Source organism: Nocardioides sp. Root1257 (genome assembly GCF_001425175.1).
Lineage (GTDB): Bacteria > Actinomycetota > Actinomycetes > Propionibacteriales > Nocardioidaceae > Nocardioides.
This window is the reverse complement of record NZ_LMDV01000002.1, coordinates 56,730-114,400: the sequence shown is the minus strand read 5'-3', so window position 1 is coordinate 114,400 and position 57,671 is coordinate 56,730. Positions and strand designations below refer to the sequence as shown.

Below are 57,671 nucleotides of genomic sequence, written 5' to 3'. Positions count from 1 at the left end.
CTTCCGCGCGTCGCAGACCTGAGCCGGGCGGAGATCAGCATGAGGGGGACCATGCGCACCGTCACGACGATCATCACGCTGATCGCTGTCGGCATCGCCGGCGCCGGCTGCTCGGGTGTGTCGAGCAAGGTGGGCGGCGGCCCGGACGCCGACACGGCCACGACCCAGTCCGCGGCGCGGCCGGTCCTGGTGACGCAGGACTGGGGCGTCGTGGACGGGATGCTCTCCGTGGTCGTCCGCAACACCACGGACCGCACGCTCCAGAGCGCGAGCGCCGTCATCACCGCTCGCGACGACAACGACGTGCTGGTCGCGTCGACCCTCGAGGCCCCGACCGGGACCTGCTGCGCGGTGACGAACCTGCCGCCGGGCGACGAGTTCGGCTTCTACGTCGACATCGGTGACGACGCCGACCAGATCGACCGGGTCGACGTCGCCTACCGGCAGGTGTCCTGGGGGACCGCGGACGAGACGACCGCGAACACGCTCAGCGCTCGCCCGGTCCGGCTCGACGGCAACGGCCTCGGCGCCGTCGTCGTCGCTGACGTCCGCAACACGGGGCCGTTGGTCGACCAGGCCAGCGTGCAGGCGTTCCTGTACGGCGCCGACGGTGACTTCCTCGCCGTGGTGTCCGGACGGTGGTACTGCTTCTCCCGGGGCGCCCACGAGATTGCGATGCAGCTGCTCCACCCGGTCCCGGACGGCACCCAGGTCTACCGGGTCGTCATCCATCCAGTCACGGACGATCCCGATGGGACCGCACTGAACTGTGCGGGCCCGGCGCGGGCTCGCTGACTCGCAGCGCATGCACCCCACCACCACCACCACCGAGCGCGCCGACGCGCCGCACTGGACCGTCGGCGACCGTCTGGCCGCCTTCGCCGTGCTCCTCCCGGGCACGGCCGACGGGCCCGTCGTGCTGGCACTCGGGGACGACCTGGCGCCGCACCTGCAGGCCGCGTTCCCCGGTGCGATCGCCCTGACCGACAGCGAGACCGCCGACGGCTGGCCCGATCCGGCGCGGGTGGTCCGCTGGGACGGGGTCCGAGTGCCGCTGGCGGTCGGGTCGGCCGGGCTGGTCGTCGTCGACGAGCGTCGGTACGTCGTCGACGCGGTCGCCGCGCTCGCCTCGGCCGACGGGGTCGTGGCCGTGGTCGGCGACGACGGGCCGTTCCTGCTCTACCCCAGCGCGGAGAGCCCCGAGCTCGTCTGGCGCCGGTCCTGGCCGGTGCACATGCCGAGCGGGCCGGTGCCGTGGGTGCGCCGGTGGTTGGGGCTCACGGTCGGGCGGGGGACCGCCGTCCCGCGGCTCCGCGTGTCCGGGGACCGGCCGACGCTGGCCGACGAGGTCGTGCGCGACCTGGCGGCGACGACCGGGTGCGACGGCGAGCTGGTCGGGGTGATCACGGCCGGCCACGTGGTGCTCCGGGTGCGGACCACGCAGGGCGACGTCGCCGTCCGGCTCTCGCTGACCGACGCCGGGCGCGAGATCGACGCTGCTCCGCGCGTCCTGCACGACGTCCCTGCCGCGCGGCCGTTCCTGCCCGCCGTCCTCGCCGAGGGCGAGACCGCCGGGCGCGCCTGGGTCGCGACCGCGTGGGTCCCGGGACGCCGGCGCGCGGTCTGGCCATGGCCCGCGCCCGACCGGCAGTGGGCGATCGCAGACGAGCTGGCCGGGGTGCTCGGTGCCCAGGAGACCGGACGGACCGCCCCGGGGTGGTCGTCGCGCTGGTGCGATCGCGCCCACGTCGTACCCACCGAGCAGCGCGCGCGCTGGGCGGACGCGATGGACGTCCTCGACGACGGCCTGCCGACCGGCTGGTGCCACGGGGACCTGTGGCCGGGCAACGTGCTGCTCGACGGCGACGGCGCCACGGTCATCGACTGGGACAACGCCAGCCCCGACGCGCCGCTCGGGATCGACACCCTGCTGGTGCACGCACTCCGCGAGACCGGTGGATCGGACGAGCTCGTGAGCGAGTGCCTCCTCCGGCTCGTCGACGACGAGCTGTGCGGCACGACGGTCGCCGGTCGGCCCTGGACCCGGTGGTCGCCCAGCGAGCGTCGGGCGCTCGCGGTCGCCGCCGTCGTGCTCTACCTCCGCAACCGGTCGCTGCACGACCTCGGCCAAGACCTCCTGGAGCGACACCTCGCCGCTGTCGACGACGCTCTCGGTGCCAGTGCGTCGCCACCCGGTACGCCGGTCCGGCCCGAGCCCGCGCAGCCGGAGCCCCCCAGCGTCGAGGCCGCCCGGACGGCGCGCGGTGCGCTGTGGCTGGCCACCAACGGGATCGTCGTCAAGACCTCGCAGACCGTCGTCCTCCTCACGCTGGCCGCGATGCTCGCGCCGTCCGCCCTCGGCGTGATCGCCCTCGGCACCCTGGTCGCGAACATCTCCGCGGTGGTGACGAGCCTCGGGACCGCCAGTGCCCTCGTCTACTGGCGGGGTGACGTCGAGCGGGCGGCGCGCACCGCCGTGACCGTGGGCGTCGGCATGGGCGCCGGGATCGCCGCGGTGCTGTGGCTGGCCGCGCCCGGGTTGGCGTCGGCGTTCCATGCCGCGGACGGTGGCGCCGCCGTGATCCGCGGCCTCACCGTCACGCTGCCGTTCCTCGCCGTCGCCGCGGTGACCAACGAGCTGCTGCGCCGCCGCCTCGCCTTCGTCCGCCGGATCATCCCCGACACGACCTCGTCGGTGGTCGGGGCGATCGTGGCGATCGCCCTGGCCTCCCAGGGGCACGGGGTGATGGCGCTGGTCGTCGGCCAGATCGTCCAGGCGAGCCTGACCATGGTCCTGGCCTGGGTGGTGCACCCGCCGGTCCTCCCGGGCTGGAACCTCGAGGACGCCCGCGGCCTGCTGTCGTACGGCGGGCCGTACGCCGGCGCGAACCTGCTCGAGCTCGTGCAGCTCAACATCGACTACCTGATCGTCTCGAGGGTGCTCGGCGGCGAGGCGCTCGGTCAGTACTCCCTGGCCTTCCGCCTGGCCTTCATGCCCTACCTGATGGTCGTCGTGGTGGTGTCGGGTGCCGCCTTCCCGTACCTGTGCCGCCAGCGCGGCGTCGACCTCGGACGCGCGGCGGTGACGGTGATGACCGCGGCGCTGACGCTGGTCGCGCCGATCTGCCTGGGCCTCGCGCTCTTCGGCGACCAGCTGGTGCTGCTCGGCGACAAGTGGCAGCCGGCCGTCCCGGTCGTGGCGTGGCTGGCGGCGTACGCCGCGCTGCTCAGCGTCGGCCAGCTCGTGCAGACCTCGCTGAACGCCGCGGGTCGGCCCACGATCTCGATGTGCCTGCGGCTGTGCCACCTCGTCCTCCTCTTCCTCGCGCTCGTGCTGCTGGCCGGGCACGGGATCACCGCGGTGGCGATCGGTCAGGTCGCCGTCGTGTCGGTGGTCTCGCTCGTCGCGCTCACGCTCGCGCGGCTGTACGTCACCGGCTTCTCGCTGCGTCGCCTGGTCACCTCGCTGCGACCGGCGCTGGCCGGCCTGGGCGTGATGGCTGCGGTCGTGCTCGTGCTGCGCGAGGTCCTGGAGCTCGATGACCCATCACTCGCCGGACTCCTCGTCGTTGGGGCGGCCGGGGTGGTCGCGTACGGCGCGACCGTCTGGGTGCTCGATCGCGACCACCTGCGCGAGGCCGGTGCGTTGCTGAGGAGGACGTCGTGAAGAGCGGAGTGCGGATGCTGGGCACGGTCGCGCGCCCGATCGCGACCGGCGTGCGCCGGCTGTCGGGGTCGCCCGGGCTCACCGTCATCGGCTGGCACCGGGTCGACGGGCGGACCGAGGGACTCTCGACCGGCGTCGACGACTTCCGGCGCCACCTCGACACCCTCGATGCGTGGGGCGCCCAGGTGCTGCCGCTGGACGTGGCGGTCGACGCGCTCGCGCGGGGGACCCTCCCGGACCGGGCCGTCGTGCTGACCTTCGACGACGGCTACGCCAGTGTCGTCGAGACCGCCTGGCCGATCCTGCGCGACCGCGGTCTGCCGGCGACGATGTTCGTCGTCTCCGGCTACCTGACCGGTGACCTGCGCTTCGGCTGGGACGAGCTCGAGCCGCACCACGACCGGCACCGCCTGGTCCGGTCGGACGAGCTCCGGGCGGTCGCCGCCGACGGGCTCGACATCGGGTCGCACACGGTGTCGCACCCGTGGCTGCCCGGCCTGGACGCCGACGCCGTCAAGCGCGAGCTCGTCGACTCGCGCGTGGCCCTCGAGGAGCTGCTCGCCCGCCCGGTGCACTCGCTCGCCTACCCGACCGGCGGGTGGACGCCGGCCGTGCGTGCGGCCGCGGCCGCGGCCGGCTACCGGGTCGCGATCACCGTCGACCGTGGCCTGAACACCGACCGGACGCCGCTGCTGTCCCTGCGCCGGGCCTTCGTCCCGACCGAGCCGGCGGACCTGCGCCTGGTGCTCGACGGCGCCTACACGATGCTGCGCCCGCTCGACAGCCTGCGCCGTCGTCGAGGCCCGGCGTGGTGACCGCGACCGCGGCCGGACCTGCGCGCCGGGTGTCCCCGCCGCCCCGGCGTACGGCGTGGACGGTGGTGGTGCCGCTCCTCGCCGCCGTCGTGCTCGGAGCGCTGGCCGGGTTCGCGGCCCTTCCCGTCCTGCTCGCGGCGCTCGCGCTCGTGGTGGGCGCGGCGGTCGTCCTCCGGCTCGAGTGGGTCGCCCTGGCCCTGGTCGCGGTCTCGGTCTTCGAGGACTACGCCGCCCACGCCGGACCGGGTGTGGTCAAGGGGCTGGCCGTGCTGCTGGTGGTCGCGTGGCTGATCCGCCGCTGCCGGGGTCGGCTGCACCACGCACCCCGCAGCCCGGTGCTGGTCGCGGCCCTCGCGTTCGTCGTGGTGCTGCTGCTCGCGACCGCGCTGCACAACAACGGGGCGGCCGGGCGCGACGTGCTGCTGCGCTACGCCGGGTTCCTGGCGGTGCTCTTCGTCCTGGCCGACGTGCTGCGCGGCGGCCTGAGGCCGGCGCGGCTCGCCCAGGTGTACGTCGTGGCCGCGGCAGCGGCCGCCGTCTGCGGGCTCCTCACCTTCGCCCTCGGCGCGGACCGGCGGGTCGGGGGCCCGATCGGTGACCCCAACGACTTCGCGTTCTTCCTGCTCCCGGCGGTCGCGCTCGGGCTCGCCGTCCGCCGGACCACCCGTCGCTCGTGGCCCTGGGACGCGGCCACGGTCGTGGTGCTGGTCGCCACGCTCGGCACGCTCTCGCGCGGCGCGCTGGTGGGGCTGTCGGTGATGGCGGTGCTCGCGGTGGCCGCCGGCATGATCAGGCTGCGGGGTGCGGTAGCCCTGGTGGCCGTCGTGTCCATGGCGGCCGGGCTGGTGGCGGTCGCCTTCCCGGGCCTGGTGTCGGTCAGCCTGCAGCAGAAGGACTTCGTCGCCCAGCAGAACGTCTCGGAGCGGCTCGACCTCTGGACGGCCGCGGCCGAGATGACCGTCACCCACCCGGTCCTGGGGATGGGGCCCGGCGCGTTCGCGCTCCACCACAGGGATTTCACGACGTCCCTGCCCGACGACATCAACCACCCGCTCGACGTCGCCCACAACACCTGGCTCGAGCTGTCGAGCGAGCTGGGCGTGCTCGGCTTCCTGGCCTTCCTGGCGATGCTCGTCGTCGCGTTCGCCCAGGCCTGGTCGGTGTGGCGACGTCGTCGCGACCCGGTGGCGGCGGCGGTGTGCGTGGGACTGGTCGGCACGGCGGCGTCGGCCACCTTCGTCACCGAGCAGTACTACCTGCCGATGTGGCTGCTCTGCGCGCTCGCCGTCGGCGTCGCCGCCCACGCGGATGCCCGGGAGGACGACGCATGAGCGCGCTGCGGATCGTCCAGGTCACGACCCAGACGACGGGCGGACCGGCTGAGCACGCCGTCGACGTCGCGATCGGCCTGGCCGCGCGCGGCCACGACAGCCACGTCGTCGGTCCGCGGACGAGCCGGGCGGACGAGGCCGGGGCGGCCGGCGTCACGTGGCACGACGTGCCCCTCGTCTCCAAGCGGGACCTCCGCGGCGCCCTGTCCGGCGCCGGGTGCCTGCGCCGGCTGCGGCCCGACGTCGTCCACCTCCAGGACCGCCGGGCCGGGTGGCTCGGCCGCGGACTGGGCCCGGCGCTCCGTGCCCGCGACCGCCGCGTCGGCGTGGTCTACACGCTGCACGGCGTCGCGGACGGGCTCTCCGACCTGGTTGCCGGCAACGTCCGCGCGGCACCTCGCCGACGCCGCGACCGGTGGTACTACCTCACGGGCGAGCGCGCGATCACCCGGTGGGGAGGGGGCCGCGTCGTCGTGCCGAGCCACGCGGTCGCGGCGTACGCCGTCGAGCACGTCGGGCTGCCCCCCGGGATCGTCGACGTCGTGCCCAACGGGGTCGACCCGGCGCGTTTCGAGATGGCCGTCCCGGCCGCCGACGGGCCGTCCGCCGTCTGGGTCGGCGTCCTCGGTGCGGTGAAGCGCACGGACCTGCTGCTGGATGCCGTCGCCGCCGTCCCCGACCTGCGGCTGGTGGTCGTCGGCGACGGCCCCCTGCGCGACCGGGTGGAGCGGCGCAGCGCGGCCCCGGACCTCGCAGACCGGGTCGAGCTCACGGGCTGGGTCGACGACCCCGCCGCCCGGCTCGCGCGCGCCGACGTCTACGTGCTGACCTCGGACGCCGAGAACTGCCCGCTGTCCCTCCTGGAGGCGATGGCCACGGGCCTGCCGGTGGTGGCGACCGCCGTCGGGGGCGTGCCGGAGGTGGTCCGCGACGGAGTCGACGGGCTGCTCTGCCCGGCCGGCGACGGCCGCGCGATCGTCGCCGCTCTCGACAGGCTCGCGGCCGACCCGGCCCTCCGGCGCCGGATGGGTGCGTCGGCCCGCCAGCGGGTCGTCGACGCCTACACGCTCGACCACTGCGTCGACGGCCTGCTCACCAGCTATGCCGCGAGCCGGGGAGGTGCGTGATGCGTGCGTTGACCGTGATCGCCGAGATGGGCTCGGGTGGCGCCGAGCGGGTGGTGACCGACCTGGTCGGTCACCTGGTCGCCACGGGTCACGAGGCCTGTGTCGCCAGCAGCGGCGGCTGGCGTGCGGACGCGCTTGCGGTCGCGGGGGTCTGCACGCTCGAGGTTCCCCTGCGCGAGAGCGGACCGGGCTCGCTGGCCCGCGCGGTCGCGCGGCTGCGCCGGGAGACCGCGGCCCGACCGGTCGACGTCGTGCACGCCCACAACGTTCGCGCCACCCTCGCCGCCCACCTGGCGACCCGGGTCGGACGCCGTACCAAGCCGCCGCTGGTCACCACCGTGCACGGGCTGGCCGACGCCGACTACCCGCGCGCCGCACGGCTGCTCGCCGTCTGCGACGCCGTCGTCGCCGTCTCGGACGACGTCGCGGGCCGCCTGGCCCGCGGCGGCGTGGACGAGCGCCGTCTGCGCGTCGTCGAGAACGCCGTGCCCCCGCCGGTCTTCCGACCCGGCGGCTCCGACCAGGTGCGCGACGAGCTCGGGCTCACCGGACCGATGCCGGTCGTGCTCTGCGTCGCGCGCCTGGCGAGCCCGAAGCGGGTCGACCTGCTCCTCGACGCCTGGACGGACGTGCCGGACGTGACGCTCCTGGTCGTCGGCGACGGCCCGGACCGTGAGGCGCTCGAGCGGCGGGCGGCACCCTCGGGCGACCGCGTGCGGTTCCTGGGCGAGCGCCGCGACGTCGACCGGCTGCTCGGCGCCGCCGACCTCCTGGTACTGCCGAGCGACCGGGAGGGCCTGCCGATGGCGGTGCTCGAGGCAATGGCGGCCGGCGTGCCCGTCGTCGCGAGCGCCGTGGGCGGCATCCCGCAGCTCGGCGCCGACGTGGTGGAGCTGGTCGCGGAGCCCCGTCCGGAGGCGTTCGCCGCCGCCGTACGACGGGTGCTGGACGACCAGGACCGCTACCGCGCGATGGCGACGGCCGGTCGCGATCTGGTGGATCAACGGTTTTCGTCGTCCCGGATGCAGTCCGGCTACGCCCTCGTCTTCGAAGACGTCCAGAAAGTGAGGAGAACCTCGTGACCAATCTTTTGTTGTCACGTTGAACCAAATGTCCGCAGGGTCGGTCAGCCGACCGCTGACGCCCTCGGACGAGCCAGGTCGGGGAGACCACCGCGCCGCACGACGATCTCGGGCGGACGGGCTGCACGACAAACGGGGGAGTGATGGAAGCCGAGCACGTCGTACGAGCAGTGTCGCGCCACAAGATCTTGGTGGTGGCGATCATCCTGATGACGTTGGGGGCTGCGGGGGTGGGCCTGTGGCTCGCGCCCAAGACCTACGACGCCACGGCCACCGTGTCGGTGGTGACCGCGCCGTCGTCGACCGATCCTCTCGAGGACGTCGACGCGCTGCGCAGCAGCATCGGGGAGCTGGCCAACTCCCAGGACGTCCTCGCCGACGTCGCCTCACGGCTGAACGAGCCGCGCAGCACCGACCAGCTCCGCCATGCGATCACCGGTGAGTGGGTCGCCGGCACGATCCTGGTCCAGATCGGCGCCAGCGACTCTGATCCCGAGGTCGCCGCCGAGATCGCCAACACCGTCGCCGACGTGCTGCCGATGTACGACGTCAGCAACGGAGCGCTGGTCTACACCACGAGCAACCCGGCCCGGCCGCCCACGACCTTCTCCAGCCCCAGCATCCTGCTGGGCGCCGGTGTCTCCGTCGTGCTCGCGCTGGTCCTCGCCGTCTGCGGGGCGGTGCTCCGCGAGCGCCGTACCTCCGGTCTCGGCGACGCGGCCGAGGTCGAGCGCCTGGTCGGAGCCCCGGTCCTCGCGACCCTGGCACCCCCGAAGGACCCCACCACCGTGCCGGCGCTCTACCCGGGCACGGCGGCGGCCGACGTGTTCCGCCGGCTGAGGATCGGCCTCGAGGCGGAGGCCAGCTCCGACCCGGTCAGCCTGGTCGTGGTCGCCGACGTGACCGACGGCGACGTCAGCGTCTGGCTCGGCGCCAACCTCGCGGTCTCGCTCGCCAACGTGCACCGGCGGGTGCTGCTCGTCGACGGCCGGGTGGGTGGCCAGGAGGGCAGCCCGATCGCCGCGCCGGACACGATCGGCCTCTACGACGTACTCACCGGCGCCGACCTCGACGACGCCCTCAGCCCCGGCCCCGTCGACAACCTCACCGTGCTGCCCGCCGGGGAGTGGGGCGGTGAGACCGCCGAGACCCTCCTCGAGACGGAGTTCGCCGCGGCGATGACCCGGGCCGTCGGGCGCTTCGACATCGTCGTCGTGCTGGCGCCCTCGCTCAGCGCCTGCGAGGACGCCCGCATCATGGCCGCGGGCGGTTCACTCGTCCTCGCGGTGCCGGACAGCGGCGTCACCCAGCAGGAGATCCGCCGCCACACGTCGCGGATCCGTGCGGTGGGGGTGCGGCTGCTCGGCGTCGTCCTGGTCGGCAAGAACGCCGAGCGGGTCCCGGCCCGGTCCTGACGCGAGTACGGGTACGCGTAGTCACCCGCTCATCGTCCTGTGCGGTCCACCCGGGTCGCGTCCAGATGAGTGCGTTTCCGAGTTGGAACCGCTCAGGCTGGTGCTGCTCCACCTTGGACCCACGCCCGAAAGCTGAACAGACCCTCGCCCAGGTTCAACGGCCCACACACGATGTGAAACGTCATGTCTTCGATCCACATGGACAGCCAGTCGTGCTCGCCTCGGTTGTGCTCGAATCTCTCGAACGGCCGCCCCTGGAGGTTGGTGTCGGTGAGCTCGAGTCGAACGGTCCAGCCCGGGTTGTCGAGCGTCTCGATCCTGACTCCGTAGCCGTGTTCCCAGTAGCCGTCGCAGTTGGACATGTACCAGCCCTGGAGCCACGCCAGCAAGGACTGGTCGTCGAAGAGGGCCAGGTAGGCGAGGCCTTCGTCATCGCTCGCGGCCAGCCCTCCAAGGTCTTCCTCAGGCATGTGCCCTCCAATGACGGTGCGTTCGGTCGGTGCGCAACGTACCAATCCAGCGCCAGATGACCCGACCGTTCATCGGCAATCCGCGCTGGTCGCGTCAGATCCGGGTGCCTTGCCTCTGAGCGCGGTCCTACGCGCTGTCGTGCTCCGGGAGGTCATACGAATCGAGGCACAGAGACCACGATCCGTATGACATCCCGGCCCAGCACTCACATCGGCAGATCTTCGGGCAGGTCCGGATGGGTCAGGCGCGGTCCAACGCGCGCAGGTAGCGCGCGGTCATGGACTCTTGCACCCTCCGCGTGAGCGGGCCGCCGATTCTGGCGAGGCGTGATGCAGGGCGCGAGAAGGCCGTGATGTCGATCGTGATGCTTCCATCGTTGCTCCGGCTCAGGAGGAACCGTTCCTCGCCCGCTTCTGGGTGCCCGGGCAACGTGCCGTAGGCGAATCCGCGCTGGAGCGGTCCATCGATCACGTAGGCGACGCGACATGGGACCTGGACGGAGGCTCGGCCGAGGCCGAGGCGCATCAGCACGACGGAGCCCTCTCGGAGCGGAGACTCCGATGCTCGAACTCGAAGCCCAGCCTTCTCGTGAAGCCGCCAGCCGAACAGGTCCATGCACGCGGCGTCGAAGTCTCGGCGGACCAGCGGCGCGGAGCGCTCTAGCCAGTCGTAGCCCGGAGGGGGACCGGAAGCGGTGGCTCCGACGTGGTCATGGGTGAACGGTGCTGCGCGCAGCGCCGCTGCTTCCTCCGCTGGGAGTGCCCGTGTCACGACCACATCATTGCTGTACTTCAGGACGTCATACGGGTGGAGCAAGCGGATCCACCGTCCGTATGACCTCCCCGGGCGGCACTCGCCGTCGACAGACCGGCGCCCCGCCTCAACGGGGCCCCGTTCCGGTCTCCGGACTCCTTGACCACACCGACACCTCGCGGATCCGTGCGGTGGGGGTGCGGCTGCTCGGCGTCGTCCTGGTCGGCAAGAACGCGGAGCGGGTCCCGGCTCGGTCCTGAGCCTGCCGTGTGGTGCGCTCGGTCAGCCGGGGGGCTACCGCTCGAGCGTTGGGAAGCTCCAGGCGCCGGACAGAATCTCCGGCCGCGGCCGGTACAGCCGGACGAGATAGTTCCAGCCTTCGGTGATGGGGATCGAGTTCTCGCCATTGCCGCCGAACCGAACCGTGACGCTGTCGTCGTCGTTGGGGATGGCGGTGATGTTGTTGACGCTGTACGCACCTTGCTCGTTGGGCTCGAAGTACCCCTCTGCGTTGTAGACCGAGATCGACCAGAATCCGTCTACCGGGACCTCGTGAGGGACAGTCAGCTCGTACTCACCGACGGGCAGGTTCGGCGACACCCCGATGTACGTCGCCTCGGCGTCGGGCAGGCCACCCCAGCCGGCGGCGGAGCCGATCAGGTGGTGCACCGGGTCGACCTCCTCCCGTCCTCCGAAACTCCGCTCGAACGACCCCTGCTCGGCGGCCAGCGCCAGCAGCGCGTTGCGGGTGCGGTCCAAGCTCTCGGTCTCGTACTCCGGCAGCTCGAACGGTCTCGCGGACTGCGCCGTGATCGCGAGCTGGTCCTGGACGGCTGCCACCGCGTCCAGGTCGCCAGCGTTGGCCGGATCGACCAGCGTGCGCACGGCGACCACGACGTACGGGCTGTCGAACTCCTCGACGGTCAGGTCGTAGGTGCCGGGGTCGTGGAAGACCCGGTTGATGAAGTGGTGCTCGTTCACCACCATCGCCGATAGGTAACGCTCGCCCGCGTCCGGCAGACTCAGGGTCGCACCGGCAGCAATGTCGACGACCGCGAAGCTGTAGAGCGTGTCGCGGTTCATCCGGATCACGGTCTGCTTGTCGATCGCGGCAGCCTCACGGTTGTGGGAGAACTGGTTGACCCCTCCGGCTTCGCGTTGCAGCGCATCCATCATTCGGTGTGTCTCGGCCAAGGCGAAGTTGTCTGCATTCACCGTCATCTGAGGCATGCGCCGAGCGTGCTGGACACCCGAAGCACTGTGCTCACCCCAACCGGGTGAACCTTCGATCGTCGACAGACCCACACTGTTCGCGGCAGATCCGGACGTCCGTCCACCGCATCATTCGCGGCGGTGTGAGACGCGCGGTCGGCGCACGGCTTGCGGCTCGCGTGGGCGGCCTCCGGTACGGGTGGGTCGCATGTCCCTGACGGTTGCGGGTACTCAGACGAGCAGCGGCGCTCATGCACGTGAGGCTTGGCCGTGATCGTCGACGCACGGGATGGCGACCAGGTGGTGGTCTGCGCAACCACCACCTGGTCCCACTCCCAGAGTGCATCCGCACAGTCCAGTCCACGGATGGGAGAGGAACTCATGTTCGACAAGAAGGCAAACATCGCAGCCCAGGAAGCCTTTGGCGAGGCCGTCAACACCGGCGACCTCGACGCCTTCGACGGCCTCGTCGACCCGAAGAGCGTCGACCACGACCCGGCGCCGGGGCAACAGCCCGGACCGGAGGGCTACAAGCAGTTCTTCACCGAGATGCGCACCGCCTTCCCCGACCTTCACATCGAGGTCGAGAACCTGGTCGCCGACGACGACCAGGTTGCGTTCGCCTACACCCTCACCGGCACCCATGAAGGACCTTTCCAGGGGCACGAAGCCACCGGCAAGTCGGTCCAGGTACGCGGCCTCCAGATCAGTAGGTTCGCCGACGGCAAGCTGACTGAACGCTGGGGCAGCACCGACGAGGTCGGGATCCTCACCCAGCTTGGGGTCAACTGAGTGAGGTTGAACCAGGTACGACGAGGGAGCGGCAGCCCGCTGCTACTCGTGCACGGCCTGGGCGCTGGGTGGCGGTCCTGGGTCCCGATCCTCGATGAGCTGGCCGAGCACCACGAGGTGATCGCCGTCGACCTGCCGGGGTTCGGCGAAACGCCGCCGTTGACCGGCGAGGTCTCGATCGCCACCCTGACGGACTCCGTCGCGGACTTCATCCGCGACGAGGGTCTGGACGGGGTCTCGACCGTCGGCCAGTCGATGGGCGGTCGGATCGTGCTCGAACTCGCGCGGCGGGGCATCGGCGGCGACACTGTGGCGTTAGACCCGGGCGGCTTCTGGAATGACCGTGAGCTCGTCATCTTCGGCGCCACGCTCCGACCGTCGATCGCTCTGGTCCGGGCGCTGCGAGGCATGCTGCCAGCCCTGCTCGGCAGTCCTGCGGGACGGACTCTCCTGCTCGCACAGCTCTCGGCGCGCCCATGGGCGCTCTCGCGCGAGACCGTTCTGCCGGACGTCCGCGGGCTGGCCGACTCCCCATCGACCGGCGCTGCCTTGGACGCTCTGACTAAAGGGCCCAAGCAACAGGGAGCCCCGGCAGGCACAGTGCCCGGGCGGGTGACGATCGGCTGGGGTCGTCGTGACCTGGTGACGGTGCCGAGACAGGCCACGCGTGCCACGGAGCTGTTCCCCGACGCTGTCCTGCACTGGTTTGAGCGGTGCGGTCACTTTCCACAGTGGGATGCGCCGACCGAAGCGACCCAGCTGATCCTCAACAGCACTGCCTGAGGTCCGTTGCTCTCTCCCCGACGGTCCGGACGCGTCCGCTAAGCGGCGGAGTGAGGCACCCTTTCAGCGTACGGATCTCGGCAGATCCGTGAGCTCATCGCGGCAGATCCGGATGCGTTCTACGGGCGCACTGGTCGACGTCGTCATCACTGAGGTTGCGGGCCTGGGTGGGATCGGGACGACGGCGTCAGGTAGCCCTCATCGACTGCGGCGTACACGCCACAGATGACGGCTACGACCTCGGAAGCCGCTGCCAGCCAGGCATACCAGCTCCAGCCTGTGTGGATGCCGAACAGGCCGCTCGTCGTGGCGATGAGGAAAGCGCCGAGCGTGCTGGCGCCGAACCCGGCGAGCAGGAACAGCGGGATCCAATGACGCCACAGCAGCAGCGCAGCGATGACCACGCCGGCGAGGACGTTGACGACGAACAGTGCACCGACCGTGCCCTGGTCCTTGACGCCGTCGAACCACAAGTACAGGTGGATCGCAGCAGACACCAGCGCTGCTAGTGCCCCGATCAGTCGAGTTCTCACGCTTGCCTCCGATCCGCGGGCGTCCCAGTGGGCTTCGACCAGGTACGCACCTCAATGACACGGCCCCCAGTGCGGATCGGTTCACGCACACGGTCTCGCGGGCCCGGTGGTGGGCCGTGCTGTGCCCGGTCTCAGTGAGGGGGGCTGGATCGGCTGGTCAGGCCTGGGGCCCGGCGGGTACGCCGACCGAGCCGCCGGCGCGGGGGCGCGGCGGGCGGGTGATCGCCATCGGCTCGAGGGCCATGAGCACGTCGGCCGTGCCCTGGGCCCGGTGGAACTGACGAAGGGTGAGCCGGGCGACGTCGCGGGCGGAGGCGTTCGCGTCGTGATGGGCAGCGACGTGCTGCCGGGCGACGGCGCCCTCCTGGGCGGCGAGGTCGGGGTCGAGCAGCCGCTCGGTGATCCCGTCGGCGAGGGCGTCGACGTCACCCACGCGCACGATCAGGCCGCCGCCGCGGGGCATGCTCTCGGCCATCCCCTCGACGTCGGTCGCGACGACGCTGCGACCCGAGGCCATCGCCTCGAGGGGAGCGACGGCCATGCCCTCCCAGTGCGACGGCGCCGCGATCACGTCGGCGGCCGCCAACCAGGTGTCGACGTCGGAGCGGACGCCGACCAGAGCGACGTCGTCGGCGTCGGAGGTGCGCGCCTCGAGCTCGGCCCGGTCCGGACCGTCGCCCACCAGCACCAGGCGCGCGTCGGGCACTCGGGCCCGGACGTCCGCCCAGGCCTCGACCAGGTCGAGCTGGCCCTTCTGCTCGGTGAGGCGGCCGACGCAGACGACCGTCGGGACGTCGGGCAGCCCGAGACGGCGCCGGGCGCCGGTGCGGGTCCGGTCGGCGGCCGGCGCGAACCGGCCGAGGTCGACCCCGTTGGGGCTGATCGTGGCGGCGGTCGCGATGCCGACCGACTCGGCGAGCATCCGCTCGCTGCGACTGACGCAGACCAGCTCGGTGGTCCAGCGCTGGGCGAAGCGCTCCCAGGCGGTCGTGGCCCGCTTCATCGGCCCCGACACGGCCTGGAACGACCAGGCGTGCGGCTGGAAGATGGTCGGCACGACGCCGCGCAGCAGGAGGCGTCCGGCCATGCCGGCCTTGGCGCTGTGCAGGTGTACGACGTCGGGCCGGACGTCGTTGACGATGCGCCGCAGCCGCCGGATCTCCCGCACGACGCCCGGACCCGGGTTGCGGGTGGCCTCCCACCGGACGACCTGCGCGCCGGCGGCGGCCGCCGCCTCGCCCAGCCAGCCGGAGGACGGGCAGGCGACCGTCACCGACCACCCGCGGGCGACCTGGTCGCGGACGTAGCCCATCAGCACGGTCGCGACGCCCTCGGTGGTCGGCATCGAGACGTGCAGGACCCGCGGGCGCCCCGGCGGCGTCGCGGCCGACGGCTGCACCGGCCGGGTCGCGGCGTCGTCCTCGGCCGGGCGGTGCAGGATCGGCGCGCGCGGGTCGGGCTGGTGCCGGACGATCGCGAGCACGGTGCGGCACATGATCTTGAGGTCGGTCCACAGGGACCAGTTCTCGATGTAGTAGTTGTCGAACCGCACCCGGGCGTCGATGGAGGTGTCGCCGCGCAGGTCGTGGACCTGCGCCCACCCGGTCAGGCCGGTCTGGACGCGGTGCCGCTCGTCGTAGCGGAGCGTGGCCTTGGAGAACTCACGGACGAAGAACGGACGCTCCGGTCGCGGGCCGACCAGGCTCATGTCGCCGCGCAGCACGTTGACCAGCTGCGGCAGCTCGTCGAGGCTGGTCCGTCGGATGAACCGGCCGAACGGTCCGAGCCGGCGGTCCTGGTCGATCGACCACTGGGTCTGGCTCTCGGTGGTGTCGAGCGGCTTCATCGACCGGAACTTGTAGAGGGTGAACGGCTGCCCGCCGAGACCGATGCGGGTCTGCCGGAAGATGACGCCCGGGCCGGTCTCCAGGCGTACGCCGACGGCGCAGACCAGCAGCACCGGTGACGCCAGCACCAGGGCGATGCCCGACAGGACGACGTCCACCGCGCGCTTGAGGAGCACCGTGTGGGGCCGCAGACCCCAGCGCCGCAGCCGCATCACGGCCACGTCGCCGATGACCTCGGTGCGCCGGTGGTGGTCGATGCCCATCATCTCGAAGAAGCGGGGCACGACGAAGACCTGCCGGTCCGCCTGCACGCAACGGCGTACGACGTCGATCATCCGGTCGTCGGGCGGCTCGGGGAAGGCGAAGATCACGTCGTCGACGCCCAGGTCGGTCATCGCGTGCTCGAGCGCGCCGATCTCGCCGAGGAGGGGCACCGGGAGGTCGCGGGAGGTGAGGTCGACGGAGGTGTCGATGATCCCGACGGGTCGCAGGCCGAGCTCGGCCCGGTGCAGGAAGGTCGTGGCCAGCCGCTGCCCCACGGCGCCGGCCCCGACGATGATCACCGGGTGCGAGCTGCGGCCGCTGCGCCGCCGGGAGTGCGCGAGCGCGTAGACGGCGACGCGCAGCACCACCATCAGCACCAGGCAGGTCGCCCCGAACGCGAGGGCCCCCGGGATCGTGCCGGAGGAGGACAGGGCCGCCAGCGTCAGCGCGGCCGCGCCGGCCGCGAGCGTGAGCCGGGGGAGGTCCTCGACGACGGACAGCACCAGGCGTGAGCGGTGCAGGTCGGCGCCGCGGCACACGCAGACCGCGGCGAACGCGGCCGCGCCGATCGCGACCGGGCTGCTCGACCCGGCGACGAGGAGGCCGGCGAGCAGCACGGCGACCGGGTCGACGAGGGTGAGCAACGGTCGGATGCTGCGCAGCCATGGCAGCGTGTCGATCAGACCTGAACGCACTGAGAGCCCCCTGTTGTGTGCGACCCCTATGACGTTCCCCGTGCCCGTGGAGCGAAAACTCGATGTGACAAGACCCTCCGCTTTGGGAGGATCGGGTCGTGGCCACCCTGATCTCCGTCAACGTCGGTCGTCCCCGGCAGGCGGAGTGGGCCGAGATCGGCCGGACGTCGATCGACAAGCACGCCGTGACCGGGACCGTCGCCGTACGCGCTCTCGGCCTGGACGGCGACCAGGTGTCCGACACCCGCCACCACGGCGGCATCGACCAGGCCGTCTACGCCTTCGCGCGCGAGGACCTCGACTGGTGGGCGGGCGAGCTGGGCGTCGAGATCCTGGACGGTCAGTTCGGCGAGAACCTGACGACGCAGGGCATCGACGTCAACGAGGCCGAGATCGGCGAGCGCTGGCAGATCGGTGACGTCCTGCTGGAGGTGCGCTCCATCCGGACGCCGTGCAACGACTTCAAGAGCTGGATGGGTCGCTCCGGCTACGACAACACCGCCTGGGTGAAGCGCTTCGCGCAGGTCGGCCGACCGGGTCCGTACCTCAAGGTCCTCGCCGAGGGGACGATCCGGGCCGGCGACGAGATCACGGTCATCCACGTGCCGGGTCACGGCGTCACGGTGTCGACGATGTTCCGGGCGCTGACCGGCGAGCCGACGCTGCTGCCCCGGCTCCTCGACGTGCCGGACCTGCTGCCTCGGGCGCGCGCGAGGGCCGAGCAGTACGTCGCGGGCCTGCAGCACTGAACCGAGGGTTGCCTACCCGCCAGTTGCACAAGTGATCTAGGTTACTTCGCAACCATGTACCTCTCGGCCGTACCGCAGGAGTGAGATGACCGCCCAGGCCAGTCCCAGTCCCTCCGTCGACGCCAGCTTCGTCGACCACATGACCCAGAACGTCGCGGTGCAGTTCCTGGACCGTGTCGCAGCATCCACCGACCACGAGGCCTACCGCTTCCCCCGGGGCGAGGGCTGGGAGTCGGTGACGTGGCGTCAGGTCGGCGACCTCGTCGAGCGCCTCGCCGCCGGCCTGCTCTCGCTCGGGATCGAGTCGGAGCAGCGCGTCGGCATCGCGTCGGCGACCCGGTACGAGTGGATCCTCGCCGACCTCGCGGTGATGTGCGCCGCGGGCGCGACCACCACGGTCTACCCGACGACGAACGCCGAGGACACGACGTACATCCTCTCGGACGCGGAGTGCCGCGTCGTGTTCGCCGAGGACGACGACCAGCTCGCCAAGCTCACCGCCAACAAGGCCGAGCTGCCGCACGTCACCAAGGTCGTGACCTTCGCGGGCAAGGCCGACGGCGACTGGATCATCGGCCTCGACGACCTCGCCAAGCTCGGCGACGCCTACCTCGCGGAGCACCCCGGCGTCATCGAGGAGACGGCGAAGGGCATCGCGCCCGACCAGCTCGCGACGCTGATCTACACCTCCGGCACCACCGGCCGCCCCAAGGGCGTGCGACTGCTGCACCGGGCGTGGGTCTACGAGGGCACCGCGATCCAGGTGCAGGACATCCTCGACGAGAGCGACCTGCAGTTCCTCTGGCTGCCGATGGCGCACTCGTTCGGCAAGGTGCTGCTCTCCGCGCAGCTCGCCTGCGGGTTCGCGACCGCCATCGACGGCCGGGTCGACAAGATCGTCGAGAACCTCGGCATCGTGAAGCCGACGTTCATGGGTGCCGCCCCACGCATCTTCGAGAAAGCGTACGCGCGGATCGTCACCATGCAGGCCGCCGAGGGCGGCGCCAAGGAGAAGATCTTCAAGAAGGCCTTCGAGGTCGGCCTCAAGGTCGACGAGCTGAAGCGGCAGGGCAAGTCCGTGCCGTTCCTGCTCAACCTCCAGCACGGCCTCTTCGACAAGCTGGTCTTCAGCAAGGTCCGCGAGCGGTTCGGTGGACGGGTCCGCTTCTTCATCTCCGGCTCGGCGGCGCTGAACCCGGAGATCGGCGCCTGGTTCCACGCCGCGGGCATCCTGATCCTCGAGGGCTACGGCATGACCGAGAACGCCGCCGGTGCCACGGTCAACCACCCCGACGACTACAAGATGGGCACCGTCGGTCCGGCGCTGCCGGGCGCCGAGGTCAAGATCGGCGAGAACGACGAGGTCATGCTGCGCGGGCCGCACATCATGGCCGGCTACCACAACCTCCCCGAGGAGACCGCGAAGACGCTCACCGAGGACGGCTGGCTGCACACCGGCGACAAGGGCAGCCTCGACGCGGACGGCTTCCTCACCATCACCGGCCGGATCAAGGAGCTCTTCAAGACCTCCGGCGGCAAGTACGTCGCACCGCCGGCGATCGAGTCGAAGTTCAAGGCGATCTGCCCCTACGTCAGCCAGTTCCTGGTGTTCGGCAGCGAGCGCAACTTCGTGAGCGCGCTGATCACCCTCGACCCGGACGCGATGGCGGGCTGGGCGGAGGAGAACGGCCAGGCCGGCGCGGCGTACGAGGACGTCGTGAAGTCCGACGCCGTGCACACGATGATCGGCGGCTACGTCGACGAGCTGAACACCAAGCTCAACCGGTGGGAGACCATCAAGAAGTGGGAGATCCTCGACCACGACCTGACCATCGAGTCCGGCGAGCTCACCCCCTCCATGAAGGTGAAGCGCAACGTCGTCGAGGACAACAACAAGTCCCTCATCGACTCCTTCTACAGCTGATCGGGGGTGGGTCCAGGGATACCCGGTCGGCCGGGTATCCCCGAACTTGTCGGCCTCTGCAGTGCCCTCGAAGTTCACGAAGTGCCCGTCCGCTGTGACTGCTGTGACTGCTGGTGTGAGCGACGGACCGGCGATTGATTTGTTCGAACACATGTTCGATGATGGGGTGTGGCCAGCACCCCTGATCTGATCGCCGACCTCCGCACCCGGATGGCGCGGCTGGAGGACAGCACGCCGTCCTCGATGCCGTTGGCGACCCACCCGGCGCTGGCCGGGCTGGTGCAGCTCCGGGCGGGGGCCAGCTACTCCGTCGACAGCGCGACGCTGGCGCTGGCGCTGCTGGCCGGTCCGTCGCGGGCGGGCAGCTGGTGCGCGGCCGTGGGCGTCTCCGACTTCGGGGCGGAGGCGGCCGTCGCGCTGGGCGTCGACCTCGACCGGGTCGTGCTGGTGCCCGACCCGGGGGAGCAGTGGCTCGAGGTCACCGCCGCCCTGGTCGACGTCGCGACCGTCGTCCTGGTGAGACCGGCGGGCCGGGTCACGCCGCAGGCGGCGGAGAAGCTCGCGGCGAGGCTCCGCAAGCGCGGAGCGGCGCTCGTCTGCTGGGGTGAGTGGCCGCGCTGCGAGGTGCGGCTGACCGCGAGCGAGCCCGCCTGGGCCGGTGTCGGCCAGGGCCACGGTCACCTCCGGTCCCGGCGGCTGCTCGTCGAGGCCCGCAGAGGTACGGCGCCGCCGCGGCGCGGAGCGCTGTGGTTCCCGGCCGAGGACCAGTCCTGGGTCAGTGAGCACCGGCCCGTCGAGCCGGCCTCCGTCGTCGCCCCGGTGGAGGGGGTCGCGTAGTGGCCCGCGTGATGGTCGTCTGGTGCCCGGACTGGCCGGTGATCGCCGCGCTGGCCGACGAGGGGCTGCCGACCCACCTACCGGCGGCGGTCTTCCACGCCAACATCGTCCAGGCCGGCAACGCCGCCGCACGCACCCTCGGCGTACGACGGGGGATGCGGCGCCGCGACGCCCAGTCGCGCTGTCCCGAGCTGAAGGTCTACCCGGCGACGCCGGAGCGCGATGCCCGGACCTTCGAGACGGTGCTGACCGCGGTGGAGGAGCAGCACCCGGGAGTCGCGCCGCTGCGGCCCGGCCTCGCCGCGCTGCGGGCGCCGAGGCGGGCGCGCGGTGGTGAGCCGGCCGCCGCGGCGCTGCTCGCCGAGCGCCTGGTCGAGCTCGGCGTCTGGGACAGCCGGGTCGGCGTGGCCGACGAGCTGTTCACCGCCGAGCAGGCCGCGCGGCTCGCCCACGAGCAGGACTGCCACATCGTCGCGCCCGGGGAGTCGGTGCCGTTCCTGCGCGAGCTGCCGGTGGAGGCGATCGACGACGCCGACGCGATCAGCCTGCTCAAGCGGCTGGGGCTGCGCACCCTCGGGGAGCTCGCCGACCTGCCGGCCGCCGCCGTGCGCGACCGGTTCGGGCCGAAGATCTCCTGGGTGCACCGGGTCGTGGGCGGCGCGGGCGCCGTACCCCTCACCACCCGGACCCCGCCGCCCGAGCTGGCCCGCCACGTCGACTTCGAGCCGCCGCTCGACAACGCGGAGACGATCAGCTTCAGCGTCCGCCAGACCGCCGACGCGGTGGTCGCCGGCCTGGCCGCCCAGCAGCTGGTCTGCACCGAGGTGCGGATCGAGGCGTTCTGCGAGGGCTCGTCGTACGACGACCCCTCCTCCGCGCGTGACTGGCTGCACCCGCGGTGGTTCACCGCGGCCGACCTGGTCGACCGGCTGCACTGGCAGCTCCAAGGTGCCATGAGGAACGTGAAGGGCAGGGGCGGGGACATCCGGTCGCCGATCAGCCGGATCCTCTTCACGCCGGTGACCGTGGTGCCCGACGCCGTGCACGCCGACGGCCTCTGGGGCGGCACCGACGAGCGCGTGCAGCGCGGCATCGCCCGGGTGCAGGGCATGCTCGGCCACGAGGCGGTGGTGGTGCCGGTGCTCCAGGGCGGTCGCGCACCCGCAGACCGACAGGCCCTGGTGCCGTGGGGCGAGCGGCCGACCGGGCTGCGACCCGCCAGCCACCCGTGGCCCGGCAGCATCCCGCCGCCGGCTCCCGCACGGGTCTTCGCCAGCCCCTGGCCGGCCGAGGTCGCCGGCGCCGGCGGCCGCCCGGTCGCCGTCGACGCGCGCGGTGCGGTGCTCGGGGAGCCGACCCGGTTCCGGCCCGAGCCGCGCGGGGACTGGCTGCCCGTCGCCGCCTGGGCGGGTCCGTGGCCGGTCGAGGAGCTCTGGTGGGAGTCCGGGGGCAGGCGGGTCGCACGCTTCCAGGTGGTCGGCGTCGACGGCCGCGCCTGGTTGCTGACCTGGGAGGCTCCGGGGTCCTGGTGGACCGAAGCCGCGTACGACTGATGGGCGACTGACATGGGGTGGAGCAACCCGAGCATCTCCTGGGGGGAGCTGGAGAAGCGGCTCTCCGGCCGCGTCGTCACGCCCCAGGACCCCGAGGCGCCGATCTCCCAGCGCAAGCGCAAGCGCGAGAAGGTCGAGGTGGAGCGACCGGCCGGACCGGTCACGCCGTACGCCGAGCTGCACTGCCACTCCAGCTTCAGCTTCCTCGACGGCGCCAGCGGCCCCGACACGCTGGTGCTGGAGGCGATCCGGCTGGGCCTGGACGCGCTGGCGATCACCGACCACGACGGGTTCTACGGTGCGCCGCTCTTCGCCGAGACGGCGCAACTGCACGGCAACGACCTCCGGACGATCTACGGCTCCGAGCTCTCGTTGGGGCTGGGCGGCCCGCAGAACGGCGTCGCCGACCCCGAGGGCAGCCACCTGCTCGTGCTGGCGCGCGGCGTCGAGGGCTACCACCGGCTGGCCGGTGCGATCACCGACGCCCAGCTGCGCGGCGACGAGAAGGGCCGGCCGCTGTACGACGAGCGCGAGCTGGCCGAGCGGTCGGAGGGGCACTGGCTGGTGCTCACCGGCTGCCGCAAGGGCGCGGTCCGGCAGGGCCTGGCGCGCGGTCCGTCGTACGCCGTCGCCGAGCTGGACCGGCTCGTCGGGCTCTTCGGCCGCGAGCACGTCGTGGTCGAGCTGATCGACCGCGGGCACCCCACCGACAGCCACGACAACGACCTGCTCGCCGCGATCGCCGCCGAGCGCGGGCTGCCCACGGTCGCCACCAACAACGTCCACCACGCCCGGCCCGACGGGCACCGGCTGGCCGGGGCGATGGCGGCGGTCCGGGCCCGGCGCAGCCTGGCCGAGATGGACGGCTGGCTGCCCGCCGCGGGTGCAGCGAGCCTGCGCTCGGGGGCGGAGATGGCGCGCCGGTTCGCCCGCTACCCGGGTGCCGTGGCGCGCACGGTGACGATCGCCGACGAGCTCGCCTTCGACCTGCAGAAGGCGACCCCGCGGCTGCCCAAGGACGGCATCCCCGACGGGCACACGCCGATGACCTGGCTGCGCGAGCTGACCGAGCGCGGCTTCGCCCAGCGGTACGCCGGGACCGATCTCGAGGCGGAGGCGCGGGAGAAGGTCGAGCACGAGCTGACGGTCATCGACCAGAAGGACTTCGCCGGCTACTTCGTGATCGTCCACGACATCGTCGCGTTCGCGCGCGGGGAGCGGATCCTCTGCCAGGGCAGGGGATCCGCGGCCAGCTCGGCGGTCTGCTACGCCCTCGGCATCACCGCCATCGACCCGGTCTTCTACCGGCTGCCCTTCGAGCGCTTCATCTCCGAGCACCGCGACGAGGAGCCCGACATCGACGTCGACTTCGACTCCGACCGGCGCGAGGAGGTGATCCAGTGGGTCTACGACAAGTACGGCCGCCACAACGCCGCCCAGGTCGCCAACGTCGTCGGCTACCGGCCCAAGATGGCGGTCCGCGACGCGGCCAAGGCGCTCGGTCACTCGCCGGGCCAGCAGGACGCCTGGTCCAAGCAGATCACCAGCTGGACGGCGGTCGCCGCGGACGGCGAGCACGGCGTACCCGCGCCGGTGGTGGAGCTCGCCAACCAGTTCCTCGGGGCGCCACGGCACCTCGGCATCCACTCCGGCGGGATGGTGCTCACCGAGCGGCCGATCGGCGAGGTGGTGCCGATCGAGCGCGCGCGGATGGAGAAGCGCACCGTGCTCCAGTGGGACAAGGACGCCTGCGAGTTCATGGGGCTGGTGAAGTTCGACCTGCTCGGCCTCGGCATGCTCGGCGCGCTCGACCACATGATGCGGATCGTCGAGGAGCACCTGGGGGAGCGCTGGGAGCTCGAGACGATCCCCAAGGAGGAGCCGGCCGTCTACGACATGCTCTGCCGGGCCGACTCGATCGGCGTCTTCCAGGTGGAGAGCCGGGCCCAGATCGGCACCCTGCCGCGGCTCCAGCCGCGCACCTTCTACGACCTGGCGATCGAGATCGCGCTGATCCGGCCCGGCCCGATCCAGGGCGGCGCGGTGCACCCCTACGTACGCCGGGCGACCGGTCGCGAGCCGGTCGACTACGCCCACCCGTCGCTGGTCCCGGTGCTCGAGCGCACCCTCGGCGTACCCCTCTTCCAGGAGCAGCTGATGGACATGGCGCGCACGCTCGGCGACTGCACCCGCGACGAGGCCGACCTGCTGCGCCGGGCGATGGGCTCCAAGCGCGGGGTCGAGCGGATCGAGTCGATCAAGGAGAAGCTCTACACAGGCATGGCCGACAAGGGCCTGGTCGGCGCCGAGGCCGACGCGATCTACCTGAAGATCCTCTCCTTCGCGAACTTCGGCTTCGCCGAGAGCCACGCCCTCTCCTTCGCCAAGCTCGTCTACGCCAGCTCGTGGTGCAAGCTGCACTACCCGGGCGCGTTCCTCGCGGCGCTGCTGCGCAACCAGCCGATGGGCTTCTACTCGCCGCAGTCGCTGGTCCACGACGCCCGTCGCCACGGCGTCGAGGTACGCCGTCCCGACCTGGTCCGCTCCGGGGCGCTGGCCGACCTGGAGGCTCTGTCCGACCATGGGGGCCGACCCACCGGGCTCGACTCCTGCCGCCACGACGGTGCGCGCACCGACTGGGTGCCCGGCACGCCCGACCCGACGCCCGCGCACCGCCGTGACACGGCGTACGCCGTACGCCTCGGCCTCGACTCGGTGCGCGGGATCGGGGCGACGGTGGCCCAGCGCATCGTCGCGGCGCGCGCGGAGCGGCCGTTCACCGACCAGGTGGACCTCTCGCGGCGGGCCGGCCTCGACGCGCGGCAGCTGGAGGCGCTGGCCACGGCGGGGGTCTTCGACGACGCGTTCGCGTCGGGTCCGGTGTCGCGGCGGCAGGCGCTGTGGAACGCCGGCTGGACCGAGGGGGAGGAGCACCTCGAGGGGATCCGGGTCACCGCGACCGCGCCGATGCTGCCCGACATGGACGTCGTGGAGACCACGATGGCCGACCTGTGGGCGACCGGGATCACCCCCGACGTGCACCCGGTGGCGCTGCTGCGCGAGGCCCTGCGCGTGGCCGGGATCAGGTCGGTCGCCGACACCGCGACCGCCGAGCCCGGGCGCCGCGTGCACGTCGCCGGGCTGGTGACCCACCGCCAGCGGCCGGGTACGGCGGGGGGCGTCACCTTCCTCAACCTCGAGGACGAGACCGGGATGCTCAACGTGATCTGCACGGTCGGCGTGTGGCGGCGCTACCGGTCGGTGGCGACGAGCTCGGCCGGCATGGTGATCCGCGGGATCCTCGAGCGCCAGGACGGCGTCACCAACCTGGTCGCCGACCGGCTCGCGCCGCTCGAGGAGGTGCACCCGTCCGCCGGCCGGGCGCTCCGGTCCCGGCACCGGTCACGTGACTTCCAATGAGCCACTCACCGGCGGAGCACAGGGACCGCACAGGTTCGGTCGCTGTGATGGGCGCATGCACGAAGAACTCGAAGACCACGACCTCGGCCTCTCCCACGACCTGCCTCAGATCCTGGAGCGCAACAAGCGGATGGGACGGCGCGGCATGCTCGCGGTCTTCGGTGCGGCCGGTGTGGCCGCGGTAGCCGTGAGCTGCGGGACGGACACCCCCTCGACGACGTCCAGCAGCTCGACCACCGGCGGGACCCCGCCCGCCGGTGGACCGCCGGGGGGGAGGTGCCGGGTCTGGAGCGATCGGGGGTGACTCCTCGGTCGAGGTCGCCGACGGGGAGATCCCCGAGGAGACCGCCGGCCCCTACCCCGGCGACGGCTCCAACGGGGTCAACGTGCTCACCGAGTCCGGCATCGTCCGCAGCGACCTGACGTCGTCGTTCGGCGACGCCTCCGGGGTCGCCGAGGGTGTGCCGGTGACGGTGAGGCTGAAGGTCTACGACCTCGACGGCGAGGACGTCGCCGCCCTGTCCGGTGCCGCGATCTACCTGTGGCACTGCGACCGCGACGGCAACTACTCGATGTACTCCGAGGCCGTCGCCGACGAGAACTACCTGCGCGGCGTCCAGGAGACCGACGCCCATGGCCGCGTGGAGTTCACGACGATCTTCCCGGCCTGCTACTCGGGGCGCTGGCCGCACATGCACTTCGAGGTCTACCAGTCGGTCGACGACGCCACGTCGTACACCAACAAGCTGCGCACCTCCCAGCTCGCCCTTCCCGAGGACGTCTGCAACGACGTCTTCGCCACCGACGGCTACGAGCAGTCCGTCACCAACCTGGCCCAGATCAGCCTCGACAGCGACGGCATCTTCTCCGACGGCTACTCCCTCCAGATGGCCACCGTCACCGGCTCGGTCGACGACGGCTACACGGTCTCCCTCAACATCCCCGTCTGAGGGTTGAGTCGAGAGTTCTGACGGTTGAATCGAGAGTTCTGCCCGTTGAGTCGGGAGTTCTGGGCGGGTCCCAGATCGGAACTCCCGACTCGATCGTCATAAGTCACGACTCGACCGTCAGAAGTCTCGATTCAACGGGGTGGGAGGATGGGCGCATGCCGTCCGTGCTGCCCGTGGGTGATCCTGTGCCCGAGGACGGGGCGCTGCCGGAGACGGCGCTCGAGGAGCTCGGCCGACGGCCGTTCGGGTTCTACGTGCACGTGCCCTTCTGCACGGTGCGCTGCGGCTACTGCGACTTCAACACCTACACCGCCGACGAGCTCGGCCCGGCCGGCGGCGCTCCCGGCGCCAGCCGGGCGACGTACGCCGAGGCCGCGATCGCCGAGGTACGCCGGGCCCGGGTCGCGCTCGGCGACGTCGACCTGCCGGTGAGCACCGTCTTCTTCGGCGGGGGTACGCCGACGCTGCTGAGCCCGGCCGACCTGGGCAGCATCGTCGCGGCGATCGCGGCGGAGTTCGGGCTGGCCGAGGGCGCCGAGGTGACGACCGAGTCCAACCCCGACAGCGTCGCGCTGTGGGACCTGGAGGAGCTGCGCGGGGCGGGCTTCAACCGGATCTCGTTCGGCATGCAGTCCGCCGTCGACCACGTGCTCAAGGTCCTCGACCGCACCCACGACCCGCTCCGGGTCCCGGCCGTCGTCGACTGGGCGCGCCAGGCGGGCTTCGACCAGGCCCGGGGCGGAAGCGTCAGCCTGGACCTCATCTACGGCACGCCGGGGGAGTCACTCGCCGACTGGGAGACCAGCGTCGAGGCCGCGCTCGCCTGTCGCCCGGACCACGTGTCGGCGTACTCCCTCATCGTCGAGGACGGCACCGCACTGGCCCGCCAGATCCGCCGCGGCGAGGTGGCGATACCGGACGACGACGACCTGGCGGACAAGTACCTGCTCGTGGACGAGCGTCTCGGCGGCGCCGGCCTGGAGTGGTACGAGGTCTCCAACTGGGCGCGGGACGAGGCGAGCCGGTGCCGCCACAACCTCCTCTACTGGACCGGCGGCGACTGGTGGGGCGTCGGGCCGGGCGCGCACTCCCACGTCGGCGGCGTGCGGTGGTGGAACGTCAAGCACCCGGCGGCGTACGCCGACCGCATCGCCCGCGACGTCACGCCGGCGCACGCGCGCGAGGTGCTCGACGACGAGAGCCGCCGGGTCGAGCGGGTGCTCCTCGAGCTCCGCCTCAGTGACGGGCTGCCGGTGAGCGTGCTCGACGCGTCCGGGCGCGCGCAGGTCGCCCGCCTGGTCGACGAGGGTCTGCTGACCCGGCACGCCGAGCGACTGGTCCCCACGCAGCGCGGTCGACTGCTCGCCGACGGTCTGGTGAGGGACCTACTCCCGTAGGCCGCTGCACCCTAGGGTGTCGCCATGAGCCAAGGCCCTGAGGAACCGGACGTCCCGCCGCCGTACGGCGCGCCCACCCCGCCGCCCGCGGGGGAGACCCCACCCCCGGCCGGTGACCCGGCCCCGCCGCCGTACGGGCAGGCACCGCCGCCGCAGCCGGGCTACCAGCAGCCCGGCCAGCAGGGCTACCCGCAGCAGGGCTACCCGCAGCAGGCCTACCCCGGTCCGTACGGCGCGAGCCCGCAGGCGCCGTACGGCATCCACCCGGCCACCGGGCTGCCCTACTCGGACAAGTCCAAGCTGGTCGCCGGCCTGCTGCAGATCCTGATCCCGCTGGGCATCGGGCGCTTCTACATCGGCGACACCAAGACCGGTGTCTGGCAGCTCGTCGTCACGATCCTGACCTGCGGCATCGGCGGCCTCTGGCCCTTCATCGACGGCATCATCATCCTCGCGACCGACAGCAAGGACGGCAACGGACTACCGCTGCGCACCAGCTGAGACCTGCCTGACCCTTCTGTCAGCACGCAGACAGAACGACGACCTCCGTCGGCTCCATGATCGGCGTGCGCCCGCACCGGGCGCGCTCGGAGCCACGGAGGTTCGTCATGTCGAAGCCCATCGTCCAGGTCCTCGCCAACCCCGCCCTGCGCCGCGTCCAGCTCGCGTTCTTCGGCTCGACGCTGGGGGACTGGGCCTACTCGACCGCGATCGTCGTCTGGGCCTACACGGCCGGCGGCGCCACCGCGGTCGGCGTCTACCTCGCGCTCCGGTTCCTCGTCGGAGCGGTCGCCGGGCCGATCGGAGCGACCGTCGCCGACCGGGTCTCGCGCAAGCACTACATGATGAGCGTGGACGCGATCCGCGCGGCGCTCGTCGGTGCCGCCGCGGTGACGATCGGGGTCGGCGGGCCCGACCTCGCGGTGTACGTCGCGACGCTGGCCGCCGTCGGCGTCGGTGCGTCGTTCCGCTCGGCCCAGGCGGGCCTGGTGCCGCGGCTGGTCGACGGCCCCGCCGAGCTGACCGCGGCCAACGCCGTCTCCTCCAACCTCGAGACCGTCTCCATGTTCGCGGGACCGGCGCTCGGTGCGCTGCTGGTCGCCACCTTCGACGTCCAGCTCGTGCTCTGGCTCAACGCCGCCACGTTCGTCTGGTCGCTGGCCCTGGTCGCCGCCGTACGCGTGCCGCCGGCTGCCGATGCGGACACCGACGCGGACGAGGACGAGCCCGAGGAGGGCGACGGCTTCGTGCGCGAGGTGACCGTCGGCTTCGTCGAGCTCGGTCGCAACCGGGACCTCGGTGCGGTCGCCACCCTGGCCGCCGCCCAGGGCATGCTCTGGGGCGCGCTCACCGTCTTCCTCGTGATCGTCGCGGTGGACGAGCTCGGCACCGGTCCCTCCGGCGTCGGGTACCTCAACTCCGTGATGGGCGTCGGCACCGTCGTAGGCGGACTCCTGCTCCTCACCCGCGTCGGCCGCGGCCGGCTCGCCCGCGACATGGCGTACGGCGTGCTCGGGTGGGCGCTCCCGATCATCGCGATGGCGCTCTTCCCCTCGCCGGTGACCGCCGTGGCGGCGCTCGCGTCCATCGGCCTCTCGGACCCGTGGGTCAACCTCGGACTCGACACCATCCCGCAGCGGCTGGCGCCGGAGCAGGTCCTCTCGCGGGTCTTCTCGGCCGTGGAGAGCGCGCTGATCGCCTCGATGGCGCTCGGCTCGGTCGTCGCGCCCGTGCTCGTGCACCTCGTCGGGGTGCGGCCGGCGATGGGGCTGCTCGGCGGCCTGGTGACCGCGCTGGTCGTGGTCCTGCTGCCCCGGCTCCGCCGGCTCGACGACCGCCTGAGCGAGCCCGAGCACGTGGAGCTGCTGCGCTCGCTGGACCTGTTCGCCCCGCTGCCCGCCCCGACCGTGGAGTCGCTCGCCCGCAGCCTGGAGCCCACGCGGTTCGCCGCCGGCGATCGGATCCTGACCGAGGGCGAGAGCGCGGACCGGTTCTACGTGATCGCCTCGGGCGCCGTCGACGTCACCCGGGAGGGGGAGCGGCTGCGCACCGAGCGGACCGGCGACTACTTCGGCGAGATCGCGCTGCTGCGCGACGTCCCGCGCACGGCGTCGGTGACCGCCGCCACCGACGTCCTCCTCCTGGGGCTCGCGCGCGCCGACTTCCTGCAGGCGGTGGCGGGGGTGCGCGAGTCCGCGCGGGCCGCCGAGGACGTCGTCGCGCGCCGGCTCGGCGTCTGACGGGCTGTCCGCGATGCGTGATTCGGAGGCGCGGACCGCGGCGATGCGCGATCCTGTCCGGGTGACGAGCTGTGGCAGCTGCGGGGTGCCGGGACAGCCGGTCGGGGCGCGCTTCTGCTTCTCGTGCGGTACGCCGCTGCTCCCCGCCTCGTGCCCGACCTGCGGCACCGCCGTCGTCACGGGGGCGAGGTTCTGCAGCGGCTGCGGCCACGACCTGGGCGCCGACGCCGCGTCCGTCGCACAGCCGGTCGCGTCCCGCCGGATCACCAGCGTCCTCTTCGGGGACCTCGTCGGCTTCACGTCGCTCTCGGAGACCCGCGACCACGAGGAGGTGCGCGAGCTGCTCTCGCGCTACTTCGAGGAGTGCCGCGCGATCATCGCCCGCTACGGCGGCACCGTCGAGAAGTTCATCGGCGATGCCGTGATGGCGGTGTGGGGAGTCCCGACGGCCCACGAGGACGACGCCGAGCGCGCCGTGCGCGCCGGCCTCGAGCTCGCCAACGTCGTCCCCGTCCTCGGCGCCGAGATCGGTGTGCCCGAGCTCGCGATGCGGGTCGGCATCGTGACCGGCGAGGTCGCCGTCACCGTCGGCGCCCAGCAGCAGGGCATGGTCGCCGGCGACGCGGTCAACACGGCGGCCCGGGTCCAGTCCGCCGCGACGCCCGGCCAGGTCTGGGTCGACGAGACGACGCGGCTGCTCACGTCGTCGGCCATCACCTACCTCGACGTCGGCAGCCACCCGATGAAGGGCAAGGCCGAGCCGGTGCCGCTCTGGTCCGTGCGCGCGGTCGTCGCCGCGGTCGGCGGTGCCCAGCGCGCCGACGGCCTCGAGGCGCCGCTGGTGGCGCGCGACCGCGAGCTGCGGCTGCTCAAGGAGCACTTCCACCGGGTCGAGGAGTCCGGCCTGCCCGCGCTGCTCGTGCTCGACGGCGAGGCCGGCGTCGGCAAGTCCCGGATGGCTTGGGAGTTCGAGAAGTACGTCGACGGCCTGAGCGCCGACGTCCGCTGGCACTCCACCCGGTGCCTCTCGTACGGCGAGGGCGTCGCGTTCTCCGCCCTGGCCGAGGCGATCCGCGCGCGGCTGCAGATCGTCGTCGGTGACGCGGACGTCGACGACCAGGCGAGCCTGCTCTCCTCCGGGCTCGACCACCTCGTCGACGACGCCGACGAGCGAGCCTGGCTCGAGCCGCGGCTCGCGACCCTGCTCGGGGTCGCCGGCACCGGCACGTTCCCGCGTGAGGACCTCTTCGCGGCGTGGACGGCGTTCCTCCTGCGGGTCAGCGAGGACGGCATCCCCGTCAGCCTGCTGATCGACGACGCCCAGCACGCCGACGACGGGCTGCTGCTGTTCCTCGAGCACCTGCTGTCCGCGGGCGACTTCCCGTGCTTCGTCGTGCTGCTCACCCGCCCCGGCCTGATCGAGGCGAACCCGTGGCTCGCCACCCACCGTCGTACGGCGGTCGTCCACCTCGACGCCCTCGCGCCGCGGGAGATGGGCCAGCTCCTCGACGGACTGGTCGCCGGTCTCGACGACGACGCCCGCGACTCGCTCGTGCAGCGTGCGGAGGGCATCCCGCTGTTCGCCGTCGAGACGGTGCGCTCGCTGATCGACCGCGACCTGGTGGTGCCCCGCGGCGGGCAGTACGTCTTCACCGGCGAGGGCACCCTCGACCTCGACGACATCGGCGCCCCCGCCTCGCTGCAGGCCCTGATCGCGGCCCGGCTCGACACGCTCTCGCCCGCCGAGCGCCGGGTGCTGGACCGCGCGAGCGTCGTCGGTCGCTCGTTCTCGCACGACCTGATCGCGGCCCTGTGCCCCGACGTCCCGGACGTCGACGCCGCGCTCGCCTCCCTGGTGCGGCTCCAGCTGCTCCGCCAGGAGACGAACCGGTTCAGCGCCGAGGTCGGGCTCTACCAGTTCGTCCAGGTGGTCGTGCGGCAGGTCGCCTACGGCACGCTGTCGCGTCGCGACCGCAAGGCCGGTCACCTCGCCGTCGTGGCGCTGCTCGAGGACGACGTGGACGCCGCGGACGAGACCGCCGCCATCGCCGCGCAGCACCACCTCGAGGCCATCGACGCCGTCCCCGAGGACGACGACGTCGCCCTGCTCACCGAGCGGGCCGTGGACCTGCTCCGCCGGGCCGCCGCCCGCGCCCGCGGCCTGGGTGCCCCGGCCGAGGCGGCCGGCAACCTGCGGGTCGCGCTGGCCCGCACGACGGAGCCGGCGGCGCGCGCGGACCTCGAGCTCGAGCTCGCGCGGGCGCTGCGCGACACGTCCGACGCGGCCGCCGCGATCGCCCCCGCCGCGTCGGCGCGCGACGCCTTCGACGCGCTCGGCGACGACCTGCGCGCCGGCGCCGCCGTCAGCGTCCTGGCCCACGCCCTGGCGGTCGGCCGGCTCGACTACGAGTCCTCCCTGGTCATGGCGCGGGAGCGGTACGACGCGCTGCGCGACCGCGACGACGCCGCTCCGGTGCTGCTCGACCTCGCCCAGACCCTGATCCAGATCAAGCTCCGCACCAGCGACGCGTTCGGCGACGAGGTGGCCGACCAGATGCGCCTGGCCGAGCTGATCGGCGACGAGTCCCGGATCGCGGAGGCCTACGTCGGCCTCGCGCTGCACTACATGGTCACCGGCTCCCGCGGGGTGGGTCGCGTCCTCTTCGAGGCGGCCGCCGAGGTCTCGCGCCGTCGCCACCTGCTGCCGACGCTGACCCGCTCCCTGATCAACCTCAACGTCGCGTGGTCACCCGACGACCTCGGCCGGGGCGCGGCCTTCGGCGCCGAGGCGCTCGCGGTCGGCCGCCAGGCGGGCTCCCACCTGGCGCTGGCCATCGCCGCCTCCAACATGGCGCTCACCTGGACCCTCACCGGGGACTGGGACGACGCGCTGACGATCGTCGACGACCCCGCCTCCGAGCCGCTCCTGGTGGAGCTGGCGCGGGCCCGGATCATGCTGGCGCGTGGGCAGGAGTGGCAGCTGGCCGACGACCTCGACAACGACGAGTACGCCGGCGACGACCTCTCCCTGCGCTGCTTCCTCGAGCTGCTGCGCGCGCTCGACGCCCTGGCCGTCGGCCGCCCGGCCGGTGCGCTCGCGCTGCGCGCCGTCGAGACGGCGTACGCCGCCGCCTCGCTGTACGACGACTTCACGGTCATCTGGCAGGTCGCGACCGAGACCGCGTGGGCCGACGGCGACCAGGACGCGATCGCCGGTCTCCTCGGGATCGTCGACGACCACCGCGGCAGTGGGATCCCGCTCGGGGTGCGCGCCCAGCGCGACCGGCTCGGCGCCCTGCAGGCCGCCGACGCCGGTGACCTCGTCGGTGCGGAGACCCTCCTGCGGCAGGCGATCGACGTCGCGACGCAGTGGGGCTCGCCGCCGATGGTCGCGCAGAGCCGCGCCGACCTGGCCGTGGTGCTGCAGCGGGTCGGCCGCACCGTCGACGCGGCGGCCCTCGCGCAGGAGGCGCGGGCGACGTTCGACGCCCTCGGCGCCGTCAGCTGGTCCGCGGCCCTCGACCTCGCCCTGGCCGGCCTGCCCGCCTGACCCGGGCTGTCACCCCAGACGGTCCACGAGCCGGGCGCGGTCGACCACGACGACCCGGCCCCGCCCGAGCTCGACGACGCCCTCGGCCACCAGCCGCTGCAGCACCTGGTTGACGCTGGGTCGGGTGCCGCCGACGAGCTCGGCGAGGTGCTCCTGGGTGAGCGGCACGGTGGCCGGACCGCCGTCCGGGCCGTAGAGGTCGGCGAGCTCGTGCAGCCGCCGCTCCACCCGTCTGTCGAGGCCGTCGTACGTCGCCTCGAGCAACCGCGCCGACAGCTCGTCGATCCGCCGGGCCATCAGCGTGAGCAGCAGCTGGTCGGCGGCCCGGTGCCGGGTCCGGAGGTCGCGGAACTCGCCCGCCGACAGGCTGAGCGTCTCCGCCGGCTCGAGCGCGACGATCGTCGCCGAGCGCACCGACGGCCGGCCCTCGAGCAGCGACAGCTCACCGAAGTAGTCGCCCGGGCCGAGCAGGTTGATCGTCGCGTGCTCGCCGTCGGGCGTGGAGACGCGGACGGCGAGCCGTCCGGTCGCGACCATGTGCAGGCTGTCGGAGGGCTCGCCCTCGTGGACCAGGACGTCGCCGCGGGCGTAGCTGCGTCGGCGGGCGGCCCGCAGCACGCGCTCGCGCTCCTCGGTGTCGAGCGCGGCGAGCAGCGGCCAGTCCATGGCGGAAGTCAACCAGTCCCGTGTCGCCGAGCGGACGGAACGCGCGGCGACGTGGACCTCGAAGGCGACTACTCCGTCACGAAGTCGATGAGCTCCTCGACCCTGCCCAGCAGGGCCGGGTCGAGGTCCTGGTACGAGGAGACCCGGCTGAGGATGTGCTGCCAGGCGCGGGCGGTGTCGGCCTGGTCGCGGTGCGGCCAGCCGAGCTGCTGGCAGACACCCTTCTTCCACTCGATGGTGCGCGGTACGTCGGGCCAGCGCTGGAGCCCGAGCCGCTCCGGCTTCACGGCGGCCCAGATGTCGATGAAGGGGTGGCCGACGATCAGCACGTGCTTGCCGACCGGGGACTTCGCGATGCCCTGGGCGATCCGGCTCTCCTTGGAGCCGGGCACCAGGTGGTCGACCAGGACGCCGACCTTGCGCTCCGGGCCGGGACGGAAGTCGCGCAGGTGCTCGGCCAGGTCGTCGACGCCGCCGAGGAACTCGACCACGACGCCCTCGACCCGCAGGTCGTCGCCCCACACCTTCTCGACCAGCTCGGCGTCGTGCCGGCCCTCGACGAAGATCCGGCTCGCGCGTGCCACCCGGGCCTTCGCGTCGTGGACGGCGACCGAGCCGGACGCCGTGCGCGTCGGCCGGGCGGGCGCGGCGCCGCGCACCGGCGCCGTGAGGATCACGGGGCGCCCCTCGAGCAGGAAGCCCGGCCCGAGCGGGAAGGTGCGGCGCTTGCCGCGCCGGTCCTCGAGGGTGAGCGTGTGCAGGTCGCGGTCGACGGCGACGATCTCACCGACCCAGTCGGTGGTGACCTCCTCGACGACCGCCCCGATCTCGGCCGGTGCCTCGACGGCGCGGCCCCGCTTGGGCGCGCGCCAGTCGGTGGCCAGGACGTCGGTGCCGTAGCGGTCGTGGGTGCTCACCCGCGTCACGCTAGGCGGCGCCACCGACAAGGCCGTGGGGGCGCGCCGTCAGTCGTCGGAGTCGGGTTCGTCACCCTGCGAGTCGTCGGCGGTCTTGCCGCCGAGCACGTCGAGCTCCTCGGGCGACTTCGGGTCGTCCTCGTCGGTCAGCGGCTTGGCGAGCGGGTTGTCGTCGGTGGGCTGGAGGTCCTCGGGGAGGTCCTCGTCCTCGATGGCGTGGGTGGGCTGGTCGTCGCTCATGACCACCAGGTACCCGCTCACACCAGCGGCAACCGCTTCTGGCTGCGCGGGAGCTGGTCGTAGCCACGACGTACGGCGGCCGCCAGCTCCTCGCGGGGGTAGGGCCACTCGGCGGCCTCGAGCGCCTCGGCCACCGGCACGCCGCGGGTGGCGAGGTCGCGGATCGTCTCCGCGACGATGCCGATCGCGTTGCGCTGCTCCTCGACGAACTCGCGGTCGACCGGTGCGCCGTGACCGGGCACGACCACGGTCGTCGAGGTGCTCAGGCTGAGCACGATGTCGAGCGAGAGCGGCCAGTCCATCGGGTAGCAGTCCTCGCCGAACCCGGGCACGCCGTTGCGGGCCATCGACTCCTCGATGAGGTCGCCGGCCAGCAGCACGTCGGCGTCGGGCACGCGGAGCACCAGGTCGCCGCCGGTGTGGCCGCGGCCGGGGTGCACCAGCTCGACCATCCGGTCCCCGAGGTCGAGCGCGACCGCGGACGAGAAGGGGTGGTCGGCGGGCACGATCTCGGTCGCCCGCACCTCGTCACGGTGCGGGTCGTCCGGCTCCTCGTCGTACAGGCCCTTGATCCGCTCGCCCGCCGACACCGTCCGCGCCACGGCCACCTCGTGCGCGTGGATCGGGACGTCGCCGTACGCCGCACGGAACGCGCCGTTGCCGAAGGTGTGGTCGAAGTGCTCGTGCGTGTTGACCACCCCGACCACGCTGCCGGCACCGAGCCGTCGTACGTCGTCGATGACCGCGCGGGCGGCCAGCTCGGACGCGTGCGTGTCGACGACCAGCAGGCCCCGGTCGCCACCGACGAGCGTCACGTTGACGTCGAACCACTCGTAGCGCGCGACCCAGACCCGGTCGGCGATCTCGGTGAAGGTCACCCGGTCAGGGTAGGGCCCTCAGCACAGGCCGGCGTGCAGCCCTCGTCGCAGCATGTCCCCGAGCTCGGTGAGGTCGCGGGCGGTGCGCGCGAACGCGATGACCTGCTCGTGGGCGCCGGTGGCGTCGACCCACTGGATCTTGACGTCGGCGGGGGAGAGGCGCGCGATGCGCACGCCGACGACGTCGGCCTGGCGGGTGCCGGTGCCGAGGCCGATCGCCTGCCGGAGCTCGTCCTGGTGGCACTCGTTGGCGTGCTCGACGGAGCGCTGCAGGTGCCCGCGGTTGAGGTGGTGGACGCGGCTGCGGAACTCGTCCAGCGACACCCGCAGCTGGCGCTCGGCCCGGGCGAGGAGCACGAAGTTGAGGTCCAGGGACACGACGTGGCGCACCTCGTTGCAGCAGTCGCACTGCTCGTAGCCGGTGCGCTCGAGGCGACCGGCGAGGGTCAGTGTGTCGCCGCGCTCGGGTCCACCGCGGGGACCGAGCCCGCTCGTCACGGTGAGCAGTGCGCTGCTGTGCTGCGCGCCGGCGCGGGCGACGGGGGAGTCGGCCGGGCACAGGAAGGTCGGCGTACCCCGGTGGTCGGTGAGGCCGAGCTGCTCGTCCTCGCCGACGGCGTGCTCCTCGCCCTCGATGACGAGGCTCACGCTGGCCGGACAGGCGAGGATGCTGCGTGCGTCCGCCGCGACCAGGCGCGGGTCGACCTCGGGACTGTGGTGCTCGGTCGTGGTCACGCTGACTCCATCCGCTCCGGCTCGAAGACTTAGGTAAGCCTAACCTACTGCGAACTCGGCGATGGCGCACCGGGGCTTCCACGATGTGGCCGTGACCCCGGCGGGTACCCTTGGCACTCCGACCCAGCGAGTGCCAGGAGGAGGCGGACGGGTGCAGGAAGAGCGCAGGCTGGCCGTGCTCCGCGCGATCGTCGAGGACTACGTCGCGACCGAGGAGCCGGTCGGCTCCAAGGCTCTCGTCGAGCGGCACGGGCTCGGCGTCTCGCCGGCGACGGTGCGCAACGACATGGCCGCGCTCGAGGACGAGGGCTACATCACCCAGCCGCACACCAGTGCCGGGCGGGTGCCGACCGACAAGGGCTACCGGCTGTTCGTCGACCGGCTCACGACCGTGAAGCCGATGAGCCAGGCGGAGCGGCGGGCCATCGCCTCCCTGCTCGACGGTGCCGTCGACCTCGACGACGTCGTGCAGCGCTCGGTGCGGCTGCTCTCGCAGCTGACCCGCCAGGTCGCGATCGTGCAGTACCCGACGCTCTCCCGCTCCACCGTGCGCCACATCGAGCTGGTGGCGCTGGCGCCGAGCCGCCTGCTGGTCGTGCTGATCCTCAGCACCGGCCGGGTCGAGCAGCGCCTGGTCGAGCTCGCCGACGACCTGGACGACGCCGCGATCGCCGACCTGCGAGCCCTGGTCAACCGGGTCGCGAACGGCGAGGTGATCGCCGAGGCCAACGCGGCGCTGGCGGCGCTCGTCGGCACCGACGGCCCGGTCGCCCCGGCCACCCAGGCCGTCGTCGATGCGCTCCTCGACGCGATGTCCGACCACCGCTCCGACGAGCGGATCCTGGTCGGCGGCGCCGCCAACCTGGCGCGGTACGGCGACAGCTTCGACTCGGCCGTCCGGCCGCTGCTCGAGGCGCTCGAGGAGCACGTCGTGCTGCTCAAGCTCCTCGGTGAGGCCACCACCGGCGAGCCGATCACCGTCCGGATCGGCCACGAGGGTCCCTACCAGCAGCTCGCGTCCACCAGCGTGGTCGCGGCCGGCTACGGACCCGGCGAGGAGGCGTTCGCCCGCCTCGGCATCGTCGGTCCCACCCGCATGGACTACCCCGGCAGCATGGCCGCCGTCCGGGCCGTCGCCCGCTACGTGTCGCGGATCCTCGACGAGGCCTGAGCCGACACCCACCAGCACCACGCACCAGCACCCCGCACCAGCAACGAAGGAACCACGTGAGCCAGGACCCGTACGAGCTGCTCGGCGTCGGCCGCGACGCCGACGCCGACGCCGTCAAGAAGGCCTACCGGCGACTCGCCCGCCAGTACCACCCCGACGTCAACCCGGACCCCGAGGCGCAGGAGAAGTTCAAGGAGATCTCCCGCGCCTACGAGATCCTGTCCGACCCCCAGAAGCGCGCGGCCTACGACCGCGGCGGCGACCCGTTCGGCGGCGCCGGTGCGGGCTTCGGCCAGGGTCCGGGCTTCTCGTTCACCGACATCATGGACGCCTTCTTCGGCGGTGCCGGTGGCGCTGCACAGGGCGGGCGTGGACCGCGGTCGCGCGAGCGCCGTGGCCAGGACGCGCTGATCCGGATCGAGGTCGAGCTGGCCGAGGCCGCGTTCGGCGTGGCCCGTGAGCTCGTCGTCGACACGGCTGTGCGGTGCAGCACCTGCGACGGCGAGGGCGCCGCCCCGGGCTCGCACGCGATGCCCTGCGACACCTGTCACGGTGCGGGCGAGGTCGCCCACGTCCAGCGCTCGTTCCTCGGCGAGATCCGCACGCTGCGCCCGTGCGCGGCGTGCCGTGGCTTCGGCACCATCATCCCGGACCCGTGCCGCGAGTGCTCCGGTGACGGCCGGGTCCGTGCGCGCCGCACCCTCACCGTCAAGATCCCGGCCGGCGTCGACACCGGCACCCGGGTCCAGCTCACCGGCGAGGGCGAGGTCGGCCCCGGCGGCGGCCCGGCCGGCGACCTGTACGTCGAGATCCACGTCGCGCAGCACGAGGTCTTCACCCGCAACGGCAACGACCTGCACTGCACCGTCACGCTGCCGATGACGGCGGCGGCGCTGGGCACCGTGCTGACGCTGCCGACCCTCGAGGCGGACGTCGTGGCCGACGGCGATGAGCCCGAGACCGACATCGAGACGAGCCTCGACCTCGACGTACGCCCCGGCACGCAGTCGGGGTCCGAGCAGGTCCTCCGCGGGCGCGGCGTCCCGGGCCTGCGCGGCGGTCGCGGCGACCTGGTCGTCACGGTCATCGTCGAGACCCCGACCCGGCTCGACCCGCGTCAGGAGGAGCTGCTGCGCGAGCTCGCGGGGATCCGCGACGAGGAGCGCCCGTCCGGCCAGGTGCACCCCACCAGCCGCTCGATGTTCGGCCGGCTCCGAGACGCGTTCAACCAGCACTGAGGGCACGCACGATGTCGCTGCCGGTCCACCTCGTCCCGACCCTCGACGGCGTCGGGGTCGGTGACGTGGTGACCGTCGAGGGCGACGAGGCGCACCACGCGGTCGCCGTACGCCGGCTGCGGGTCGGCGAGCGGCTTGTGCTCACCGACGGCGCGGGCGTCTCCGTCGAGGGCTCGGTCGGGTCGACCGGCAAGCGGGTCTTCGCGCTGGCCGTCGAGTCGGTCGACCGGGTCGAGCCGGCGAGTCCCGAGGTCGTCGTCGTGCAGGCGATCCCGAAGGGGGAGCGCGGCGAGCTCGCAGTGGAGGTGCTCACCGAGATCGGGGTCGCCCGGATCGTGCCGTGGGCGGCGTCGCGCAGCGTCGCGGTCTGGAAGGGCGAGCGGGCGACGAAGTCCCTCGCGAAGTGGCGTGCCACCGCCCGCGAGGCCGCCAAGCAGGCGCGCAGGTCGTGGTTCCCCGAGGTGTCCGAGCCGGCCTCGACGGCCGACGTCGTCGCGCTCGTGGGCGCGGCCGACCTCGCCGTGGTGCTGCACGAGGCCGCGACCGCGCCGTTCGCCGACCTCGTCGTCCCCGGCACCGGTCGGGTCGTGGTGGTCGTCGGGCCCGAGGGCGGGCTGGCCGAGGACGAGGTGGCGGCGTTCGTCGCGGCCGGAGCGGTGTCGGTGCGGCTCGGCGCCGAGGTGCTGCGCACGTCGACCGCCGGGGTCGCCGCCGTCGCCGCGCTCCTCGCGCGCACGCCGCGCTGGGGCTAGGGCAGCCGCGCGCGGAGCCCGGCGATCAGCGTCTCGACCGAGAAGGCCCAGACGTTCTCGTAGTCGGCCGCGTCCGTCGCGACCGACCGCACCAGGGGGAACGCATCGGCGGGGAGCGCATCCAGCCGCGTCTCGTGCAGGTCACCGCGGGCGACCATGCTGCGCTCCTGGCCGATCATCAGGGCGAGGTAGGCCGCGGTCTTGACCGCAGCGAAGGCGTCGGCGGGGCTGAAGCCGGCGGCCCTGAACGCGGCCAGCGCGACCTCGAACGAGGCGGTCGCCCGAGCTCCCTGGACGGGCACCTGCTGCAGCGCGTGGAAGGCCCCCGGGTGCGTCATGGCGATGCCGCCGACCGCGTCGATGAACCCCCGCACCCAGTCGTCCCAGTCGATCGGACCGGTCGGCAGCTTCGCCTCGTCCAGCAGCAGCTCCACGATGCCGTCGGTGACCGCGTCCCGCGTCGGCACGTGGTTGTAGAGCGAGGTCACGTGCACGCCCAGCTCGCCGGCGATCTTGCGCAGGGTGACCGCGTCCGGACCGTCCCGGTCGGCGAGCCGGACCGCGGTCTGCAGGATCCGCTCCCGCGTCAGTGCCGCCACGCCGTACTCCTGTCCCTTGACAAACCTACGCTGTAGGTTAACACTAACCTACACTGTAGGTCAGCCGAGGAGGAACCGTGTCCATCACCCAGACCGAGCTCGAGAAGAAGCTCGTCGAGCTCATCGACCGCCACGACGTGCCCGGCGCCCAGCTCGCCGTCCTCGACGGCGACACCATCACCGAGGTCGCGGCGGGCGTCCTCAGCCTGCGCACGGGCTGTCCCGCGACGACCGACTCGCTCTTCCTGCCGGGCTCGATCGGCAAGCTCTACACCGCGACCCTGGTGCTGATGCTCGCCGACGAGGGCCTCGTCGACCTCGACCAGCCGGTGCGGAGCTACCTCCCCGACTTCGAGGTGCGTGACCAGCACGCCCGCGACACCGTCACCGTGCGCGACCTGCTCCGGCACACGAGCGGCTTCGACGGCGACGTCTTCATCGACACGGGTCGCGGCGACGACGCCCTCCCGCGCTACATGGACGAGATCCGCGACCTGCCGCAGATCTGCGAGCCGGGCAAGATCTGGAGCTACAGCAACAGCGGGTTCGCGATCCTCGGCCGGCTCGTCGAGGTCGTCGGCGGCGCGGTCTTCGAGGACGCGCTGCGCGAGCGGCTCCTCGGCCCGCTCGGCCTCGAGCACTCGGTCGTCTTCCCGGAGGAGGCGCTCCTGCACCCGATGGCGGTCGGGCACGTGCCGGACCCCGAGGACCCGTCCACCCTCGTCGTCACGCCCCAGTGGGGTCTCTACCGCTCGTGCGGTCCGATGGGTGCGTCGCTGGTTGCCAGCGCCGGCGACGTGCTCCGGTTCGTGCAGCTGCACCTCGACGGTGGCGTGGCCGCCGACGGCACCCGGCTGCTGTCGGCCGAGACGGTGGCCGCGGCGCAGGTGCCCCAGATCTCGCTGGTCGACGACACCGTGCTCGGCGAGGCCTGGGGTCTGGGCTGGATCCTCGACCACTTCGGCGACGTCGGCGTCATCGGCCACGACGGCAACTCCTTGGGCCAGAACGCCTTCATGCGGGTGGCGCCGGACCAGCGGTTCGGCTTCTGCCTGCAGACCAACGTCGAGAGCGCGATGTCGATGTACCGCGAGCTCGCCGCCTGGCTGTTCGAGGACCGACTGGACGTCACGCCGCGGCAGGACCCGGAGCCCCTCGCGACGCAGGCGGTCGCGGACGCGGGCCGGTACGTCGGCAGCTACGAGCGGGAGGGTGTGGCCATCGAGGTCACGCGGGCTCCGGACGGCTCCCTGCTGGCGAGCCTGGAGATCTCGCGTGAAGGAGCCGACACCGAGAACCTGCCGCCGATGGTGGACCTCCCGCTGGTCGCCGTGGCGCGCGACGACTCCTTCCTGCTGAAGCTGCCGATCGCCGACAGCGAGCTGCTCGCGGTCTTCTTCGACCCCGACGACGAGTCGGGTGCGCCGTCGTACCTGCACTTCGGCGGTCGGGCGCACCAGCGGGCCACGGCCTAGCGGGCGAGCAGCTCCTCGACGCGGGCGACCTCGTCGTCGAGGTCTGCTCGCTCGGGCGCGGTGAGGTCGCGGAAGAGCTCGACGACCTCCACCCGGTCGTCCACGGCCCGCCACAGACCCTCGAGCCAGCCGTCGACGAAGATCGTCATCGCGACGCCTCCGTTGGCGCCCATCCAGCGCGCTCGCCTGGCCGGCTCGGTGACCCGGTCGCGTGCCGCGTGGGAGAGCCAGAGGTTGTCGTAGGTGCCGAGGAGCCGCACCGGTGCGGGCGCGTCCTCGTCCTCGAGCGGCGCGTCCGCCACGTCGTACAGGACCTTGCCCGCCTCGTCCTCGTGGCGCTCGAGGTCCATGGCGGCGAGCACCGGACCGAGCCGGGTGACGCCCGACCAGGTGGTGACGTCGGCGGCCGACGCCGGACCGAAGGCGCGCAGGTAGCACTCGACGATCCCCGGCACGTCCGGGTCCCGGAGGGCGCTGTCGAGCCAGTCCTCGATCGGTGCGTAGACCACGCCGCCCCGGCCCTTCCACGTCCCTCGCGGGGGCGTCTGCACCAGCGCGCGCGAGAACTGGGGGACCGGCTCCGGGTGGTTGCGCTGCCCCCGGTCGATCACGGGCTGGGTCCAGGGCCGCAGCTCGAGCGCGTCCTCCGGCGTGAGCAGGTGGATGGTGCCGCGCATCGTGAGGAGCCGGACGAGCGTGCGCTCCTCGAGCGCGCGGGTGACGTCGTACGGGTCGAAGGACGTCAGGCGCGCGTGCAGGGAGAGGTACGGCGGCAGGGTCTCCTGCGCCTGCAGCCCGACCAGGTGGCGCGCCGTCTCCTCCGGCGTCGCGTCGACGCGCTCGAGCAGGTGCTGGCGCCGCAGCAGCGTGCGGTTGAGCCGCTGCCGCGTCAGTCTCACTTGATCGTGATGCTCTTCGTGTCGACCATCGGTCCGGGGCCTTCGCCGCTCGTCGGGTCGTCGGTCTTCGCGACGAAGGTGTAGTCGCCGGCGGGCAGGTCGGAGACGTCGATGTCGGTCTCCCACGGGTAGAGCTTGTCCATCCAGCCGTCGGCCGTCGCCGAGCCCTGGGCCACGACCTCGCCGTCGGCACCGCCCCGATGGATCTCCCACGCCGTCGTGGCCTCGAAGGAGCTCGAGACACCGCTCGCGGTGAAGGTGCCGCTGACGGTCGCGCCCTCCTCCGGTGTGGTCACGTTGACCAGGGCTCGTACGTCGATCTCCGGGTCGTTGCTCGGCTCGCCGCCCAGGCCGAAGAGGTCTGCGGGCTCGCCGTCGAGCGTGAAGGCCAGGGGGAGCCGCTTCTGCGCGATGCCCTGGAGCGTGTAGACGGCCTGCTGCGTGGCGAGCCGCGCCTCGTCGTCCGACATCCCGTCCTGGGGCTGGGTCCAGGACTCGTCGGGCAACCCGACGGTGATCTTGTCGGCGCCCACGTCGACGCTCGTGAAGCTGCCGCTCGGGAAGAGCGTGCTGTAGTCGGGGTCGAGCGCGTCGCCGGCGGTCATCAGCGCGAGCGCCTCGACGGCCGGGTTGTCCGCCTCGACCTTGCGGAACTCGCGGTAGAGCCGCTTGCCCTGCGGGGTGTCGCCGACGAAGTAGACCGGCACCGTCGTGCTGCCCGCGCCCTCCGAGGCCGGCTCGTCCGGGGTCTCGCCGCCACCGTCGTCGGCCGGGTCGGCGGCCTGGGTCGGCGTGCTGTCGGCCGAGGTCGGGTCCGTCTCGTCGCCGCAGCCGGTCAGCCCGACGAGGGCGAGCGCGGACACGGAGGCGAGGGCGGCGAGACGGGTGCGGGAAGACATGAGTCCATCCTTCCGGGCGGCGGTGCTCATCGGACGACGATCGTGCGCGTGTCGGTCGATGCAGTCACGGTGAACCCCGGATCGTCCCGGGTCACCGTGAAGACGTAGGTGCCGGGCTCGAGGCCGGCGAGGTCAACGGTCACCTCCCAGGGACGCATCCCCGCGTCGTCGCTGACGACGGCCGTGCCGTCTCGGACGACGGTCTCGTCCGCGTCGACCAGGGTCCAGAGGATGTGGCGCTCGGGCACGCTCGTGCGGCCGCGGGCGGTCATCGAGCCTTCGTACTCGTTGCCCTCGGCCGGGTCGCTGATACTCACCGGGTTCAGCACGGCAGGGTCCGCGTCGACCGGGCCCAGCAGCACCTCGCCCTCGTGGATGAACCGCACCGGAACGCGACTGCCGAGGTTCGCCTGGAGGGTGTAGACGACCTGCTGTGCCGCCAACGCGGAGATCGGCCCATCGTCGGCCGTCTCGACCTCGATCGTGCCGTGCTGCACCGACGCGTCCAGCAGGTCGCCGGGCGCCCAAGCGGTCGCGTAGTCCGGATCCGCGGGAGGCTGCTCCAGCTGCAGGACCGCACTCAGGAGCGAATCGTTGCCTCGGACGTGGGCGAACTCGCGATACAGCCCGCCCTCCCCGACGTAGTAGATGGGCAGTAGCGGCGGTAGGGCTTCTGCGTCCGGATCGCTGACCCGCGGAGGCAGGATCTCTGACGGCAGGAATCCAGGGTGGTGCATGCCGTGCCCCGCCGGACCGGCGGACTCCTGGGTGTGTTGCAAGGTCGCGACGACGGCGACCGCAGCGGCGGTGCCGACCACGGTTGCGCCGGCGGCCCACCACCAGGGCCGGGCAGCGGCGCGCGCGGGCGACGCCGTACGAGCGCGCAGCTCGGCCAGTCGGTCGGCGGGCTCGACGTCGGCGACGGCGTCCTCGAGCAGGTCGTGGAGATTCACAGCTCCTCCTCCAGGAGAGTCCCGAGGTGGGTGCGCAGGGTGGCGGCGCCACGAGAGGCGTGGCTCTTCACGGCGCCGCGGCTGATCCCGAGGGTGTCGGCGATCTCGGCCTCGGACAGGTCGAGGTAGTAGCGCAGCGCCAGCACCTCGCGCTGTCGCTGGGGGAGGGCCCGCAGCCCGTCGAGCACGGCGGCGCGGCGGTCGGTGACCAGGGCCGCCTGGTCGGCGCCCGGCTCGACCAGGCTCGCCGTACGACGCTCGGCGTGCCGCGCGACGACGGCCCGGTGCCGCAGCGCTGAGCGGGACCGGTTGACGACGGCCTGGCGGAGGTAGGCCAGCGCGCGCTCGGGGTCGCGCAAACGGTCCCACCGACCGTGCACGGCGACGAACGCGTCCTGCACGACCTCCTCGGCCACACCCTGGTCGCGGACGAGCAGCACCGACAGCCGCACCAGCCGGCGCCAGTGCGCCGCGTACAGCTGCTCCAGCGCCTCGTCCGCCGTCCAGGCGGGGCGGTCCGTCACCGTCGTCACGCTAGTGGGACGCCCGAGGCCGTCAGGTGGTTTACTGCGCCGCCGGGGCGTCGGGATGAGACCATCGCCACAGGAGGGGATCGTGGACTGTCTGTTCTGCAAGATCGTCGCGGGGGAAGTCCCTGGGGACATCGTGCACAGCACCGAGCGCACGGTCGCGTTCCGGGACATCAACCCGAAGGCGCCGCTGCACGTGCTGGTGGTCCCGCGCGACCACTACGCCAACGCCGCGGAGCTGGCAGCGGCCGATCCCGAGACGTCGGCCGCCCTGGTCACCTCGGCCGCCGCGGTCGCCGCGGCGGAGGGCTACGACGACTACAACCTGGTCTTCAACACCGGCGCCGGCGCCGGGCAGACGGTCTTCCACGCGCACGTGCACCTCCTCGGCGGTGCCGACCTGAGCGGACTGGTCGGATGACGGCCCACTGGAGGAAGCGGAGCGCGGCGATCGGCGCAGTACTGCTCCTGACGGTCACGCTTGCCGGTTGCGTCCAGGAGGGCAGCGACCGGCGTACCGGCTCGCCCAGCGAGATCCTCAAGCCCCCGGACCCGCCCGGCGTCGAGGCGAAGCAGCTGGCGGCGCTGCCGCCCGGCAAGATGCTCCCGCTGCGCAAGGGCGAGCACCGGATGACGGTCGCGATGCCGGAGTCCTACACGCCGTCGGCCCCGACCGGCGTCGGCACCGACGACTACCGCTGCTTCCTGCTCGACCCGAAGCTCGACAAGGACGTCTGGCTGACCGGCAGCCACGTGCTGCCCGGCAACCCGCAGGTGGTCCACCACGTGATCCTCTTCCGGGTCGCGCCCGAGCAGGTCGCCGAGGCGGAGCAGAAGGACGCCGACGACGACGGCGAGGGGTGGACCTGCTTCGGCGGCACCGGCCTCAAGAACGAGTTCACCAACATCGACGACGCCCCGTGGCTCGCTGCCTGGGCGCCCGGTGGCGACGAGACCAAGGTCCGCGACGGGTACGGCGTCAAGCTCGCCGCCGGCTCCCGGATCGTCATGCAGGTGCACTACAACCTGCTCAAGGGCGCGGCCCCGGACGTCTCCAGCACCCAGCTCCGCTGGATGAAGGGGTCGACCGACCTGACCCCGGTGCACACCTTCCAGCTGCCCGCGCCGGTCGAGATGCCCTGCCGCCCGAACCACGACGAGAGCCCACTCTGCGACCGCGACGCCGCCGTGGCCGACGTGATGGCGCGGTTCGGCAACGCCGGCAACACCAACAGCGCCCTGCACCTCCTGTGCGGGACCGCCGAGGGGAAGCCCGTGCCGTCCAACACGACCTCGTGCCTGCGCTACGCACCGCGCGGGATGACCATCCTCGGCGTCTCCGGCCACATGCACCTGCTCGGCCGGAAGATCAAGATCGAGGTCAACCCGGGTACTCCTGATGCCCGGACGATCCTGGACATCCCGATCTGGGACTTCGACAACCAGGGCACCAAGCCGCTCAAGGAGCCGCTGCACATCGACCAGTACGACACGGTCAAGGTGACCTGCACCCACCAGCAGTGGCTGCGCGACCGGCTGCCGGCGTTCGAGGGACAACCGGACCGCTACATCATCTGGGCCGAGGGCAGCACCGACGAGATGTGCCTCGGCACGCTCCAGGTGGCCTTCGACGACGAGGCCGCTAGCTGAACGCGTAGTAGACGCGCAGCACGGCCAGCACGACCGGAGTGCCGAAGAGCACCAGCAGGCACCACGCCGCGGCCCTGTGACCGGGCTTCGTCGAGTCCAGCCGACCCGCGAAGTCGAGGATCGCGCCCTCGGGCACGTGGTGGGTCAGCCCCATCGCCCGGGCGTGCTCGGGCAGGTGCTGGCCCGCGAACCAGTACGGCGGCGCGTCCTCGGGGAGCTCGGGCTCGTCGCCCCACTCCTCTTCCCCGAGATCGCGGTCGGCCGCCATGCCGGCAACCGTACGCCGCAACTCGTTGGGCCGGTTGATGACGCTCCCGTAGCATTGAGGGCGACATGACTGACACTCCCTCCGCCCATGGGCAGCCGACCCAGCACACGGTCGTCGTCCCCAACAGCATCAACATGGTCAGCCTCCTCGGCCCCGGGGACGAGCACCTCCGCGTCATCGAGCGGTCGTTCGATGCCGAGGTCCACGTCCGCGGCAACCGGATCACCTTCCAGGGTGACCCCGGTGAGGTGGCGCTGGCCGAGCGGCTGCTCGACGAGCTGATCGCGCTGATCCGCACCGGGCAGGGCGTCACCGGCGAGACCGTCGAGCGCGCGCTGGCGATGCTCCGCGCCGAGACGACCGAGCGCCCGGCCGACGTGCTGAGCCTCAACATCCTCAGCAACCGCGGCCGGTCGATCCGCCCGAAGACGCTCAACCAGAAGCGCTACGTCGACTCGATCGACAAGCACACGATCACCTTCGGGATCGGCCCGGCCGGCACCGGCAAGACCTACCTCGCGGTCGCGAAGGCCGTGCAGGCGCTGCAGTCCAAGAACGTCAACCGGATCATCCTCAGCCGCCCGGCGGTCGAGGCGGGCGAGCGGCTCGGCTTCCTGCCCGGCACGCTGACGGAGAAGATCGACCCCTACCTGCGGCCGCTGTACGACGCCCTGCACGACATGCTCGACCCCGAGCTGATCCCCAAGCTGATGGCGGCCGGCACGATCGAGGTCGCGCCCCTGGCGTTCCTGCGCGGTCGCTCGCTCAACGACTCCTTCATCATCCTCGACGAGGCGCAGAACACGACGCCCGAGCAGATGAAGATGTTCCTGACCCGCCTGGGCTTCGGCTCCAAGATCGTCGTCACCGGCGACGTCACGCAGACCGACCTGCCGAGTGGGCAGAAGTCCGGGCTGCGGGCGGTCGAGGACATCCTCGACGAGGTCGAGGACATCTCGTTCAACCGGCTGACCGCCTCCGACGTCGTACGCCACAAGCTGGTGGGCAAGATCGTCGAGGCCTACGACGTCCACGACGCCCGCGCCGAGCTGCGGCAGACCGGCTCGCGGCAGGCCGAACGATGACGATCGAGATCCTCAACGAGTCCGGTCGCGAGCTCGACGTCGCGCGGCTGGCCGACCTCAGCCGCTTCGTGATGGACCGGATGCGCGTCCACCCGATGGCGGAGCTGTGCATCAAGGCGGTCGACGAGCCCACCATCGCGGAGCTCAACGAGCACTGGATGGAGAAGCAGGGGCCGACCGACGTGCTCGCCTTCCCGATGGACGAGCTGCGACCCGGCCTGGTCAACGAGGAGCCGGAGGAGGGCGTGCTCGGCGACCTGGTGCTCTGCCCCGACATCGCCGCCAAGCAGGGCGAGGCCGCGGGTCACGGCACCGAGGCCGAGATCGAGCTGCTGACCGTCCACGGCATCCTGCACCTGCTCGGCTACGACCACGCGGAGCCCGAGGAGCACAAGGAGATGTTCGGCCTCCAGGACGAGCTCCTGGCGGCCTGGCGGGCCTCGTGAGTCCCTGGCCGCTGGTGCTGGCGGCCGCCCTCGTCGTCCTCGCCGGGCTCTTCTCCGCGGCTGACGCCGCGCTGGGCTCGTTCTCCAAGGCCCGCGCCGACGAGCTGCTCGAGGAGAACCGGCCCGGCGCCCGCCGCCTGGTCGCGTTGCTCGAGGACCCGCCGCGCTACCTGAACACCGCACTGCTGCTGCGGCTGCTCTGCGAGATCTCGGCGATCGTGCTGGTCGGCTTCGCGATCGACGAGGCGTACGACGGGGCCTGGTGGCCCGCGGTGCTGACGACCATCGCCGTGATGCTGGTGATCTCGTTCGTCGCGATCGGCGTCGCGCCGCGCACCGTCGGTCGCCAGCACTCCGAGCGGGTGGCCCTCGCCTCCGCCGCGCCGCTGTCGTTCGTGACCGCCGTGCTCGGGCCGCTGCCCCGGCTGCTGATCCTGGTCGGCAACGCGCTCACGCCGGGCAAGGGCTTCCGCGAGGGACCGTTCTCGACGGAGACCGAGCTGCGCGAGCTGGTGGACATGGCCGAGGCGTCGTCGCTGATCGAGTCCGGTGAGCGCAAGATGATCCACGACGTGCTCGAGCTCGGCGACACGATCGCGCGCGAGGTGATGGTGCCGCGCACCGACGTCGTCTACGTCGAGCGGCACAAGAACCTGCGCCAGACGATGTCGCTCTTCCTGCGCAGCGGCTTCTCCCGGGTCCCCGTGATCGGCGAGAACCTCGACGACGTCGTCGGCATCGCCTACCTCAAGGACATCGTGCGCCGCGACTTCGAGGCGCCGGACGTCGAGTTCACCCAGCGCATCGACGAGGTGATGCGTCCCGCCCACTTCGTCCCGGACTCCAAGCCGGTCGACGGGCTGCTCTCGGAGATGCAGGCCATGCGCCAGCACATCGCCGTCGTGGTCGACGAGTACGGCGGCACCGCCGGCCTGGTCACGATCGAGGACATCCTCGAGGAGATCGTCGGCGAGATCACCGACGAGTACGACGCCGAGGAGGTCGAGGTCGAGACCCTGGACGACGGCGTCGTCCGGGTGTCGTCGCGCTACCCGATCGACGACCTCGACGAGCTCTTCGGCTTCGACGTCGAGGAGGAGGACGTCGACAGCGTCGGCGGCCTGATGGCCAAGCACCTGGGCCGGGTCCCGATCCCGGGCTCCGTGGTCGAGGCCCACGGCCTGCGCTTCGAGGCCGAGGCGGCGACCGGTCGCCGCAACCGCATCGGCACCCTGCTCATCGCGCGGGTCGCCACCGAGGACGAGTCGAACGAGGACGACGATGAGTGACCTCTCCGCCCAGCTGACGGCCGAGGACAAGAAGCTGGTGACGCTCGCGCGCGCCACCCGCGCCCGCACCGGCGCGGCCGAGGGCGCCGCCGTACGCGACTCCGACGGGCGCACCTACGCCGCTGCCACCGTCGACCTCCCGTCGCTCCGGGTGTCCGCCGTCGGCGTCTGCGTCGCCATGGCCGTCGCCTCCGGCTCGAAGGGCCTCGAGGCGGTCGTGGTCCTCACCGATGCCGACATCGTCTTCCCCGACGACCTGTCCGCGATCCGCGACTTCGCCGGCGCAGGCGTCGTCGTCCACCGCGGCGACGTCAGGGGCGCGATCGTGGAGACGCTCGGCTCGTAGCCCTGCGAGGATGACCCCGTGCGTCGCGCGGTGGCCCCTGTCCTCACGGTGACCGTGGCGATGGTGCTCGCGGACTCCGCGGTCGTCACGCTCGCCCTGCCCGACATCCTGCTGCACCTCGACACGACCGTGGCGCAGGTCGCCTGGGTGCTGATCTCGTTCAACCTCGTGCTCGGGCTGGTCGCCGTGCCCACGGCGGTCGGGTTCGCCCGGGTCGATCCGCGGATCCTCGGTGCCGTCGGCATCGCCGTGTTCGCGGGTGCGTCGGCGTGGTGCGCGGTCGCGCAGTCGATCGAGGTGCTGATCGCGGCCCGGTGCGTGCAGGCGCTGGGCGGCGCGCTGGCGCTGGTCGGGTGCCTGGAGCTCCTGGTCGCCGCGTACGGCGAGCGCCGCGGGATCGCCGCCTGGATCACCGCGGGTGTGGTCGGGACCGCCACCGGCCCGGTCGCCGGCGGCCTGCTGACGCAGGCGTTCTCGTGGCAGGCGATCTTCGTCGTCCAGGTGCCGGTGGCCGCTCTCGCGGTGCCGGCCGCGCTCGCCGTACGCGCGACGAGGGCGGAGCCCGACCCCGCCCAGGTGCGGCACCGTCCGGCGCTGCGCCCCAACCTCACCCTGGCGCTGCTGTCGGCGGCGCTCACGGCGGCGCTCTTCCTGCTCGTGCTGCTGCTCGTGGACGGCTGGCGGCACTCGCCGGCCACCGCTGCGCTGGCCGTCTCCGTCGTCCCGCTCGCGGCCCTGGCGGCTCGTCCGCTCGCGCGCGTCCTGCGCCCCTCGGACGAGGTCGAGGTCGCCGTGGGCTGCTTCCTGGTGGCGGGCGGGCTGACGGCTCTCGCCCTGCTGCCGGCGGCCGAGATCGGCTGGACCGTGGCACCCCAGGCCCTGGTCGGCCTCGGCCTCGGGCTGACCGTCGACCGGCTCACCGTGCAGGCGATGCACCTGCGCGTCCCGCGGGTGGAGCACGCGAGCTGGACGATCAGCGCGCGACACCTCGGCGTGGTCGTCGGGCTCGCGATCCTGACGCCCGTGTTCACCGGCGACCTGATGGACGCCCAGGTGCCCGCGCAGGAGGCGATCACCTCGCTCGTGCTCGACGCGCCGCTGACGGCCCAGGACAAGGTGGACCTCGCCCGGTCGCTCGGCGACGAGCTCGCCGACCAGCAGGGGCAGGTGCCCGACCTCCACGACGCGTTCGCGGCCACCAGCTTCGAGCCGGACGCACGTCCCGCCGCGGAGCAGCTCGAGCGCGACCTCGACGACCAGGTCCAGCGGGCCGCGACCCGGGCGTTCCGCGACTCCTTCCTGGTGGGCGCCGGTCTGGCGCTGCTCGCCCTGCTCACTGTGGCCTGGCCACACCGGCGGGTGACGGCATGAGCCGCCTGCGCGCCGTGAGCCTGCCTGCGGCCGCCGCGGTCCTGGTCGGGGGCGTGCTCGCCGTCCAGGTCGCGTACGGCGGCGGCACGTTCGAGCCGCTCCCGCCGGCCGACCCGTGCGCCGTACGCCCCGTCACCTCGCAGTCCGAGGGCATCGACGCCCTGACCGAGCAGCTGGTGCTGATCGCCCTCGACGACGCAGCCTGCACGTTGGGCGTCAGCCGGGAGGCCCTCACGCTCGAGCTCGCCGGGCCCGGCGACCCGACGGACGCGCAGGTCGAGGCACTCCACGACGGCCTGCTCGCGGCGGTCGAGCGGATGGACCGGGACGGCACGCTGCCGCCGACCTCCGACCTCGTCGACGAGGCGCTCGACAACGCCGACCTCAACAGCCTGCTGAAGACGCTGATCCGCGCCCTGCCCGCCTCGGTCGTCGACGCTGCCCTGCCGATCGACGACGTCCTCACCCGGGCGATCGACGATCTCGACGTACGCCGCATCCTCACCGACCTGGACGACCAGGACGACCTCAACCGCCAGCTCGACGCCGCCATCACGCAGGCCGTCAAGGACACCCTGGTCGACCGGGTCCGCAGCCTGGTCTGACGATCAGTGCGGAGTGTGATTGCGGAGACACTCTCCATGTACGGCGATCCGGAAACACATCGGTGACGAGGCAGGAGTAAGTTCCTCTGTCGTGAGTTTGCGTGGCTGGACGGCACATGAGGCAGCGGTGGCGCGTTTGCGTTCGTCGTACACCGCGATTCCTGCGGGTGCGCCGGTGCGGTTGGCGAAGAAGACGTCCAACCTCTTCCGGCCCCGCGCGGACACGGATGCACCCGGGCTCGACGTGTCCGGGCTCGACGGGGTCATCGCGATCGACGTCGAGGCCCGGACCGCTGACGTCCAGGGCATGTGCACCTACGAGGACCTCGTCGACGCCACCCTGCCGCACGGCCTGATCCCGTACGTCGTGCCCCAGCTGCGCACGATCACGCTCGGCGGTGCGGTGACCGGGCTCGGCATCGAGTCCACCAGCTTCCGCAACGGGCTGCCGCACGAGTCGGTGCTCGAGATGGATGTCTTCACCGGCGCCGGTGAGGTCGTGACCTGCGCCCCCGGCCCCGATCGCCCCGGAGATGCGGAGAGCCACAGCGACCTCTTCGACGCGTTCCCCAACTCCTACGGCTCGCTGGGCTACGCGACGCGGCTCCGCATCAAGCTCGAGCCGGTGCCCGGGCACGTGGCGCTGCGGCACGTGCGCTTCGACGACGCCGAGCTGCTCGCCAAGACGGTCGAAGGGATCGTCTCGACGCGGGAGTACGACGGAGTCCGGGTCGACGGTCTCGACGGGGTCGCGTTCGAGCCGGGGGAGTACTACCTGACCCTCGCCACCTGGAGCGAGCAGGGCGGTCCGACCAGCGACTACGCCGGCCAGGAGATCTACTACAAGAGCATCCAGCAGCGTGAGACGGACCTGCTGACGACGTACGACTACCTGTGGCGGTGGGACACCGACTGGTTCTGGTGCTCCGGTGCGTTCGGTGCCCAGAACCCCAGGATCCGTCGGTTCTGGCCGCGTCGCTGGCGGCGCTCGGACGTCTACCAGAAGCTGCTCGGCCTCGACCGGCGCTTCTCCATCGCCGACCGGCTCGACCGGCGGGCCGGTCGGCCGCTGCGCGAGCGCGTGATCCAGGACATCGAGGTGCCGGTGGCCAACCTGCCGGCGTTCCTCGAGTGGTTCGACGGCGCGGTCGGCATGCGCCCGGTCTGGCTGTGCCCGCTGGTCTCCAAGCGCGAGTGGGCGTCGTACCCGCTCGAGCCCGGCCAGACCTACGTCAACGCCGGCTTCTGGGGCACGGTCCACGTCGGACCGGACGCACCGAACGGACCGCGCAACCGCGCGATCGAGGAGAAGGTCCACGAGCTCGACGGCCACAAGTCGCTCTACAGCGAGGCGTTCTACGACCGCGAGACCTTCGACAAGCTGTACGGCGGCGCCAACCTGGCCGTCGTCAAGGGTCGCTACGACCCGCAGGACAGGCTGACCAGCCTCTATGACAAGGCGGTGAAGAGACGATGAGCACGATCAGCATCGGGGATGCGGTGAGCTCGCTGCTGCGCGACGGGATGCCCGTGCGCTTCACGGCGTACGACGGGAGCTCGGCCGGGCCGCCCGACGCCGACATCCACGTCGAGCTCCTCAACGAGCGCGGCCTGTCCTACATCATGACCGCGCCCGGCGATCTCGGCTTCGCCCGCGCGTACGTCTCCGGCGACCTGGACCTGCACGGCGTGCACCCGGGCGACCCGTACGACGCGATGGTCTTCCTCCAGAACCACCTGAAGTTCCGGACGCCGTCCCCGAAGGAGGCGCTCACCCTCGCGCGCGGCCTCGGGTTCTCGCACCTCAAGCCCCCGCCGCCGCCCCCGCAGGAGCACCTGCCGCGCTGGCGGCGCACCGTCGAGGGGCTGCGGCACTCGCTGCAGCGCGACGCCGAGGTGATCCACCACCACTACGACGTCTCCAACACCTTCTACGAGTACGTCCTCGGCCCCTCGATGACCTACACCTGCGCCGTCTTCCCGACCGAGGACGCGACGCTCGAGGAGGCGCAGGCCAACAAGTACGACCTGGTCGCCCGCAAGCTGGACCTCCAGCCGGGCCAGCGGTTGCTCGACCTCGGCTGCGGCTGGGGCGGCATGGTGCGCCACGCCGCGCGTGAGTACGGCGTCAAGGCGCTCGGCGTCACGCTCTCGCGCGAGCAGGCGTCCTGGGCGCAGCAGGCGATCAAGGAGGAGGGTCTCGACCACCTCGCCGAGGTCCGGTTCCTGGACTACCGGCTCGTGGAGGAGACCGACTTCGACGCGATCTCGTCGATCGGCCTGACCGAGCACATCGGCGTGAAGAACTATCCGGCGTACTTCGGCTGGATCAAGGACCACCTGAAGCCGCAGGGCCGCCTCCTCAACCACTGCATCACCCGGCACACCAACCGCCCGGTCGACACCGGCGCCTTCATCGACCGCTACGTCTTCCCCGACGGCGAGCTGACCGGCTCCGGCAAGATCATCACGGAGGTGCAGAACGCCGGTCTCGAGGTGCAGCACGAGGAGAACATCCGCGTGCACTACGCCAAGACGCTGGCCGGCTGGTGCCGCAACCTCGCGGACAACTGGGACGCCTGCGTCGCCGAGGTCGGCGAGGGCACCGCGCGGGTGTGGGGCCTCTACATGGCGGGTTCGCGGTTGGGCTTCGAGCGCAACGAGATCCAGCTCCACCACGTGCTCGCGACCAAGACCGACGAGAACGGGGCGAGCGGGTACCCGCTGCGTCACGACTTCGGAGTGTGACCGATACCGTGGCCGGGTGAGCACCCGGGCCCAGCAGTACGACGCCGAGGTGCTGCGCCGTGAGCGCCTCTCGGACCACCTGGTCCGGCTGGTGCTCGGCGGGCCCGGGCTGTCCGGGTTCGCGAGCACGGGCATCCCGGACGAGTGGGTCGGCCTGGTCGTGCCGGGACAGTTCCAGAGTCGCTACTACACGGTGCGCTCCTGGACCGGGTCCGAGCTGACCCTCGACGTCGTGGTGCACGACGTCGGCCTGGTGACCGAGTGGGCCGCCCGGGACGTCGTGGGTGACACGGTCACCATCAGCGAGCCCAAGGGCTCCTTCGCGATGCCCGAGGACGCCGCCTGGCTGATGCTGGTCGGCGACCTGACCGCGCTGCCGGCGATGGCCCGCATCGCCGAGGAGGTCGACGTCCCGACGCGGATCTGGGCCGAGGTGCCGGAGCAGCCGCCGGCGTACGTCCCGGAGCGGGCCGACGTCACCTGGCTGACGCCGCCCGGTGCCGGGCGGAGCCTGCTCGCCGAGGCCGTCGAGTCGATCGACTGGCCCGACGGGTCCGGGTACTTCTGGATGGCTGGCGAGTCGGCGCAGATGCGCGCGATCCGCAAGCACCTGATGCGCGAGCGCAGGCTTCCGAGCACGGCGTACGACGTGATGGGCTACTGGCGCGGCGTGGCCCAGCGACAGCCGCGTGCCGTCGACCCGGGCCCGATCTACCGGGCGGGCAAGGCCGCGGGCAAGAGCGACGAGCAGATCTGGGCCGACTACGACAACGCGAGAGAAGCAGATGTCTGAACACAAGAGTGGCTTCGTCTCCTTCGTGGGCAGGCCGAACGCCGGCAAGTCCACGCTGACCAACGCGCTGGTCGGGCAGAAGGTCGTGATCACCTCCGACAAGCCGCAGACGACCCGCACGGTCGTCCGCGGCATCGTCCACCGCGAGGACGCCCAGCTGATCCTGGTCGACACCCCCGGCCTGCACCGTCCGCGCACCCTCCTGGGGGAGCGGCTCAACGACCTGGTCGCGACCACGCTGGCCGAGGTCGACGTCGTCGCCGTGTGCTTCCCGGCCAACGAGAAGATCGGCCCCGGCGACCGCTTCATCGCCACCGAGATGGCCAAGGTCAAGCGCACCACGAAGGTCGCGATCGCCACCAAGACGGACCTCGCGACGCCGGACCGGATCGCCGAGCACCTGCTCGACATCGCCGCCCTCGGCACCGAGATCGGCGTGGAGTGGGCCGAGATCGTGCCGGTGTCGGCGAAGGCAGGCGACCAGATCGCGCTGCTGCAGGACCTGCTCGTCGGGCTGCTGCCCGAGGGGCCGCAGCTCTACCCGGACGGTGACCTCACCGACGCGCCCGAGGAGATCCTGGTGGCCGAGCTCGTGCGCGAGGCCGCCCTCGCCGGACTGCGCGACGAGCTCCCGCACTCGGTCGCCGTGGTCGTCGAGGAGATGCAGCTGCGCGAGGACCGTCCGGAGGACAAGCCGCTCCTCGACATCCACGCGAACGTCTACGTCGAGCGCGACTCCCAGAAGGGCATCATCATCGGCCCCAAGGGCTCACGCCTGCGGACGATCGGCACGACCTCCCGCAAGCAGATCGAGGCGCTGCTCGGCACGCCCGTCTACCTCGACCTGCACGTCAAGGTCGCCAAGGACTGGCAGCGGGACCCGCGCCAGCTGCGAAAGCTGGGGTTCTGATGACCGCTCCGACTGATGTCTCGATGCCCGCTCCGGTCGCCGCCTGGCACCGGATCGCCGAGTCGCGCGACCCTGCCGGCCTCGCCGACCTGCTCGCCGACGACGTCGTGTTCCGGTCGCCGGCCGTGCACACGCCGCAGGAGGGCAAGGCGATCACGACGGCGTACCTCTCCGCGGCGGTCGTCGTGCTCGGCCCGTCGCTGCAGTACGTCCGCCAGTGGTACGCCGAGGACTCGGCCGTGCTGGAGTTCCGCTGCGAGCTCGACGGGCTGGCCGTGCACGGCGTCGACATGCTGACCTGGGGCCCCGACGGTCGGCTCACCGACTTCACCGTGATGGTGCGGCCGTTCAAGGGACTCCAGAAGCTGATGGAGCAGGTGGCCGCGCAGCTCCAGTCGGGGCAGCCTCAGTCCGGGGCCCAGCAGAGGCCGTAGTGCTGGCCGGCCGCCCACTGCTTCGCGGTCGGCCACTCGTAGCCCCACTTGTAGTCCAGCTCGCCGTTCGCCGCGTCGGCCCCGGCGTCCTTGCACGGACCGTCGCCGGCGGTGCGGACCTTCTCGACACCCGGGTAGCGGTCGCCGTCGAAGGGCACGGTCGCGACGGCGCGCCAGCTGTGGTCGGCGGAGCAGATCACCCGCTCGAAGGTCGGCGTCCCGGGTGCGGCGGTGCCGCACATGGCGTAGCGGTTGCGGCCGTCCTCCCGGCCGAGAACCCCCTGGAGGCGACCGGTGAGGGGTGCGAGCTCCTCGTCGGCGGCCAGGGCGACGGCGTCGCAGCGGAACCACGAGGCGCCGGCGTCAG

At 72.3% G+C, this 57,671-nt stretch carries 54 protein-coding genes (2 of these 54 cut by a window edge); 37 read left to right on the top strand and 17 right to left on the bottom strand.

Going from position 1 to position 57,671, the window contains the following annotated elements; all coding sequences use genetic code 11:
• From ASC77_RS06515 to ASC77_RS06480, 8 genes are all read left to right on the top strand, one after another.
• Positions 1-22, top strand: partial view of a hypothetical protein gene (locus ASC77_RS06515; RefSeq protein WP_056150251.1) — the 3' end only. Its footprint begins 599 nt before the window's first position; 22 of the gene's 621 nt are visible here — the last part of the coding sequence; its start codon lies beyond the left edge, outside the window; its stop codon occupies positions 20-22.
• Between the two features lie 17 nt (positions 23-39).
• Entirely contained in the window at positions 40-795 is a 756-nt protein-coding gene (locus ASC77_RS06510) for an FxLYD domain-containing protein (protein WP_162249801.1), read from the top strand.
• A gap of 10 nt (positions 796-805) precedes the next feature.
• Positions 806-3,667 carry an oligosaccharide flippase family protein gene (locus tag ASC77_RS06505; RefSeq protein WP_156390959.1) on the top strand — a complete coding sequence of 954 codons (2,862 nt, stop codon included), beginning with the start codon at positions 806-808 and terminating at the stop codon, positions 3,665-3,667.
• Positions 3,664-4,482 (top strand): polysaccharide deacetylase family protein, encoded by an 819-nt coding sequence (locus ASC77_RS06500; RefSeq protein ID WP_056150244.1) that lies wholly within the window; start codon positions 3,664-3,666, stop codon positions 4,480-4,482. Before ASC77_RS06505 ends, ASC77_RS06500 begins: the two co-directional genes overlap by 4 nt.
• Positions 4,479-5,813 (top strand): O-antigen ligase family protein, encoded by a 1,335-nt coding sequence (locus tag ASC77_RS06495; RefSeq protein WP_156390958.1) that lies wholly within the window; start codon positions 4,479-4,481, stop codon positions 5,811-5,813. Before ASC77_RS06500 ends, ASC77_RS06495 begins: the two co-directional genes overlap by 4 nt.
• A complete protein-coding gene (locus ASC77_RS06490; RefSeq protein ID WP_056150240.1) occupies positions 5,810-6,940 on the top strand; it encodes a glycosyltransferase family 4 protein in 1,131 nt (376 codons plus the stop codon). Before ASC77_RS06495 ends, ASC77_RS06490 begins: the two co-directional genes overlap by 4 nt.
• Entirely contained in the window at positions 6,940-8,022 is a 1,083-nt protein-coding gene (locus ASC77_RS06485) for a glycosyltransferase family 4 protein (protein WP_056150238.1), read from the top strand. The genes ASC77_RS06490 and ASC77_RS06485 overlap by 1 nt, the downstream gene beginning before the upstream one ends.
• 143 nt (positions 8,023-8,165) lie before the next feature.
• On the top strand, positions 8,166-9,437 hold the full coding sequence (locus ASC77_RS06480; RefSeq protein WP_082574533.1) for a Wzz/FepE/Etk N-terminal domain-containing protein: 1,272 nt from the start codon (positions 8,166-8,168) through the stop codon (positions 9,435-9,437).
• A gap of 92 nt (positions 9,438-9,529) precedes the next feature.
• Here the strand turns inward: ASC77_RS06480 and ASC77_RS06475 are convergent, their stop codons facing one another.
• From ASC77_RS06475 to ASC77_RS06465, 3 genes are all read right to left on the bottom strand, one after another.
• The gene (locus ASC77_RS06475; protein WP_082574532.1) at positions 9,530-9,907 is read right to left on the bottom strand and encodes an immunity 53 family protein; all 378 of its coding nucleotides are present in this window, start codon (positions 9,905-9,907) and stop codon (positions 9,530-9,532) included.
• Positions 9,908-10,148: 241 nt separating this feature from the next.
• Positions 10,149-10,679, bottom strand: coding sequence for a DUF1990 family protein (locus tag ASC77_RS06470; RefSeq protein ID WP_200944922.1), 531 nt, complete (start codon positions 10,677-10,679; stop codon positions 10,149-10,151).
• Between the two features lie 276 nt (positions 10,680-10,955).
• Positions 10,956-11,891, bottom strand: a complete 936-nt coding sequence (locus ASC77_RS06465; protein ID WP_056150234.1) for a DUF1254 domain-containing protein — start codon at positions 11,889-11,891, stop codon at positions 10,956-10,958.
• Between the two features lie 252 nt (positions 11,892-12,143).
• Here ASC77_RS06465 and ASC77_RS26495 point away from each other — a divergent pair, with 252 nt between their 5' ends.
• A complete protein-coding gene (locus ASC77_RS26495) occupies positions 12,144-12,665 on the top strand; it encodes an ester cyclase (protein WP_200944921.1) in 522 nt (173 codons plus the stop codon).
• Positions 12,666-13,448, top strand: coding sequence for an alpha/beta fold hydrolase (locus ASC77_RS06455; RefSeq protein WP_056150230.1), 783 nt, complete (start codon positions 12,666-12,668; stop codon positions 13,446-13,448).
• Between the two features lie 146 nt (positions 13,449-13,594).
• Here the strand turns inward: ASC77_RS06455 and ASC77_RS06450 are convergent, their stop codons facing one another.
• Positions 13,595-13,945, bottom strand: coding sequence for a hypothetical protein (locus ASC77_RS06450; protein WP_200944919.1), 351 nt, complete (start codon positions 13,943-13,945; stop codon positions 13,595-13,597).
• A gap of 193 nt (positions 13,946-14,138) precedes the next feature.
• A complete protein-coding gene (locus tag ASC77_RS06445) occupies positions 14,139-16,787 on the bottom strand; it encodes an exopolysaccharide biosynthesis polyprenyl glycosylphosphotransferase (protein WP_082574530.1) in 2,649 nt (882 codons plus the stop codon).
• Positions 16,788-16,885: 98 nt separating this feature from the next.
• On the opposite strand from ASC77_RS06445, the gene ASC77_RS06440 reads away from it, so the two are divergent.
• The 10 genes from ASC77_RS06440 (at position 16,886) to ASC77_RS06395 (ending at position 33,407) form a co-directional block, all read left to right on the top strand.
• A complete protein-coding gene (locus ASC77_RS06440; protein WP_156390957.1) occupies positions 16,886-17,536 on the top strand; it encodes an MOSC domain-containing protein in 651 nt (216 codons plus the stop codon).
• An 85-nt stretch (positions 17,537-17,621) separates the two neighbouring features.
• Positions 17,622-19,460, top strand: coding sequence for an AMP-dependent synthetase/ligase (locus tag ASC77_RS06435; RefSeq protein WP_082574529.1), 1,839 nt, complete (start codon positions 17,622-17,624; stop codon positions 19,458-19,460).
• A gap of 168 nt (positions 19,461-19,628) precedes the next feature.
• Positions 19,629-20,297, top strand: coding sequence for a hypothetical protein (locus ASC77_RS06430; RefSeq protein ID WP_235547518.1), 669 nt, complete (start codon positions 19,629-19,631; stop codon positions 20,295-20,297).
• On the top strand, positions 20,297-21,850 hold the full coding sequence (locus tag ASC77_RS06425; RefSeq protein ID WP_082574528.1) for a DNA polymerase Y family protein: 1,554 nt from the start codon (positions 20,297-20,299) through the stop codon (positions 21,848-21,850). The genes ASC77_RS06430 and ASC77_RS06425 overlap by 1 nt, the downstream gene beginning before the upstream one ends.
• Before the next feature lie 12 nt (positions 21,851-21,862).
• The gene (locus ASC77_RS06420; protein ID WP_056150225.1) at positions 21,863-25,270 is read left to right on the top strand and encodes an error-prone DNA polymerase; all 3,408 of its coding nucleotides are present in this window, start codon (positions 21,863-21,865) and stop codon (positions 25,268-25,270) included.
• Between the two features lie 257 nt (positions 25,271-25,527).
• Complete coding sequence (locus tag ASC77_RS06415) at positions 25,528-26,220, top strand: intradiol ring-cleavage dioxygenase (protein WP_082574526.1); 693 nt, start codon at positions 25,528-25,530, stop codon at positions 26,218-26,220.
• Between the two features lie 155 nt (positions 26,221-26,375).
• Entirely contained in the window at positions 26,376-27,617 is a 1,242-nt protein-coding gene (gene hemW / locus ASC77_RS06410) for a radical SAM family heme chaperone HemW (RefSeq protein ID WP_056150223.1), read from the top strand.
• 24 nt (positions 27,618-27,641) lie between these two features.
• Complete coding sequence (locus ASC77_RS06405; RefSeq protein ID WP_082574525.1) at positions 27,642-28,118, top strand: TM2 domain-containing protein; 477 nt, start codon at positions 27,642-27,644, stop codon at positions 28,116-28,118.
• Positions 28,119-28,225: 107 nt separating this feature from the next.
• Positions 28,226-29,857, top strand: a complete 1,632-nt coding sequence (locus ASC77_RS06400) for an MFS transporter (protein WP_056793387.1) — start codon at positions 28,226-28,228, stop codon at positions 29,855-29,857.
• 61 nt (positions 29,858-29,918) lie between these two features.
• The gene (locus tag ASC77_RS06395) at positions 29,919-33,407 is read left to right on the top strand and encodes an adenylate/guanylate cyclase domain-containing protein (RefSeq protein WP_162249800.1); all 3,489 of its coding nucleotides are present in this window, start codon (positions 29,919-29,921) and stop codon (positions 33,405-33,407) included.
• Between the two features lie 9 nt (positions 33,408-33,416).
• Here the strand turns inward: ASC77_RS06395 and ASC77_RS06390 are convergent, their stop codons facing one another.
• From ASC77_RS06390 to ASC77_RS06370, 5 genes are all read right to left on the bottom strand, one after another.
• Positions 33,417-34,073, bottom strand: coding sequence for a Crp/Fnr family transcriptional regulator (locus ASC77_RS06390; RefSeq protein ID WP_056150217.1), 657 nt, complete (start codon positions 34,071-34,073; stop codon positions 33,417-33,419).
• A 68-nt stretch (positions 34,074-34,141) separates the two neighbouring features.
• Complete coding sequence (locus ASC77_RS06385; RefSeq protein ID WP_056150216.1) at positions 34,142-34,990, bottom strand: DUF3097 domain-containing protein; 849 nt, start codon at positions 34,988-34,990, stop codon at positions 34,142-34,144.
• A gap of 48 nt (positions 34,991-35,038) precedes the next feature.
• Positions 35,039-35,230 carry a hypothetical protein gene (locus ASC77_RS06380; RefSeq protein WP_156390956.1) on the bottom strand — a complete coding sequence of 64 codons (192 nt, stop codon included), beginning with the start codon at positions 35,228-35,230 and terminating at the stop codon, positions 35,039-35,041.
• A gap of 17 nt (positions 35,231-35,247) precedes the next feature.
• The gene (locus ASC77_RS06375) at positions 35,248-36,108 is read right to left on the bottom strand and encodes an MBL fold metallo-hydrolase (RefSeq protein WP_056150211.1); all 861 of its coding nucleotides are present in this window, start codon (positions 36,106-36,108) and stop codon (positions 35,248-35,250) included.
• 18 nt (positions 36,109-36,126) lie between these two features.
• Entirely contained in the window at positions 36,127-36,843 is a 717-nt protein-coding gene (locus ASC77_RS06370) for a hypothetical protein (RefSeq protein ID WP_056150209.1), read from the bottom strand.
• A 151-nt stretch (positions 36,844-36,994) separates the two neighbouring features.
• Between ASC77_RS06370 and hrcA the strand changes: the two genes are divergently transcribed.
• The 3 genes from hrcA to ASC77_RS06355 are packed head-to-tail and all read left to right on the top strand — an operon-like array spanning position 36,995 to position 40,004.
• On the top strand, positions 36,995-38,014 hold the full coding sequence (hrcA, locus tag ASC77_RS06365; RefSeq protein ID WP_156390955.1) for a heat-inducible transcriptional repressor HrcA: 1,020 nt from the start codon (positions 36,995-36,997) through the stop codon (positions 38,012-38,014).
• A gap of 56 nt (positions 38,015-38,070) precedes the next feature.
• Positions 38,071-39,252, top strand: a complete 1,182-nt coding sequence (gene dnaJ, locus ASC77_RS06360; RefSeq protein WP_056150206.1) for a molecular chaperone DnaJ — start codon at positions 38,071-38,073, stop codon at positions 39,250-39,252.
• Positions 39,253-39,263: 11 nt separating this feature from the next.
• Positions 39,264-40,004, top strand: coding sequence for a 16S rRNA (uracil(1498)-N(3))-methyltransferase (locus tag ASC77_RS06355; protein ID WP_056150204.1), 741 nt, complete (start codon positions 39,264-39,266; stop codon positions 40,002-40,004).
• On the opposite strand, the gene ASC77_RS06350 is transcribed toward ASC77_RS06355, so the two are convergent.
• Positions 40,001-40,603 carry a TetR family transcriptional regulator gene (locus ASC77_RS06350; RefSeq protein WP_056150202.1) on the bottom strand — a complete coding sequence of 201 codons (603 nt, stop codon included), beginning with the start codon at positions 40,601-40,603 and terminating at the stop codon, positions 40,001-40,003. The two genes, ASC77_RS06355 and ASC77_RS06350, sit on opposite strands and share 4 nt — an antisense overlap.
• 77 nt (positions 40,604-40,680) lie before the next feature.
• Between ASC77_RS06350 and ASC77_RS06345 the strand changes: the two genes are divergently transcribed.
• Positions 40,681-42,078, top strand: a complete 1,398-nt coding sequence (locus tag ASC77_RS06345) for a serine hydrolase domain-containing protein (RefSeq protein ID WP_056150198.1) — start codon at positions 40,681-40,683, stop codon at positions 42,076-42,078.
• Here ASC77_RS06345 and ASC77_RS06340 read toward each other — a convergent pair.
• Genes ASC77_RS06340 through ASC77_RS06325 form a run of 4 tightly spaced genes read right to left on the bottom strand, consistent with a single transcriptional unit; the run spans position 42,075 to position 45,353 of the window.
• Positions 42,075-42,977, bottom strand: a complete 903-nt coding sequence (locus ASC77_RS06340; RefSeq protein WP_056150195.1) for a winged helix DNA-binding domain-containing protein — start codon at positions 42,975-42,977, stop codon at positions 42,075-42,077. The genes ASC77_RS06345 and ASC77_RS06340 overlap by 4 nt on opposite strands.
• Positions 42,974-43,876, bottom strand: a complete 903-nt coding sequence (locus ASC77_RS06335) for a Gmad2 immunoglobulin-like domain-containing protein (protein ID WP_056150192.1) — start codon at positions 43,874-43,876, stop codon at positions 42,974-42,976. The genes ASC77_RS06340 and ASC77_RS06335 overlap by 4 nt, the downstream gene beginning before the upstream one ends.
• A 26-nt stretch (positions 43,877-43,902) precedes the next feature.
• Positions 43,903-44,829, bottom strand: a complete 927-nt coding sequence (locus tag ASC77_RS06330) for a Gmad2 immunoglobulin-like domain-containing protein (protein WP_056150190.1) — start codon at positions 44,827-44,829, stop codon at positions 43,903-43,905.
• Positions 44,826-45,353, bottom strand: a complete 528-nt coding sequence (locus tag ASC77_RS06325) for a SigE family RNA polymerase sigma factor (RefSeq protein WP_235547515.1) — start codon at positions 45,351-45,353, stop codon at positions 44,826-44,828. Before ASC77_RS06325 ends, ASC77_RS06330 begins: the two co-directional genes overlap by 4 nt.
• A 91-nt stretch (positions 45,354-45,444) precedes the next feature.
• On the opposite strand from ASC77_RS06325, the gene ASC77_RS06320 reads away from it, so the two are divergent.
• Entirely contained in the window at positions 45,445-45,780 is a 336-nt protein-coding gene (locus tag ASC77_RS06320; protein WP_235547512.1) for an HIT domain-containing protein, read from the top strand.
• Positions 45,777-47,009 (top strand): hypothetical protein, encoded by a 1,233-nt coding sequence (locus ASC77_RS06315; protein WP_056150180.1) that lies wholly within the window; start codon positions 45,777-45,779, stop codon positions 47,007-47,009. The genes ASC77_RS06320 and ASC77_RS06315 overlap by 4 nt, the downstream gene beginning before the upstream one ends.
• On the opposite strand, the gene ASC77_RS06310 is transcribed toward ASC77_RS06315, so the two are convergent.
• A complete protein-coding gene (locus tag ASC77_RS06310) occupies positions 47,002-47,277 on the bottom strand; it encodes a hypothetical protein (protein ID WP_056150177.1) in 276 nt (91 codons plus the stop codon). The genes ASC77_RS06315 and ASC77_RS06310 overlap by 8 nt on opposite strands.
• Positions 47,278-47,342: 65 nt before the next feature.
• On the opposite strand from ASC77_RS06310, the gene ASC77_RS06305 reads away from it, so the two are divergent.
• The 11 genes from ASC77_RS06305 to ASC77_RS06255 all read left to right on the top strand — a co-directional run bounded on the left by ASC77_RS06305 (position 47,343) and on the right by ASC77_RS06255 (position 57,304).
• Complete coding sequence (locus ASC77_RS06305; RefSeq protein ID WP_056150174.1) at positions 47,343-48,362, top strand: PhoH family protein; 1,020 nt, start codon at positions 47,343-47,345, stop codon at positions 48,360-48,362.
• Complete coding sequence (ybeY, locus tag ASC77_RS06300; RefSeq protein WP_056150168.1) at positions 48,359-48,808, top strand: rRNA maturation RNase YbeY; 450 nt, start codon at positions 48,359-48,361, stop codon at positions 48,806-48,808. The genes ASC77_RS06305 and ybeY overlap by 4 nt, the downstream gene beginning before the upstream one ends.
• Positions 48,805-50,097, top strand: a complete 1,293-nt coding sequence (locus tag ASC77_RS06295) for a hemolysin family protein (RefSeq protein WP_056150165.1) — start codon at positions 48,805-48,807, stop codon at positions 50,095-50,097. Before ybeY ends, ASC77_RS06295 begins: the two co-directional genes overlap by 4 nt.
• Entirely contained in the window at positions 50,090-50,443 is a 354-nt protein-coding gene (locus ASC77_RS06290; protein WP_056150162.1) for a hypothetical protein, read from the top strand. The genes ASC77_RS06295 and ASC77_RS06290 overlap by 8 nt, the downstream gene beginning before the upstream one ends.
• Positions 50,444-50,461: 18 nt before the next feature.
• Positions 50,462-51,814, top strand: a complete 1,353-nt coding sequence (locus ASC77_RS06285; RefSeq protein WP_056150159.1) for an MFS transporter — start codon at positions 50,462-50,464, stop codon at positions 51,812-51,814.
• A complete protein-coding gene (locus ASC77_RS06280) occupies positions 51,811-52,419 on the top strand; it encodes a hypothetical protein (RefSeq protein ID WP_056150157.1) in 609 nt (202 codons plus the stop codon). The genes ASC77_RS06285 and ASC77_RS06280 overlap by 4 nt, the downstream gene beginning before the upstream one ends.
• A 127-nt stretch (positions 52,420-52,546) precedes the next feature.
• Positions 52,547-53,896, top strand: a complete 1,350-nt coding sequence (locus tag ASC77_RS06275) for an FAD-binding oxidoreductase (RefSeq protein ID WP_082574519.1) — start codon at positions 52,547-52,549, stop codon at positions 53,894-53,896.
• A complete protein-coding gene (locus ASC77_RS06270) occupies positions 53,893-55,167 on the top strand; it encodes an SAM-dependent methyltransferase (RefSeq protein ID WP_056150151.1) in 1,275 nt (424 codons plus the stop codon). Before ASC77_RS06275 ends, ASC77_RS06270 begins: the two co-directional genes overlap by 4 nt.
• A gap of 16 nt (positions 55,168-55,183) precedes the next feature.
• Positions 55,184-55,960, top strand: a complete 777-nt coding sequence (locus ASC77_RS06265) for a siderophore-interacting protein (protein ID WP_056150148.1) — start codon at positions 55,184-55,186, stop codon at positions 55,958-55,960.
• Positions 55,953-56,870 carry a GTPase Era gene (era, locus tag ASC77_RS06260; protein WP_056150145.1) on the top strand — a complete coding sequence of 306 codons (918 nt, stop codon included), beginning with the start codon at positions 55,953-55,955 and terminating at the stop codon, positions 56,868-56,870. Before ASC77_RS06265 ends, era begins: the two co-directional genes overlap by 8 nt.
• Positions 56,870-57,304 (top strand): nuclear transport factor 2 family protein, encoded by a 435-nt coding sequence (locus tag ASC77_RS06255; RefSeq protein ID WP_082574518.1) that lies wholly within the window; start codon positions 56,870-56,872, stop codon positions 57,302-57,304. Before era ends, ASC77_RS06255 begins: the two co-directional genes overlap by 1 nt.
• Here ASC77_RS06255 and ASC77_RS06250 read toward each other — a convergent pair.
• Positions 57,277-57,671, bottom strand: partial view of a septum formation family protein gene (locus tag ASC77_RS06250; protein WP_235547510.1) — the 3' portion only. It continues 448 nt past the right edge of the window; only the last 395 of its 843 coding nucleotides appear in the window; its start codon lies beyond the right edge, outside the window; its stop codon occupies positions 57,277-57,279. The genes ASC77_RS06255 and ASC77_RS06250 overlap by 28 nt on opposite strands.

What these genes read in the sequence shown, in the direction of transcription:
- ASC77_RS06510 (WP_162249801.1), top strand. Translation starts at nt 40, where the DNA reads ATGAGGGGGACCATGCGCACCGTCACGACGATCATCACGCTGATCGCT.
- ASC77_RS06505 (WP_156390959.1), top strand. Translation starts at nt 806, where the DNA reads ATGCACCCCACCACCACCACCACCGAGCGCGCCGACGCGCCGCACTGG.
- ASC77_RS06490 (WP_056150240.1), top strand. Translation starts at nt 5,810, where the DNA reads ATGAGCGCGCTGCGGATCGTCCAGGTCACGACCCAGACGACGGGCGGA.
- ASC77_RS06485 (WP_056150238.1), top strand. Translation starts at nt 6,940, where the DNA reads ATGCGTGCGTTGACCGTGATCGCCGAGATGGGCTCGGGTGGCGCCGAG.
- ASC77_RS06480 (WP_082574533.1), top strand. Translation starts at nt 8,166, where the DNA reads ATGGAAGCCGAGCACGTCGTACGAGCAGTGTCGCGCCACAAGATCTTG.
- ASC77_RS06475 (WP_082574532.1), bottom strand. Translation starts at nt 9,907, where the DNA reads ATGCCTGAGGAAGACCTTGGAGGGCTGGCCGCGAGCGATGACGAAGGC.
- ASC77_RS06465 (WP_056150234.1), bottom strand. Translation starts at nt 11,891, where the DNA reads ATGCCTCAGATGACGGTGAATGCAGACAACTTCGCCTTGGCCGAGACA.
- ASC77_RS06435 (WP_082574529.1), top strand. Translation starts at nt 17,622, where the DNA reads ATGACCGCCCAGGCCAGTCCCAGTCCCTCCGTCGACGCCAGCTTCGTC.
- ASC77_RS06420 (WP_056150225.1), top strand. Translation starts at nt 21,863, where the DNA reads ATGGGGTGGAGCAACCCGAGCATCTCCTGGGGGGAGCTGGAGAAGCGG.
- hemW (WP_056150223.1), top strand. Translation starts at nt 26,376, where the DNA reads ATGCCGTCCGTGCTGCCCGTGGGTGATCCTGTGCCCGAGGACGGGGCG.
- ASC77_RS06405 (WP_082574525.1), top strand. Translation starts at nt 27,642, where the DNA reads ATGAGCCAAGGCCCTGAGGAACCGGACGTCCCGCCGCCGTACGGCGCG.
- ASC77_RS06400 (WP_056793387.1), top strand. Translation starts at nt 28,226, where the DNA reads ATGTCGAAGCCCATCGTCCAGGTCCTCGCCAACCCCGCCCTGCGCCGC.
- ASC77_RS06390 (WP_056150217.1), bottom strand. Translation starts at nt 34,073, where the DNA reads ATGGACTGGCCGCTGCTCGCCGCGCTCGACACCGAGGAGCGCGAGCGC.
- ASC77_RS06380 (WP_156390956.1), bottom strand. Translation starts at nt 35,230, where the DNA reads ATGAGCGACGACCAGCCCACCCACGCCATCGAGGACGAGGACCTCCCC.
- ASC77_RS06355 (WP_056150204.1), top strand. Translation starts at nt 39,264, where the DNA reads ATGTCGCTGCCGGTCCACCTCGTCCCGACCCTCGACGGCGTCGGGGTC.
- ASC77_RS06335 (WP_056150192.1), bottom strand. Translation starts at nt 43,876, where the DNA reads ATGTCTTCCCGCACCCGTCTCGCCGCCCTCGCCTCCGTGTCCGCGCTC.
- ASC77_RS06315 (WP_056150180.1), top strand. Translation starts at nt 45,777, where the DNA reads ATGACGGCCCACTGGAGGAAGCGGAGCGCGGCGATCGGCGCAGTACTG.
- ASC77_RS06310 (WP_056150177.1), bottom strand. Translation starts at nt 47,277, where the DNA reads ATGGCGGCCGACCGCGATCTCGGGGAAGAGGAGTGGGGCGACGAGCCC.
- ASC77_RS06305 (WP_056150174.1), top strand. Translation starts at nt 47,343, where the DNA reads ATGACTGACACTCCCTCCGCCCATGGGCAGCCGACCCAGCACACGGTC.
- ybeY (WP_056150168.1), top strand. Translation starts at nt 48,359, where the DNA reads ATGACGATCGAGATCCTCAACGAGTCCGGTCGCGAGCTCGACGTCGCG.
- ASC77_RS06290 (WP_056150162.1), top strand. Translation starts at nt 50,090, where the DNA reads ATGAGTGACCTCTCCGCCCAGCTGACGGCCGAGGACAAGAAGCTGGTG.
- ASC77_RS06280 (WP_056150157.1), top strand. Translation starts at nt 51,811, where the DNA reads ATGAGCCGCCTGCGCGCCGTGAGCCTGCCTGCGGCCGCCGCGGTCCTG.
- ASC77_RS06270 (WP_056150151.1), top strand. Translation starts at nt 53,893, where the DNA reads ATGAGCACGATCAGCATCGGGGATGCGGTGAGCTCGCTGCTGCGCGAC.
- era (WP_056150145.1), top strand. Translation starts at nt 55,953, where the DNA reads ATGTCTGAACACAAGAGTGGCTTCGTCTCCTTCGTGGGCAGGCCGAAC.
- ASC77_RS06255 (WP_082574518.1), top strand. Translation starts at nt 56,870, where the DNA reads ATGACCGCTCCGACTGATGTCTCGATGCCCGCTCCGGTCGCCGCCTGG.